The organism is Paenibacillus pasadenensis (genome assembly GCF_002864175.1).
Lineage (GTDB): Bacteria > Bacillota > Bacilli > Paenibacillales > Paenibacillaceae > Paenibacillus_O > Paenibacillus_O pasadenensis.
In genome coordinates this window covers 2,661,122-2,718,792 of the sequence record NZ_NFEZ01000004.1, presented here as the reverse complement: position 1 = coordinate 2,718,792, position 57,671 = coordinate 2,661,122, and the positions used below count along the sequence as shown (strand labels likewise).

Genomic DNA, 57,671 nt, shown 5'->3' with positions numbered 1-57,671 from the left:
CCTTCGCCTGCTGCACCGCCTGGTTGCCGGTCAAGGCGCCGAGCGCCGGCACATACGGCTCGCTCTGCAGCAGCTCCCACAGCCGGGCGGCGCCGCGCGCGGCCAGCGTATGCTCGACGAGCACGGAGCCGCGCAGCTTCAGCACGTCGTCGGGGCCGTATGGCCGTTGCACTCCCCGATAGCGGGGCGAGCTCCAGCGCTCCAGCAGCCGCTCCCTCTCCTGCTCGATCGTTCGGCTCGGTCCGCTCATGTCCACGCGCCTCCTTCCTCCAGCTCCAGCACGCCGGAGCCCTCGCAGCGCGGGCAGCGCTCGTACGCGCCTTCGGCTGCCTCCTCCGGGCGTCGCCACGCAGATCCTCGCGCCTCAGATTCCTGCGCCTCAGGACCTCGCAGCCGAGGACCTCGCGCCCCTGAGGCGTCCCAGCCTCCTTCGAGCAGCTGGAATTCCAGCTCTCCATGACCTTCGCAATGCGGACAATCCATCCGAGCCATCTCCAATCTGTATGAGTTTGTTTCATGTTCTTGTGGCTATTATATAACAGCAATCAAGAAATGTTCAATACTGTTTTAGACTATTTTTATGTTGTTATAGTACAGTTTGGAGAATGCGTCTTCGCGACTGTTCTTGCTGCCCAGACTTAGCCTCTGCGCGGCACGAGAGAGGGTCGCTGCGAAACGCCCCTGCTCGTTGAATAGGGCCGTCTGAGGCTCATGGAAGGGGAGGACGCCAGCTGCCGCAGGGACGTTTAAAAAGAAAAAACGAGACGAAGCCGCTGCATCGCAGCTTCGTCTCGTTCTCTTAATTGGCGATTCAAGTTGGAATCGTACAAGCTATGGTCCGCAGCGGCGCGGCTCTCTGACGGCATGACGGGATGCTGCCATGCCTCTGCCGCGTCAAGCCGCCTCACGGCTCCATCAGCCTCGCCGTCAGCATCGACTGGGCGACCTTGCGCCCGTCGGCATATACCTGGATCTCGATCTTGCAGAACTTGCGGCTCAGCTCGATCAGCTCCGGGTACAGGCGGAGCGTCTGGTCGATCTCCACCGGCGCGAGGTAGTAGACCGACTGGCTGTCGGCGATCAGGTTGCCGCGCCGATGATCGCGCAGCGCCCGCGCCGCGGCATGATGGACGAGCCCGGCGAGCACGCCTTCCGACAAGTGCCCCATCGGGCTGCTGAACAGCGCTTCGGCCGGCCCTTCGTAATAAAGGCGTCCGTCCGCTTCCTGCCCGGAGACGAAGCGGCGGCGGATCTGGTCCTCCAGCGTCTCGCCGTTCTGCGGCTGATGCTGGATCTGCTGCATCGCCTGCAGCACGTCCTTGCGGCTGATGACGCCGCTCAGCCTCCCTTCCGCATCGACGACCGGCAGCAGCTCGATCGACTCTGCGACCATGCGGTGCCCCGCCGTCGCGACCGACGTCTGCGGCGTGCATGTCTTCGGCTGAGGCGTCATCCGCTCGGCGATCGGCTCGGCGGGCGAAGCGCCGATGAGATCCTTCGTCGTCACCATGCCAACCGGGCGCCGCTCGCGGTCGACGACCGGGAAGCGGTTGTGGTTCGTCTGCTCGATGACGGCCATCGCGTCGGCGACGGTCGCTTCTTCCGGCAGCGACGCGACGGGCTCGTCCGCATTCATGATGTCCGCGACGAGCACGATCTGCTTTTTGATCAGCCGGTCGTAGATCGCGCGGTTGATGAGCGCGGCGACCGTGAACGTATCGTACGCGCTGCTCAGGATCGGCAGCTCCAGCCGGTCGGCGAGCGCGACGGCTTCCGGCGTCGCGCCGAAGCCGCCCGTCACGAGCACCCCGGCTCCGAGCGAGAGTGCGCTCAAATGCGCCTTTTCGCGATTGCCGACGATGAGCAGGTTGTCCGGCTCGATATAGCCCATCATCGCCTCGAGCTGCATCGCGCCGATGACGAACTTGCTGAGCGGCTTGCCGAGGCCCGCCTCGCCGCCGAGCACCTGGCCGTCGACGATCGCGACGATCTCTCCGAACGTCAGCCGGTCGATCTTCTCGCGCTTGCTGCTGTCGACGCGCACCGTGCCGGTCCGCAGCTTCGTGCTGACGATGCCGCGCGCCTCGGCGTCCTTGATCGCCCGATAGGCGGTGCCCTCGCTGACGTCCATCGCCTGGGCGATCTTCCGCACCGAGACGCGCGCGCCGACCTCCAGCTTTTCCATATAGGCGATCAGCTGCTCATGCTTGGTGGAAAAATCCGCTTCTGCCATGCCCGCTTCCCTCCGCATCGTTGGTGCTGCTCACGGCTGCCCGCCGCCGGGTCCGAGCTTTTTCGCTTCCGACGGCGTCATGCCGTTGTACCGCTTGAACAGCTTGGTGAAATAGTTCGCGTTGCCGCAGCCGACGCGCTCCGCCGCCTCGGCGACGCTGCAGTCCTCCTGGCGAAGCAGCCGCATCGCCTCCTGCATGCGCACCTGGTTCACATAGTCGATGTACGTGCTGCCCGTCAGCTTCTTGAACACTTTGCAAAAATGGAACGGATCCATCCGCACGCGCGCCGCCGCGTCCTCGATCGTATGCTTGTCCGCGCAGCTCGCCTCCACATGGCGGAGCAGCTGCTTGAAGCGCTCCTGCCGCAGCTGCGCCTCTCGCGGCCTCGCCGGCGCGGGAGCGGGCTGCGCGGCCGCCGCGCGCGCCAGCAGCAGCAGCAGGCCGGTCCGCGCTAGCAGCCGCCCGCCCGCCGTGCCGGCGGCGATGTCGGCGATGACGCGCTCCGCGAGCTCCGTCTCCCCGCTCGCGCCGAGCGGGTGAAGCCGCCCTTGGCCGTCCAGATAAGGCTGGAGCAGCTCCGCATAGCCGGGATCGCCGCTCCAGTCGCGCAGCAGCGCGCCGCTGAACACGACCGATACGTATTCGGCCGCTCCGCCGAAGCGGCTGTAGCCGGCATGCAGGTCGCCCGCCTGCACGAGCAGCACGGTTCCCGGCTCCGCCTCGAACGGCTCGCTGTTCAGATGGAAGACCGCCTTGCCCCGCCGCATGGCGATCAGCTCGAAATGCTCATGCCAATGCAGGAACAAAATATTCTGTCCCGGAGCCGTATCCTCGGCACGGTTGACGTAGACCTTGGCCGGAAACAGCGGATCGAGCGGATTGCGCTCCCGCAGCCGGATTCCATCCTTCATGCGATGCACCGCCAAGATAAGAGTGGTATTCCCCAAGATCGGCTAGAGCCGCGCCGATTGACAGCGCTTATACTAAGCCTGATTGAGTTCATCATAAACCAACATCGGCACGGTCAGCAAGGCAGATCGTTCTCGGTCCGCTGCTGCCCTGGCCGACAACCGGATTCCCTAGAGGAGGCTCTCATCCCCATGAACCGAACCTTATCTTCCCCGCGCCGCCGGATCGTCGTCGCCGGCTGCGGCGGCATGGCCCATACCTGGGTCGAGTATGCTTTGACCCGCGACGACGCCGACATCGTCGGCCTTGTCGACGTCCGCCTCGAGGCGGCAGAGGGCATGCGGGACAAGCACGGCCTGAGCTGCGGCGTCTACACGGACCTGGAGCAGGCGATTGCGGAAAGCGGCGCCGATCTCGTCTTCGACGTGACCATTCCGGCGAGCCATCATGTCATCAGCCAGACGGCGATGCGGCTCGGCTGCGACGTCTTCACCGAAAAGCCGCTGGCCGAAAGCTGGGAAGCCTGCCTCGACGTCGTCCGGACCGCCTCCGAGACGGGCCGCATGCATGCCGTCATGCAGAACCGGCGCTTCGACCCGCGCATCCGCGCCTTCCGCAAGCTGATCGCCGGCGGCGCGATCGGCACGCCGGGCTTCGCCGGAGCGGACTTTTTCATCGGCGCCCACTTCGGCGGCTTCCGCGACCTGATGGACAGCCCGCTCATCCTCGACATGGCGATCCATACGTTCGACCAGGCGCGGCTGCTGCTCGGCGCCGATCCCGTGTCCGTCTACTGCCAGGAGTTCAACCCGCCCGGCTCCTGGTACAAGGGCGCGGCTTCGGCGCTGTGCATCTTCGAGATGTCGGACGGCAGCGTATTCAGCTACCGGGGCTCCTGGTGCTCGGAAGGAGCTCCGACCTCCTGGGAAGCCCAGTGGCGCGTCATCGGCTCGACCGGAACGGCGCTCTGGGACGGCGAAGGCTCGCCTTACGCGGAAGTCGTCGATCCCGCCGGCCAGGAGCAGGCGTTCATCCGCAGCTCGCAGCGCATCGACACGTCTCCTGACGAGGCGGGCGAGCCGTGGCATCACCGCTGCATCGCCGAGATGTTCGACGCGCTGCATGGCGGCCGTCCCTCGGAGACGGACTGCCGCGACAACCTGCTCAGCATGGCGATGGTGTTCGGCGCGATCCGCAGCTCCGCCGAAGGCCGCAAGGTGGCCATCTCCGAGCTGCTGCCGAGCGGATCGCTCGGTTGACAAGCGCTTCAACGACAGACAGGTCCGGCCTCAGCCGAACCTGTCTTTTTAATTCGCCTCATCTACTTTCCCGTTCCTGTCTCTTCGCACTCTTCCTTTGAACACGAAAACGTCCTCCTCGACAGAGCGGAAACCGCTATAACCGAAGTCTCCCCCCGGCACGCCCATTACGCCTTTCCGGTTTTTCGCTGTCATGCCCCGTCCATCCGGCAAGCCTTGGCCCGCTCAGCGAGGACGGCCCTCCCGCAGCTCCGGCAGCTTGGCGGACATGCGCTCCATCGCCGTCTTCATCTGCGCGTTGTCGATATGCGTGTAGATCTGCGTCGTCTCGATGCTCGCATGGCCGAGCAGCTCCTGCAGCGTGCGGATGTCCGTGCCGCTGCGGATCTGCATCGTCGCGAAGCTGTGGCGCAGCTTGTGGCTCGACAGCTTCTTCATCGCCAGCTCCGGCCGCTCGCCCTGCAGCCGCTCCAGCGTGCGGTCCGCGATCGTCTGGATCATGCGGACCGACAGGCGGCGTCCGAGCTGGCTGACGAACATCGGCTGCTCCTTGCCTTGCCGCATCCGGCCGCGGCTGTCGTCCTCCAGGCGCCGCAGCAGCCGGGCGAGACTGTCCGGCAGCGGCAGATAGCGCCATTTCCGTCCTTTGCCGAGCACCGACAGCGTCCCGTCCGGCTTGAGATCGAACGAGTTGAGCCGATGGATCTCCCCGACCCGCAGTCCGGCGTACGCCATGAGCAGCAGGATCGACAGATTCCGTTCCTGGTGCTTGCCTCCGACATGCCCGAACAGCTCCTGCAGCTGCTCCTCGTCCAAATAGACCGGCATGCGGTTTTTCTGCTGGCGCGACTTGGGCGTGAGCGCGGCCGGATTGGCCTGCAGCCGGTCCATCTCGTTGAGCGCCCGATAGAACGCCCGCAGGGAGCTCAGCTTGCGGTTGCGCGCCTCGTCTCCCGCTCCCCGCTCGCGGCTCGCGGACAGATAGCGCATGATGTCCAGCTTGCCGCTGCGCTCGAGCGCTTCGGGATACAAGGACGCGAGATAGAGACGCACGTCGGCGACATACGCCCGTTCCGTCGACAGCGTCATGCCCTGGTTCTTCATCCAGATGCGGAACAGCTCCAGCTCCTCGCCATAGGCCTCTTGCAGCTCATGCACCGTCACGGACAACCTTCCCCACTCCTTCTCGTTCCTGCTAAAAGTCTCTTAAAATCGAAGTTGCGTAAAATATGTATTTCACGCAACTTTTGAGCCGGGAAAAACGGCATTCCTGAGCTCAGGAATGCCGGACATGCTCGAGCGTCTGTCGGAACACTTGTTCGACGTGATCGTCGTCGAGCGAATAGTACACCGTCTTGCCTTCCTTGCGGCGCTTCACGATCCGCATGTTGCGCAAATAGCGCAGCTGATGGGAGACGGCGGATTGGTTCATTCCGAGCAGCACGGTCAGATCATGCACGCACAGCTCGCTGTGCATGAGCGCGTCGACGAGCTTGACCCTTGTCGGATCGCTCAGCGCCTTGAGCCAGTCGGCCAGCTGCAGCGCGGAGCGGTCGTCGAGCATCGCCGCCTTGACCGCGCTTAGATCGCGGGGCTGCTCGGGCGCCGCGTGCTCGCCCTCCAGCTCGGACGGCTCGTCCTCGCGCCAAGCGGCCTCCTCCACCTCGGCCCCTGCCTGGCTTTTCGCATCCGTATTCATCCGCCTCTGCCTCCGATCCGTATCCATTGACCTTCATTATACCAATCGCCGGCATTAAACGGAAGTTTTACGGACATCATTAATTTTTAGGGATAATTGTCCCAATCGGTTGACCATTCCAGCAAACAATCATATCATATGAGCAAGTATTCATGCGTATGGTCAAGGAAGGAAGATGCCCCTTGCTGGAATATCGGGTAAAAGGACTCAGCTGCGGCAACTGCGCCGCCGATCTGGAGCGGCAGATCCGCAAGCTTCCTCATGGCGATACGGCCGCGCTTCATTTTTCATCCGCGCGCCTCGTCATGGATGAACGCGTGCCTATGGACAAGGTGCGCAAAATACTGAAGACCGACGGCGCTTCGATCCTCGCGGAACGATCGGCTTCGGCCGTTCCAGAAGAAGCCCCCGCCTCCTGCTGCGGGGCGGGACACTCTCATGAGCATGGCCACGATGCAGATGCCCACGATGGGGTCCATGATGATGACAGCAATGATGCACATGGCCACGCTCACGGGCACGGTCACGCTGGAGTCCATCATGATGTTGACAGCAGGCACGAACATAGCCACGGCCAAGCGGACCTTCGCAAGCATGTCGCCCAAGCGCAGGAGCAAGACCAGGCAAGCGCTCCTGGACACGCGCACGGTCATGATCATGACCACGATCACGACCATGCCTCCGGTCGCGGCATCTACGCGCAGCTCGGCATCAGCCTCGCGCTGCTGCTGGCCGCCGTCCTGCTCGGCGACCGCGTGCCGTCCGCCGTCTCCATCCCGCTCTATCTCGGCGCGATCGCGCTCAGCGGCTGGCGGACGTTCTGGAAAGGGCTGCGCAATCTGGCGAGCCTCCGCTTCACGATCGACACGCTCATGACCGTCGCGCTCATCGGCGCCGTCGCCATCGAGGAGTGGAAGGAAGCAGCGCTCGTCGCGATCCTGTTCGGCGTCAACGAGCTGCTCGAAGGGCTCGGCATGAACCGCGCCCGCGAGTCGATGGACCGCCTGCTCGAAGCGGCGCCGAAGGAAGCGATGCTGCTGGAGGACGGCGCGACGCGGCGTATTCCCGTATCCCGCCTGTCCGCCGGCCAGACGGTGCTGGTCGCCGCAGGCTCGCAAATCCCTTCCGACGGCGTCATCGTCACCGGCAGCAGCTCCGTCAACGAAGCCGCCATCACCGGCGAGCCGATCCCGGTCGACAAGAAGCCCGGCGACGCCGTATTCGGCGGCAGCCTCAACCAGGAGGGCAGCCTGACGGTCCGGATCGAAAAATCGTACTCGGAGTCCTCCCTGGCGAAAATTCTCCAGCTCGTCCAGGAGGCGCAGGAGTCCAAGACGCCGACCGAGCTGTTCATCAACCGCTTTTCCCGCTACTATACGCCGGCGATCATGATCATCGCCGTGCTGGTCATGCTCGTCCCGCCGCTGCTGCTCGGCGGCGAGTGGCGCCACTGGCTGTACGAAGGACTCGCCGTGCTCATCGTCGGCTGCCCGTGCGCGCTCATCCTCTCCTCGCCGGTCGCGATCCTCGCCGGCATTACGCGCCTCGCGCGGGAAGGCATCCTGGTCAAAGGCGGCGCCCATCTCGAGCAGCTCGGCCGCATCCGCATCATCGCCTTTGACAAGACCGGCACGCTGACGAAGGGACATCCGCATGTGGCCGAGGCGGCGAGTTGGGACGACCGCTTCCTCCCGGTCGCGGCCGCGATGGAAAGCGGCTCCGCCCATCCGCTCGCCAAGGCGGTGCTCGCCTACATCGAGGAGCGCGGCATCGCCTACGAGACGGCGGAAACGACGGCCGTACCCGGCAAAGGGCTCGCTGCCGCGCTCGGCGGCACGAAGTACTCGCTCGGCAGCCCCGCTGCGCTGGAGGAGCTCGGCATCCTCCCGCATGCGGAGGCGGCCGAGGCGCTCCGAGCGTACCGCGAGCAGGGCTTGACGCTCGTCGCGCTGGCGGACGAGAGCCGGCTGCTCGGCCTGTTCGGCATCTCCGACGAGCTGCGGCCGGAGACGCCCGGCGTCGTCCGCGAGCTGCGCCGCGCCGGCATCGCCCGCACCGTCATGCTGACCGGCGACCATGAAGCCGCCGCCCGCCGCATGGCCGCGGCAGCCGGCGTCGACGAGACGGCAGCCGGACTGCTGCCCGCGGACAAGGTCGAGCGCGTCAACCGGCTCAAAGCCGCAGGCAAGGTCGCGATGATCGGCGACGGCATCAACGACGCGCCGGCGCTCGCCGCCTCCGATCTCGGCATCGCCATGGGCAAAGGCACGGACAGCGCGATCGAGACGGCCGATCTCGTGCTCATGCAGGATCATCTCGGCAAGCTGCCCGAGGCGATCCGCACCGCCAAGCGCACGAACCGGATCATCCGCTTCAATCTTGCGGTCGCGCTCGGCCTCAAGCTCGTCGCTCTGCTGCTGACGATCCCGGGCTGGCTCACGCTCTGGATCGCCATCCTGTCGGATATGGGCGCGACGATCTTCGTCTCGCTCGTCAGCCTGCTGCTGCTCGTCCCTTCCCGCCGCTCGGCGGAAGAGCCGGCGTCTGCACCAGCCGTCGCGGAATGAGGATGGAATGAGCGCAGAAAATAAAAATCCTTCGGCCGCTTGAGGGCCGAAGGATTTTTTGATTAAACTGGTCGAGCGATGCATCAGCCGATGCTCCATGGGGTGCATCAAGGAATAAACTGCTGCACGATCTTCGTCACGACGCCGTCCTTGACCGTCAGATGATACGGGAAGTCGGCGAGGTCGAGCACGTCGTTCTTGGCATACAGCTTGGCGAACTCGTCGAGAGCGACCGGCTCGTTCCACTGCGTCTCCAGCTCGGCCGGGTCTCCCGTGCGGTCGTACAGCTGCATGAGCACGGCTGCATCCGGCGAGATCTCGTACGTAGTCGCCGTCGTATCGTCATTGACGATATAATAGCCGTCCGGAGCGCCGTCCAGGCCGCTGTCCGGCTCATGCTTCAGGAACTGCTCGTCGGCTTCCTTGCCTTCGTACCATTCGATCGGATCGACCGTTATGTACCATTTGCCTTCTTTATGGGTGATGGATTCGATATAGTCGGTTTGGGTGTCGGCCGTCTTTTGCACCGGCTGATAGTCTCCGCCTACGGCATTGGCCGTGGAGATGAAATAGAACAGGATCGAGGCGGTGGCGAGAATGCTGATGAGACTTTTTTTCATGTGGCTCGTCTCCCTTTCGCAAAGCTAGGACTTGTGACAAGAGCTTGACGTTCATTACCCTTGCTCGCAAGGGGTGAATCAGCTGTTGGTACCATTATAAACGGGCCGGCTGCGAGATAAGTTGCAACAAAGTTACAAAACCAGTTACGCTAGTCTACGAAGCCCGATTGACAGCCAAAAAGGAGAATGCCCGCATGAGCCGCAGATGGCTTGCCCTCGTATCCGTCATCGTGATCTACGCCGCCCTGATCTATTATATCGGGTGGAATCTCTCGCTATTCCTCGCCAGCCAAGGCTTGTCGCCGGGAATCGGCATGTGGACGGCCGTCGTGCTCGCGTCCGTCTCGTACTTCCTCGCGATGGCGCTCGTCCGCTTCTGGGGAGCGCTGCCGGCGCGCTTGTTCAAAGCCGCCGCCTCCTACTCCATCGCCGCGCTGGAATACCTCATCCTGCTGCTGCCGCTCGCCGATCTCGGCTGGCTCGCCGCCCGCGCTGCAGGCGTCTCGTTCGACGCTTATGCCGGCGCCGCCGGCTGGACCGTGCTGCTGCTCCTGCTCGTCCTGCTCGCCTGGGGCACGCGCAACGCGTTCAGCCCGATCGTGCGGCGCCACAGCGTGCAGGTGGACAAGCCGATGGCGGATCGGGACAGCGTGACGCTGCTCGTCGCGTCCGACATCCATCTCGGCGACATCGTCGGCAAGCGCCATCTGAGAAAGCTTGTCCGCATCAGCCAGGAGCTGCGGCCGGACTTGATCCTGCTGCCGGGCGACGTGCTCGACGACAGCGTCAAGCCTTTCCTCCATCTGCGCATGGCGGAGGTCATCTCGCAGCTGAAGGCGCCGCTCGGCACGTACGCGGTGCTCGGCAACCACGAATATTATGGCGGAGACATCCCCGCCTACGTCGGGGCGATGAAGCAGGCGGGCATTCCGGTGCTGCAGGACGAATGGATCGATGCGGGAGGCATCGTCATCGCCGGCCGCAAGGACCGCACCGCCGAGTCGCTGCCCGGCGCAGGCCGGCTGCCGACAGCCGAGCTGCTGCGCGATATCGACTCCTCGGCGCCGATCGTGCTGCTGGACCATCAGCCGTACGGCTTCGCCGAAGCGGCCGCGGCCGGCGCGGACGTCCTGCTGTGCGGCCATACGCATCGCGGCCAGTTCGCCCCCAACCATCTCGTCACGCGCCGCCTGTTCGAGCTCGATTGGGGCTACATGCGCAAGTCGCTCACGCATGTGTTCGTCTCCTCCGGCTTCGGCAGCTGGGGACCGCCGGTCCGGCTGTTCAGCCGCAGCGAGGCGCTGCTCATTACGTTGACGTTCCGTTCATCCTGATCGATCATCTTGGTTTGGTCTGACCGCCCGGTTTTACCGAGCGGTTTTTTAAATGCCGTTAAAGGTTTACATAACTATCCTTAGAAAGTAAGCATGCCGCACGGAAGCTTGTCGGGGGAAACGGCAGTTGCTACAATACGGAGGAAAAGATTGGAGGAGCCGCTCATGAACATCTTGAAGGTGAAGGACCGCATGGAGCTGGATCGGCGCGTTCCCTCCATGCCGTGGTATATCGAGAAATTCATCAACTACAAGCTGCCCGACCTCTCCCCCTCCTCGCTGCTCGAATACGTGCGGGACTATGAGGCCTTCCTCGGCTGGCTGATCGCCGAAGGCTTGGCGGAAGGCCCCGCCCTGTCCGATGTAAAGCTCGAGGAGCTCGAGAAGCTGCGCATGGACAGCATCGACGGCTACCGCATGTTCCTGGCGTCCAAGCCGCTGCACGCCAACAGCCGCACGACCGTCTCGCGCAAGCTCAGCTCCCTCCGCTCGCTCTTTCATTATTTGAGCCAGATCGCCGAGGACGAGGACTTCTATCCGCTGCTCAAGCGCAACGTGATGGCCAAGGTCGCGATCAAGCGCACGCATAAGCCCAAGGATACGGCCGCCAAGCTCGAGGGCAAGCTGCTGCAGGAGGAGGAGCTCGACGAATTCCTCCGCTTCGTCAAGTCCGAGTACGGCCAGGATCCCGCGCTCAGCAAGCAGGCGCTGCACGCCTTCGAGAAAAATTCGACGCGCGACTGCTGCATCGTCAGCCTCATCCTCCACTCCGGCCTGCGCGTCTCCGAGGTCGTCAACCTGAACGTCGACGATCTTGATCTCAAAAAAAAGCTCGTCTATGCGTACCGCAAGGGCAGCAACGACGATACGTTCAAGACGCCGGTCTATTTCCGCCAGCAGGCGGTGGAGGACCTGCAGGCCTACCTGCAGCTGCGGGACAGCCGCTACGCCGCTCCCCGCAAGGAGAAGGCGCTGTTCCTCGCCGTCGCCAACGGCAAGACGGAAGGCTCGCGCATGACAAAAAGGGCCATCCAGGAGATGGTCCTCAAGTACGCCAAGCGGTTCGGCAAGCCGTATCTGTCCGTGCACAAGCTGCGGCATTCGTTCGCGACGGATTATTATTTGCGCAACGACCTGTACAAGACGCAGGAGCAGCTCGGTCACGCTTCGCCGGACACGACCCAGATCTATGCCCATCTGACGGACAAGACGATGCAGGAAGCGATCGACCGCGAACGGAACCGGGAAGGCTAGCCTCCCGGTCCCGCCGGATTCGCGGCGAAGCCGCAGCCTGGCGGTCGAACAGCTGCGCCAAAGCCGCAGTTCCTAGCGGTCTAGCAGCTGCGCTGAAGCCGCAGTTCCTAGTGGTCGAACAGCTGAGGCTGCGCTCCTTCTTCGACCGCGTAGTCGAAGTCCTCGATGTCGAATACCTGCACCGGCACCTCCGCCTCGATCAGCCGATCCTGGAACTCGTATTGATCCGACAGGATCGGAATATCGAACTTGGAGGCCGTCAGCAGCAGCTCTGTCTCCACCGGATCGAAATATTCTCCATAATGCGCATTGTCCACCGCGTTCACGACCGTAAACTGGATGCGGTCGTTCAGGATGAGCGGAGAGCTCTCCCTCCACGGCACCGTCAAAGCGCGCTCGATCTTCTTGCGGTTGAGCGAATCCTCGAAAAATAGGATCAGCTCGCCGATCTTGCCCCGCACGAAAGCGTCCTCGGTCGGATCGTCCATGACGGGCTCCGGGCTGTCCTTCATCTCGTATAGCTCCAGAACCGTGGAGTAAGGCAGCACGAAGTCAACCGGCAGGCTCGGAACGAGCAGCTGTCCATAAGTCGCCACCATGACCGCTTCAATCACAAATCTCCGCTGCATTCCAGATCCCCCTCTATAAGCCACATAACCGTGTTAGTGAATCCATTATACATGAAATCCCCTCTGCGCCATAGAGAAAGCCTGCGGTTGCCTCCAAAATCAGGCGAAGGTACAATAGCTAGTACAGCAGGCGCCGGCAAGGCGTCCGAACGGAGGTTGAAGGTACGTTGCAGCAGGAACAAGTCATCATCATCGGCGCCGGACCATGCGGCCTGGCCGCGGCTCTCGAGCTGCGAGCCCGCGGCATCGACGCGCTCATCATCGAAAAAGAGAATCTCGTCCACTCCATTTCCCAGTACCCGACCTACCTGAGCTTCTTCAGCTCCCCGGAGCTGCTGGAGATCGGCGGCGTGCCGTTCACGACCGCGCAGGAGAAGCCGACGCGGCTGGAGGCGCTCAACTACTACCGCACCGTCGCGCTGCGCGGCGGCGTCCGCGTCCACGCCTACGAGAAGGTCGAGTCCGTCGTGCCGCAGCCGGACGGCTTCGCGCTGAGCACGCGGACGAGGCATGGCGAGGAGCGGGCCTACCGCTGCGCGGCGGTCGTCGTCGCCACCGGCTACTTCGATCATCCGAACCGGATCGGCATTCCCGGCGAGGACTTGCCCAAGGTCAGCCACTTTTTCCGCGAAGCCCATCCGTATACCGGCATGGACGTCGCGATCATCGGCGGCAGCAACTCGGCCATCGACGCCGCGCTGGAGCTTGAGCGGGCCGGGGCCAAGGTGACGGTCGTCTACCGCAAGCCGGCTTATTCCCCATCGATCAAGCCGTGGGTGCTGCCCGTGTTCGAGAGCCTCGTCCGCAAAGAGCGAATCCGCATGCTGTTCCACTCCCGCGTCGTCGAGATCGCGCCCGCGAGCATCGTCGTGCAGAGCGAGGACGGCGAGCAGGCCAAGCTGCCGAACGATTTCGTGCTCGCGCTGACCGGCTTCCATCCGGATCGCGACTTCCTCCGCTCCATCGGCGTGGCAATCGAGCCGGAGGGCTATCCATACTTCGACTCCGACACGATGCAGACGAACGTGCCGGGCGTCTACCTCGCCGGCGTCGTCGCCTCTCGGCATGAAGCGAACGAGATCTTCATCGAGACGGGACGCTTCCACGGCGTCAAGATCGCCGATCATCTGCTCGCAAGAGCATGATCGAAGCCAATTCTGGACCGGTCCGCGCTCGCGGCCGGTCTTTTTCGGTTTCGGCCGTCTTTTAGTTAAGAGGATTAATGGTTTACATAATTCGACTTACAAAGGTAACGCCTCCGTAAAATGGCCCTTATCCAAAAGGGCCCTCTGAACCCGGCTTCGTCAAAGCGATTCGAGCCGGGAGGACAAGACCGTCCGCCAGCTGTCGGCCAGCTCCGGCACGACCAGCAGCTCGCGGATCGCCTGCGCGTCCTTCTTGGCCGTGTAGTAGATGCGGTTCGCCTCGGCGACGGTCATGCCGTGCGCGGGGCGATGCTCCAGCGACAGCTCCATGCCGGCTGCGGCCTCTCCTTCTTCGACGACGCGGAAATAATAGCCGGTCCGCCCGCTCTGCTGGACCCATAGCGTCAGCTGCGGCTCCTCATGCCTCAGCCCGAGCTTGAAGCAAGGCTGACGAGGCTGGCTGACCTCCAGCAGCGCCTGTCCGCAGCGATAGCGGTCGCCGATGACGACCGCTTCCTCATCCATCCCGCTCAGCGTCAGGTTCTCGCCGAAAGCTCCCCAGCCGAGCTGCCGCTCCAGCCGCTGCTCCCACTCCGGGTAATGATGTCCGGAATAGGCGCAGACTGCCTTGTCCGGCCCGCCGTGATGCTTGAGGTCGGCTTGTCCGTCCCCATCCGGCCCGGTCCTTCCGAGCCGCACCGCGCCTTCGCTCGGATATTTGAAGATGCCGGTCATGACCGTCTGGCTGCCGTGGCGGACAGCCGCCGGCAAGCCGACATTGACCGAAACGATCTTGCGCTCCTTATGCTCCACCTGCTTCCGCCTCCCTTTCCGGCCCATTATAAAAGAAGCGGGCGCCCTCCGGCAACCCGCCCCCTCTTCTCGACACCGAAAGCCGTCTTTGCGACAGGGCGTGTCGAAACTTTTTTAATCGTGTTGCATTCTGCGCTTCCCCGGGAAATAGTCAGGCCCAACATTTCCCGAGCCTATTGGGGATGGGAGCGCTCCAGCTGCAGCAGCTCCTGGCGGCTCGGCAGGCTGCGGCTGTCCGCCGCTCCTGCGGCGGCAAGCGGCCGTGAAGCGAGCAGCGCCGCCGCGAGCCAGACCAGCGCCGCGGCCAGGGCGGCCGGGCTGATGGCGGCCGCGGCCGCCGCGACAACGGCCAGGACGGCGGCCGCTGTCCAGCGCAGCAGCCCGCGCGCGGGCCCGGGCGACCAGAGCGGAGCCAGCGCCGGATGCTCCTGCCCCCGACGCAGCCGCAGCAGGCCGGAGAGCGGAAGCAGCAGCGCTCCATGATGCAGCATGACGCCGAGCGCGAGCAGGAAGGCCGTCTGCGCGCCGCCGGAAGCCGGCAGCAGCGCCGAGCCTGCGGCAAGCGCCGCTGCCGCCAGGACGGCCAGCATGGCGGCTCCGTCGTAGGTGCGCCGCTTGACGGCAACCCGCGCGAGCCGGGCCAGGGCGGGATGGCTGCTGTCGCGGGCGAGCGCGCCGGCAAGCCTCGTCGAGGCGAACAGCAGCGAGAGCGAGCCGCCCAGCAGGCTGACCGCGACCAGCGCGTCAAGCGCCAGCACCGCGCCCGGCGAGCTCGCAATGGCCGAGCTGACGGGGTGGAGCCACGCGCCGGCTGCGCCGCCGAGCGGCCGGGACGCGGCGTACATGGCGGCCAGCGCCAGCAGCACGTAGCCGCCCGTGTATAGATAAGCCGCCGACTGGAACTGTCCCCAGGGCAGGCGCATCCGCGGCTCCACCGTCTCCTCGGCCGCGGCTTCCGCCGCTCCGCCGGACAGGAACAGCCTCCACAGCAGCAGCGCGCCGAGCGCCCAGTCGGCGTTCAGCGGAACGGCGCCCGTCCCCGCGCCTTGACCGAGCGGCGGCAAGATCGACGGCAGCGAGTAGTTCGGCCACAGCGCCCCGGCGAGCAGCGCCAGCAGCAGCAGGCAGCAGCCGATCTGGACGGCGGCGACCGCCCGCTGCACGAAGCCGAAGCAGCCGTTGCCGGCCAGGCAAACGAGTCCTTGCAGCGCCAGCGCGAACGCCAGCGCGACTGCCGCGACCGCGGCGGCTGATCCGCCGAGCCAGCCCTGCCAGGACTGGCCGAGCCAGCGGGCCGCCTCCAGGCTCATCCAGGCCGCGAGCGCCCACTGGCCGCCGAGCCGCAGCAAGCCGCTCGCTCTGCCGGCCGCCTTCCCGGCCAGCCATTCGGCCGCGTGGGACGTTCCTTTGGCCGTCGGCACGGCGGACATCAGCTCCGCCGACACCGCATGCACGGCCAGCGCACCCAGGCCGAGCAGCGGCCAGGCCCACAGGATAAGCCCGCCGGCCGCCCCCGGTCCGGCGACATGCAGGAACAGCGCTCCGCCGCCGAGCAGCGCCATCGCGTTGAACGGCAGCGCGAACGCGGCGAACGGCCCGAACGCCCTTTTCAGCCGCTGCGCATATCCGTATCGGTTCAGCTCGCTCTTGTCCTGCATGAACTGGATGTAGGCCGCGTACTTCGTCAGCGACTGGTATCCGCCGAGCTGGCGCCGCCGCTCCGCCGCCGCGAACACGGCAAGCCATGCCAGCGCCGCCGCTCCGTACATGCCGAATCCGATCCAGATCCACATGCCCTCGTCCCCCTTCGCTCCCTTAATCGTTGACGTCCATGACGCCGAGCGGACCGTCCTCGCGGATCAGGTCGGTCAGGTCGTAGACGGAAATCGGAAAATAAGGAAAACCGAACACGTAAGGGGTGATCTCGTACACGCTGAACCAGATGACGAGCGCGCGGTCGGCGATGTAGTAATCCTGGTCGGGCCGGATGCCCTCGAACGGCTGCAGCGTCTGGATGTCCCGCTGCTTGATCTGGCGCGCCACCAGCTCCGACAGCCGCTTGCGGTAGTCGGAGCCCGGCTTGAACAGCCCGGACAGCGGAATCGGCTTGCCTTCGTCGTTCAGGAAGGTGAGCGAGCGCTGCAGCGTCAGGCCGTGCGCTCCGCCGGTATAGGCGTAGTTGAAGAGCGAGAGGCTGAGCACGCCCTTCTGGTTGTTCTTGAGCTCGTAAAAGCCGAGCATCTCGGAGCGGGGATCGTCCAGCGAGCCCTGCTCCTCCATCAGCATCCGCGCCGCCGAGCGGATCGAGCCGTTGATCGCGGCTGTCGCCTCCTCCTCGCCTGCGATCGAGACGACCGGCAGCAGCAGCTCGGTCTTGGGCCTGACGACGCGGCTCGTGTGTACGGAAGCCGGTTGCACGAACGGCATGATTCTCCACCTGCCATATCCATAGAATCGATCATTCCGATTGTATGAAGGGAGGGCGGAAAATCATGCCGCTTGGTCAAAGCAAGTTCTTTTCGCGCTCGGTCAGCCTGCGGCCGTTCACCTGCAGCGCGACTTTGCCGCTGTTCAGCCCGATGATGCGGTCGGCGTAGCGCTCGGCCCAGTCGCCCTGATGGAGCACGGCGATCACGATCAGCCCCTGCTCCTTGCACAGCCGCTTGAGATCGCCGAGCACCTTCTCCGCCGCGTGAGGGTCGAGTCCGGACACCGGCTCGTCCGCGAGCAGCACCTTGGCGCCGTGGACGAGCGCTCGGGCGATGGCGACGCGCTGCCGCTCGCCGCCGCTCAGCTTGTCCGCCTTGCTGTGGGCTTTGTCGAGCAGGCCGAGCTTCTCGATCGTGTCCATCGCGCCCATGTAGTCGTCGCTGCGGACCATGCCGGTCAGCCGCCGGAAGACGGATGCCTGCGCCGCCGAGCCGACGAGCACGTTCTTGAGCGCGGTGCGGCCGGGATGAAGCGACGGCTTCTCCTCGATCAGCGCGACCTGGCGGCGGATCCGATAGCGGCCCGACCAGGTCGTCGGCACTTCCTTGCCGTCCAGCTTGTACGTTCCGGAGGTCCAGCTTTCGTGAAGCGCGAGGCATTTGAGCAGCATCGACTTCCCGCTGCCGCTCGCTCCCTTGATGGCGATGAATTCCCCGTCGTCCGCCCGGAAGCTGATGTCGTCGAGCACGGTCGGGCCGGCGGGCAACTGTTTCTTGAGATGGGCGATATGGATCATGGCGCTGCTGCACTCCTTCTGGCGGTCCGGCATGAATTCGCTGCCGGCCTGCAATCGTTGTCATCCTTATTCCACCAGTGTACGGGATTGAAAAAACACTTTCCACGCGAACAAATGTTTGCTATAATCAAAACAGGAACAAACGTTCCTCCATTCCTTGATCTGGAGCGTGATCGAGATGAATTGCAACCACCTTCGATTTGTCGAACGCCACCGCCCCTTCCGCGATCTGACCTTCAAATTCTACGATGACGGCCGGCTGACGATTATCGACAACGGCTCCCGTTCCTCCGTGACTCCTTCGGAGCTCAAGGGCGAGAGCCGCGATTTCTATGTCCGGCAGCGCATCGCCTTCATCAAGAAGAATCTCGCCGCCAAGACGCAGCGATACGCATAGATCGGCTGCGGCGCCGACGCGACCGTTTGACGGATGTTCCCCGGTGCAGTAGATTGGAGTCAAAAGCTTGACTGCTCCAGTCAGACCAGAAGGGACAACGACCGCTTATGGCCAAGCCTACGCCGCAGACCATCCTGTTCGATCTGGATGACACGCTCATCCACTGCAACAAATATTTCAATCTGGTCATCGACCAGTTCGTCGACGCCATGCTGACCTGGTTTCACGCCTATCCCGAGCTGACGGAGGCTGTCATCCGCCGCAAGCAGCAGGAGATCGACATCGCCGGCGTCCATGCGATCGGCTTCAAGAGCGACCATTTCCCGCAATCCTTCCTGGACACCTACATCGACTTGTCCCGACTTACCGGACGCGAGGAAGGCTCCGATGAGATCGACCTGCTGTGGAGCATGGGACAGAGCGTCTACGAGCAAGAGGCGGAGCCCTACCCCGATATGGAGAGCACGCTCGAGGAGCTGGCCGAGGCCGGCCATCGGCTGCATCTGTATACGGGCGGCGAGCCGCTGATCCAGCAGCGCAAGGTCGATCGGCTCGGCCTGCAGCGGTATTTCGGAGACCGGATCTATATCCGCCAGCACAAAAATACCGCCGCGCTGGAGGACATCCTCCGCTCGGGCGGATTCGACCGCTCCCAGACGTGGATGGTCGGCAATTCCATCCGCACCGACGTCGTGCCGGCGCTTTCGACCGGCATCCATGCGATCCACGTGGAGCCGTTCACCGAGTGGGAGTACAATATCGTGACGATCGATGTCGAGCCCCAAGGGGCGTTCCTGCAGCTGAAGCATCTGCGGGATGTTCCGCAGGGCATCGCCTCGTACCGCGGCCGAATTTCCTAACAGCCTGAACCAAAAAGCGAAGGGCATGAGAGGTTCCGGATTTCCGGTCCTTCTCATGCCCTTCGCTTTTGTCCTTTTTTGACTGCGGCGCCGCGGCTCATTTGCGCAAGCCCGTGAAGACGATCATCGCGTGCAGCGGCTTCCAGATCTGACGGCTCATACGGCCTCTATAATCGGAATTGTTCGCTTTCGGCGTCAGCTCGTTCACGGCGTTAAACAGCCTTCTGTGGGTGGCGGAGCTTCGATGATGGCGCTGGATCTCCATCTCATGTCGATAAATCGTTTCGTACATCGGTTCATATCTCCTCGCGGGCTGGATTGGATTCGTTCTTTGTTCTTCTTTTTGCCCTGAACCAAGTATCTCATGACATAACAGGAACAAAAAGTGTACAATTAAATCCGAATGCTTCCTCTTTTTCAGGAAAGAAAACGCTGCCCTTGGCCCGCATCGCTTGTCCCGGATGCGATGAGCCAAAAAAAGGAGAAAGGAACTGTCATGCTTAGCGCCGAGAGGTATTTGCTGCTGCTCGACCATTACCGCGTCATGGACCCCGATACGATCGTCGAGGTGTCGCTCGAGGAGCTGGCCGAGCTGTTCCACTGCACCGAGCGCAACGTCAAGCTGATCATCCGCAAGCTGGAGGAGGAGAACTGGCTGCGCTGGCATGCCGGCCGCGGCCGCGGCGTCCGCTCGCGCATCGAGTTCCTCATGAGCCGCGAGCAGTTCCTGCTCGATACGGCCAAGCAGATGGCCGGCAACGGCGATTATCAGAAGGCGTTCAGACTGATGAAGCATCATGGCGACCGGACCGCGGCCCGAGACCGCTTCGTCGACTTCCTGAACGGCCACTTCGGCTCCGACCGGATCGCCGAGGGCCTCTTGGACCAGCGGGACATCTTCCGGCTGCCGGTCTATCGGCCCCCCGTGTCGCTCGATCCCGCCCGGATGTTCTTTTCGTTCGACTCCCATCTGATCCATCAGATTTTCGACCGCCTGCTCAACTTCGACGCGCGCGAGGGCAAGCTGCTCCCCTCCCTCGCCCATCACTGGGAATGCAGCGACGATGCGCGCGTCTGGGTGTTCCATCTGCGCAAAGGGATCCGTTTCCACCACGGCACGGAGATGACCTCCGAGGATGTATGCTTCACGCTCAACCGGCTGGCGGACGGCCAGCCGAACCGGTTCCTGCTGGAGACGATGATCGCCGCCGTGCCGCTCGACAACCGGACGGTCCGGCTGTCGCTGCGCCAGCCGAACCGGCTGCTGCCGCGGCTGCTCTGCTCCGCGGTCGCCTCCATCCTGCCGGCCGATCTCGTGCGGGAGGATCCGGAGCGCTTCTGGCAGCTGCCTTCCGGCACCGGGCCGTTCCGGCTTGCCCGCTGGACGCCGGAGCGGATCGACCTGTCGGTGCATGAGCATTATTTCCAAGGACGCGCTTATCTCGACGAAGTGCAGATCGCCGTCATGCCGGAGGACATCCCGACCGAGACGCGGCAAAAATGGGGCCAGATCATGGCGAGCGACAGCCGCCTGACCGTCCGGCCCGAGCAGAAATGGGGCCAGATCCGCACGCTCAACAAAGGGTGCAGCCTGATCTCGTGGAACCGGAGGAAGTCCGGTCCGCAGCGCTCCGTCGTCTTCCGGCAGGCGGTCGAGCTGGCCGTCGACCGCTGGGGACTCAGCCGCGCGGTCGGGGACGCCTGCCGGCCAGCCCACAGCTACATGCCGGCGATGCCCGATTTTCCGATCCTGGAACGGTACGAGCCGGAGACGGCGAGACGCCTCCTGGAGGAGCATGGCTACGACGGGAGCCCGATCGTCCTGCTCACCAGCCCCGCCTACCGGAGCGAAGCGTACTGGCTGCAGGAGCGCCTGGCCGAAATCGGCATTCCGCTCGAGCTGCGCTTCGAGTCCCATTCGTCGATCTACCCTCCCGAGCTCGTCATGGAGGCCGATTGCATCCTGCAAAATCTCGTCATCGCCGAGGACGAGGTGTGCGAGCTGGAAAACTACCTGCAGGACTCCAGCTACATGCGCCAGCATATGGATGAATCGCTGCTGCACTGGGTCAGGCGCAACCTCGATCATCTGTTCTCCGCCGAGCTGCCGGAACAGCGAAAAGCGCTGCTTCGGCAAATCGAGCAGCGCTTGCTGAACGAGCATCAGATCCTGCCCCTCATCCACCGGGCGATGAACACGTACGTGCATCCTTCCGTCCGCGGCATCGACATCAACAAGCTTGGATGGATGGATTTCAAGGATGTGTGGCTCGTGTCGGAAGCTCAGGAGCGCTCCAGGGAAAGCCTCGTCTCTCCGGTGTAGGGAGGCGCCAGCTCGAGACGGCCCTTGCGGCTTTGTCCGTCCTCGCCCTTGAACGCCAGCACGCCCGTTTTGCCTTTGGCGAGCAGCGCGCCTAGCATCGTCACGCTCAGCTTCTTGCCGTGCTGCTCCTTCCAGACGACGAAGCGGCAGCCTTCGCGGAAGCGCGAGCAGCCGTAGCCGCGGCTGCCTTCGATGACGGCTCCGCCGCAAAGAGGGCAGGCGCCAAACGCCTGTCGCTCCCGCACGCCCGACAAGACATCGGAGGCGGAAGGCTGTCCGGCGCTCGCCGGCGAGGCGCGCAGGGCGCTCGTCCCCGGCCGCTGCTGCCCGCCCGGCCGCTGCTTGCCCGCCGCTGCGGCAGCGGGACCGGCGCCGGCGCTCGCCCCCGATCGCTTGGCCGGAGCGGCGCCGGCTCTCGTCCCCTCCCGCTTGGCTGGGGCGGCCGGCGAGCTTGAGCCGGCTCCGGACCTGCGGCCGGACGGACCTGCCGCCGCCGAAGCCGGCTGCGAGCGGCCGCCGGCCGCTCGGGCAGCGCCTTTGCGTCCGCCTTTGCGCTCGGGCTCTTGGAAGGTGCCCGCCGGGGCGGGCGGCTGCTGCCGCACCTTGTCGACGATGGAGCGGGCGAACAGCTTGACTTTGTCCATGAACGCCTCGTCCGAGGCTTCTCCGCGCGCGATCTGCACGAGCCTCCGCTCCCACTGTCCGGTCATGACCGGCGAGGCGAGCAGCTCGACTCCCGCTCCGCGGATGAGCTCGATCGCGGAGGCGCCCTTCGGCTCGATCTCCAGCTTCTTGCCTGCCGTCCGGATGTAGCCGACCTGCTTGAGCCGCTCGATCGTAGCGGCGCGCGTCGCCGGCGTGCCGAGGCCGCTGTCCTTCATCGTCTCCCGCAGCTCCTCGTCCTCCATCGCCTTGCCGGCGCTCTCCATCGCCTTGAGCAGCGTGCCCTCCGTGTAGGGCTTGGGCGGCTGCGTCGCCTTCTCCTCCGCCTTGGCGGACTTGCAGCGCGACGGCGCCTCGGGATCGACGGCGAACTCGCCGTCCGTGAGCGTCTCCTCGTCCGCTTCGTCCTCGGCCGCTCCTTTGGAGCGGCTTTTTTTCTTGTCGCCCGGCTCCGCCTCGGCTTGGGTCACCTTCCAGCCCGGGTCGAGCAGCTGCTTGACCCGCGTCCGGAACGTCTCCTCCTCCACGACGGTCATGACCGTATGGTTGCGGTAGACGGCAGGTCCGTAATAATGGGACAAGAACCGGCGCACGATAAGATCGTAAATCTTCTTCTCGTCCGCGCTCAGCGAGCCGGGACGCTTGGGCGTCGGCAGGATGGCATGATGATCCTCGACCTTGGCCGGGTTGCAGACGGCCTTGTTCCCTTTATGTACCTTCCCGCGGTCCGCTCCGGCGGCAAGCTCGCCGTATTCGGTTCCTCGCAGCATGTCGAGCGCCTTGGCCATGACGGGGATCGTCTCTTCCGTCACATAGTTGGAGCTCGTCCGCGGATAGGTGATGACTTTATGCTTCTCGTACAGCGCCTGCGCCACGTCGAGCGTCTTTTTGGCGGGGAAGCCGTAGCGGCCGTTCGCCTCTCGCTGCAGCAGCGTCAGGTCATGCAGGCGGAACGGATACTCCTTGGACTCCGCCTTCTCGTAGCTGGCGATCGTTCCGGTCTTGCCCTTGACCTTGTCCGCGATCGCGGCGGCCTTGGCTCCGTCCGTCAGGCGATCCCCCTGCCAGATTCCTTTGTACTTGGCCCCCGGCTGCTCGAACGACGCCTCGATCCGGTAGTACGTCTCCGGACGGAACGCCTCGATCTCCCGGTGGCGGTCATACAGCAGCGCGAGCACGGGCGTCTGCACCCGGCCTACGGTCAGCAGCGCGCGATGGCGGATCGTGAACGCGCGCGAGGCGTTCATCCCGATCAGCCAGTCCGCCTCGCTGCGCGCCTGGGCGGCCCGCGTCAGCGGCGCATATTTGTCGTCGCTCGCGAGCTGCTCGAAGCCGCGGCGGATCGTCTCCGGCGTCAGATCGGAGATCCAGAGCCGGTCGACCGGCTGCGTCAGCTTGAGATGGCGGCGGATGAAATGGAAGATCAGCTGGCCTTCCCGCCCGGCATCGCAAGCATTGACGATCCGGCCGCATTTGCGCGCGAGCTCGCCGATCACCTTGAGCTGGTCCTTCGTCCGCGGGTTCGGGGACAGCTTGAACACGTCCGGAATGATCGGCAGGTCGCTGTCCTTCCATTTTTTGTAGCGCGGGTCGTAGTCGTCGGGCTCGGCGAGACCGACGAGATGACCGATAGCCCAAGTGACGACGAACCGCTCGCCCTCGAGATGAGTGCGGCGGTTTTGCGCCTTGGGCTCCATGACGGCCGCGATGTTGCGGCCCATATCGGGTTTTTCGGCGATGATCAGCGTCTTCAGCTGCACCGGCTCCTCTCCGTCGGCGAAAGAGGCTCCATGCGCCAGCCCGGCCGCGGGCTATCCGTCAGGCCGCGATCTCCTCCAGCATGTCCAGGATGCTCTGGACGCCCTTGGACCAGTTTTTGTCCTCCGCATACTTGCGGTTGATCCAGACGATCGCGTCGCGGTCCTCGGGACGGTTTTTGCTGAGGTTGACGACCGTTTTGGCTGCGATCATGGACGATTCCTCGATCGTCGTATTGAAGTTCTGCCAGCTGTAATGCACATTGAACGGATTGTTGGCCATCTGCTTGGCCCGCTTATGGTCGTCGGGCACGAAGCTCTGTTCCTGTCCCGTTATGGCGAACAGCAGCAAGGGATGAATATTGTAATGGCGCGCCGCGTCGAGAATCGCGTCCATGTAGCGCGATCCGGCCAGCATCGAGGAGCGGCTCTCCAAAAAGCGCTGCAGCGCGGCCTCGTCGATATCGGCATATTGCAGCGATTGCGGAAGATCGTTGTCCATCCTCGGGCTCGGCTCGGCTGCCGGCGCCGCGGCGGGCTCGGCCGCCGCATGCTTCGGCTGCGCCGCCTGGGAGGCCGCCTCCGGCTGCTCCAGTGCAGCCGCCGAAACGACCGCCATGCCCGCCGTTTCGGAACGGTCATGGAGCAGCGACACGACGTACACGAGCATGCCTCCCATGATCATGACGCATCCAATGGCAGCCGTCAAGATGCGCATGCTCGGCATTCCGGCGAGCCAGGACGACCCGGCCCGCTGCTCCTCCATCGGTTCGGACGCGCCCGGCGAGGAGGCGTCCAGCTCCTTGGCGATGCGGCCCAGCAGCGCCTCGCTTTCGCGCTCCGAGCGCACAGGCTTGACCAGACGCAGCACGCGCTGCAGCTCCCGGTCCTCGACCGTGACGTCCAGCTTGCGCTCGATCCATTCGCGCAGCGGCCGGACGATCCGCTGGTCGCGGATGTCGAGCTCCAGACAGGCTTCGACGACATCGTCGCGGCGGACGAAGCCTTTCTGGACGAGCTTGCGGCGCACGAGCCGAGAAGCCAGCTCTTTTTTGATGCCCTCTGCGAAGTCGGGCAGCTGATGGAAGATGACGCGGCGGATCGCTTCCGCGACCAGCTCGCTTTTTTCGTTCTGGGGCTTCCCCGGATATTTATCGTCGATAAAGGTTCTGATATGGCGGATATCCGAAGGAGTAACAATCGCGGCGCCTTCTGGCATGTTCACGTGACATCTCTCCTTAATATGAATGAGGTTCAAAAGACAATAGGCCGATTGTACCATAATTCATAGAAAGAGAGCCGAAAAAGGTTTTGGACATATCGCCGCTTCTCTCCTGCATGCCCAGCATTCTCCACCGACCGTTCGGATATGCCGCGACACCGGATCGCCGCTGCGTACGCGAGCGGACGGCAAAAAAAGCAGCGTCGCTCTCCGTAGAAAGCGACGCTGCTCGGAAGCTTCAAGCTCCGGTCGAGCCGGATGTTCCAAAAGCGGCGAGCAGAAACCGGTACGCCGCGTACGTCCAAACGCCGAAGTCATGCTTGCCGCCCGGCACGATCTCGCGCAGCAGCGAGCCTAGCCGCTCGCCCGCCGCTTCCTCCAGCCCGTCGAGCGCCTCCTCGAAGCTCGACTGGACGAGCAGGTCCTCGTCGCCGCATACGAGCATAAGCTGGCGGACCGCGAACCCTGCGGCGCGGATGCTCGCCCCGAGCCTCTGCCCGCCGCTTGACGTAGGCGCATTGGAAAAAGCGCCGACAGCCGAGAACAGGTCGGTCATGCCCGGAGCCGGCACGGTCGGCACGAGTCCGTTGCCGTAGCGGCTCGCGCCGCCTGCGAATACGGCCGAATCGTGGCGGAAGCCGCCGAGCCCGAGATTGAGCGCCTGCATCCCGCCCATGGACAGGCCGGCCAGCGCGCGATGGCTCCGTCCGCCCTGCCCGTCACCGCCCGGCACGCCGCTTGCCGCCGCGGCTTTGGTCCGGTAGCGGGCGTCGATGAAGGGGATCAGGTCATGCCGAAGCTCATAGTCGAAATAATAAAAGCCGAGCATGTTGGTCCCCTCCGTGTTGAAGGAGCGGTCTGTCCAATCGACCGCGCTGCGTCCGTTGGGAAAGACGACGATCGTCGGCGGGATATCTCCTGCCGCGATCAGACGGTCGAGAATCGCGGCGAGCAGCGGACGCCCGCCTGTTTGGCCGCTGCCGTCCAGCCACTCGCGATGGTCGCCGCCTACGCCATGCAGCAAATAGAGGACGTCGCAGCGGGCGTCCGCAGGCGCTGCTTCATAACCCGCGGGCAAATAGAGGCTGCAGCGCTTGCGGATCGGCTTTCCGCGCACGACCTCCCTGCCGGCTTCCGCCGGATCGACGAGGCTGGAGGAGACGAGCTGGCGGTCCGCATTAATGTAATGGTGCGCATCATAATCGATCTCCTGGATCGAGCCCTGCCGATCCGCCGGCAGCGGCTGCGTCAGCCCGTCCGGCACACCCGGCCGCTGCCCGTCCGGCCGCTCCCGGCCGCTCGCTTCCATCCGCCTACGACCAGTCGATTCCATGGGCCTCCAGCTCCTTTTTGAGCGCGCGGCTGGCGATGACGAACCGCTCCGCTCCGCTCTTTCCTTCCCACTCTCCACGGGCCGGCAGATGAGGCTCGAGCGACAGGAAGCCGGCATAGCCTTGCCCGCACAGCCGGGCGAGCAGCTCGCTCCACTGGCCGTCGCCTTCGCCGACAGGCGTCACCTGCCCGCTGCCCATCACGGCGTCTTTGACATGCACATAAGCGATATAGCCGCTCAGCAGCGGGTAGGCGTCGTCCATCGGCCTGACGCCGCATTGCACGAAGTTCGCCGGATCGAACGCGGCCCGCAGGCGGTCCGAAGCGGCGCTCTCCAGCAGCTCGAGGCAGCGCTCCGCGGTGTCGCCGTAAATATGGCTTTCATTTTCATGCACCATCACGACGCCGGCCGACTCGGCCAGCTCGGCCAGCCGCTTCATCCGGCGCAGCGCCTCCTCGCGATGCTGCTCATGCTCTCCCTTCGGAATATAGAAGGAAAAGATGCGGACAAACGGAGCCTCGAAAAACCGCGCCAGCTCGACCGCGCGCCGAGCCCGCTGAACATGCGGCTCGAACGCCTCCCCGATGCCGATCTTGCCGAGCGGGGAGCCGATCGAGGACACGCCGAACCGTCGCTGCTGCAGCCGCTTCTTCACTCGCTCCGCTTCCTCGTCCGTCAGATCCAGCACGTTTTTGCCCAGAACCCCGCGCAGCTCGAGATAGCGGATCGATTCCGACTCCAGCACGTCCAGCTGCTCCTCCAAATCCGATGAGATCTCATCGGCGAATCCGGTCAACGTCATCCTTGCGATGTTCATCGCCCCCAGTCTACTTTTTCCAAACCTCGTTGATGGCGGCCTGGAACGGCTCCTTGTACTTCTCGATCGCCGTCGATACGGATACGCCCTGCATCAGCTCGTCGACGAACTCATAGTACGGCATGCTCGGATAACCGTCCTTGCCGTCGACGACATTGATGCTTTCGCCGGCGATCTTCGCGTTGTTGATGTCGTCCTCGCTGCTGAACCAGGTTTCGAGCGAGGATTGCTTCGGATAGTCGTAGACGGAGTCGATGTCGTTCATCTTTTCATAGAGGTAGACCAGCTGCTCGGGATGCTCGACTCCGCTCGGGATCGTCAAGTAGTTCGGAATCGTCAGATGCGAATGGTACGCGGTCGCGCTCGGCCCTTTCGGGAACGGCAGGAAGCCGATGTCGTCCGTCATGTCCTTCTTGAAGCCGTCCATCTCATAGTCGGCGCCGGCGACCATCAGCGTATTGCCCTGGCGGAAAAACTGACCCGGCTCGGTCCAGTCCCCGCCCTCGGTCGGACGCGGGACCTTCTCCGTCACAAGCTTCGAGATGAAGTCGAAGGTTTCCTTCGATTTCGGATCCTCGAGGTTCTGCTTGTCGTCGATGACCAGGTTCGCCTCGTTCGCCGCCAGCGCCTGAATGACCATCGAGGCGCTGGCCAGCCCCCATGTATCCAGCTTTCCGTCATTGTTCGTGTCCTTGTTGCCTTGCTTGGCGACGTCGATGAACGTGTCCCAGTTCCAGTTGTCCTCGTCAACGTATTCTTGCAGCGGCTTGAGGCCGAGCTTGTTCATGAGCGTGCGGTTGTAGAAAATGCCTCCGGCGGCGCCCGCGCCTCCCGCCCGGAAGCCGTAGCCTCTGCCCTCGAAGCTCGAATACACATTCGTGTATTGCGGGAGGAACACGCTTTCATTTTTCGTGTACTCGTCGACCGGCGTGAACAGCTCCTGCTGCACCAGCGTCGGAATCATCCATGGCCTGGCCACGCGGACGATGTCGCCGATCGGCTCGCCGGCGAGCAGCGACGCCGTCACTTTATTCGAATATTCGCCGTAATCGACCGTCACATATTCGATCTTGAAATTGTGCTTGGCCATCAGCTCGTCGAGCTTCTTCTTGCGCTCGATATTGTCCGGATTGTCTTCCTTGATCGACTCGTCGTACCACGACGCCCACTTGATCGTGCGGCCGCCCATGTCGAAGTCCATCTCGGCCGTGCCGGACGGCTCCTCGGCCGCGGCATTTTCCGCCGGCCCGCTTGGCGCCGGACTCGCAGCCGGCGCATTCGTGGCTCCGCCTGCCTGGCCGCCGTTTCCATTGCCCGAGCCGCTGCTGCAGGCGGACATGAGCGCGAGCAGCAGGCAGCTCGCAGACAGCATCATCTTGCGATTGTAATTGTTGACCATGAACAATCCCCCTTTTGAATCGGCTGCATCTCCGATGCAGCGCTTTCAATACCCCTTGCGAAGACAGCTTTTCTTCATTTTTCGGGTCAGATTTCATTCTTTTAGGTTGGCTTCCAGCCTATTCAAGCCTTGGGGCGCCGTCTATGTTCCGGAAGGCAGCGTCCGGGAAGCCTGCACGTTCAAGGTAACGCCGATGCATGCCTATCCGTTACACTTTTTTGGGCCGCGCCGCATCATGCCATTCACCTCCCCTTCAAGCCGGTGACCCGCAATGCCGTCACGCCGGAAATTCTCGGCTACGTCCGCGACTTCAACCAGGAACGGCCTGGCGCCGGCATCAGCCATCAGCCGCCGTCCGCCCGCTGACCTTGCGATAGCGGAAATAATCCAGGTCGGCGAAGCCTCCCGCATGCTCGGTCGCATAGCAGAACAGCCCGAAGCGGTAGCCCATGAAATGATGGAGCGTATACGCCATCTCCAGCGGCGGGCCAAGCCGCTCCCATGCCGCTCCATCCTCCGAATAGAAAAATTCCGCGATATCCTCTCCCTCCTCGAAGCGGCAGTCAAGCCGCAGGAAGATGCAGTCCTTGGCGTAAGGACGGCTCTCCCGCACAAGCTCCCCTCCGTCCTCGCCCTTCACTGCCATGACGACGCTTCGTTTCCCGTCCGCCTCCGCCCGCAGGCCGATCAGGCCGAACTGCGACGACAGTGCGGCCAGTCCCGCCCGATCGCCGGGCAGCAGGCCGGCGGCGTCGAGCAGCACGCTCGCGCTGCAGGCCGGTCCTTCGGTCCGCTGCGTCAGCGTATTGCGGGCGTATTCGACGCTGCTGGCGAGCATGCCGGTCCGCAGCCGCAAATAGCCCGGCCGCTCGGTCACCGACCAGAGCCGCGGATCGGGATTATGGTTCCATTGCCAGAAAAGTCCGAGCCGGTCCGAGCCGTAGTCGAACTCGTCGCTTGCGGCAAGCGGCTGCGGCGCCGATGCGGGCAGCCCCGTCGCATAGGACAGCGGCGCCTTGGCATCGACGCCGAAGACCGGCCAGTCGTCCTCCCAGGTCACCGGCACGACGCACGGAACGCGGCCGACCGCGCCATGATCCTGGAACAGCACGGCATGCCAGCCGCCAAGGCCGTCGTCCACGATGCCGCCTTGGGCGACGCCGTTGTTGCGATAGCCGAGATCGTCGTCCAGCAGCTCGCGCCGCTCGTACGGTCCGAGCAGCCGCTGCGAGCGGTAGACGAGCTGGCGGCGCCGGCGATTTCCCGTGCGCGGCCATTCGATGAAGAACAGGTAATAGAAGCCGTTCCTCTGGAAAGCATGGCAGCCCTCGCAGCACAGCCCGATGCCCTCGGTCTCCGTCGCGAGCAGCAGCCGGTCGACGCCTCCCGGCAGCCGCGCCGTCGCATCGGCCGTCAGCTCCGTGATGCGGATGTCGCCGTTGCCGTGGATGACATAGACGCGCCCGTCGTCGAACAGCAGGCTCGGATCATGCAGCAGGCCGGGCATGACATGGCGCTCCCACGGACCGCGCTCGATGTCGCGCGTCCGGTACATGTAGAAGCGGTCCATGTCGTTGCTGGAAAAGCAGACATGGAACCAGCCGCCATGCTGCCTGAGGCAAGCCGCCCAGGAGCCTTTTCCGTAGATGCCCCGGCCGTCCTGCAGGCGATGGGCCTCGTTGTCCTCAAGCGTATCGTAGACGTAGCCGATCAGCTCCCAGTCCCGCAGGTTGACGGACTTCAGGATCGGACAGCCGGGCATCGAGTGCATGCTCGTGCTGACCATGTAAAAGGCGGAGCCGACGCGGATGACGCACGGATCCGGCACATCGGCCCACACAATCGGATTCGAGATGACTGCGCTCATAAGGATGCCTCCACGAAAATCGAATTCAACAAGCCGTCGATGCGCCGCGCTAGCCGACGATGCCGGTCCGCTCGATGCTCTCGACGAAGTAGCGCTGCACGAACAGATAAAGGACGATGAGCGGCAGGATCGCCAGCAGGATGCCCGTATCCTGGACCATGCTCAGATAGAACGGATCCGCCTGCGAAGCATCCCCGTCCTGCAGGAAGATGGCCAGGTTGTAGGGCAGCGACGAGAGCTGCGTCGACATGACCTTGCTCGAGGTCAGGTAGGTCGTCGTGAAGAAGCTGTCGTTCCACTGCCAGACGAACGAGAACAGCGTGACGGTGACGATGGACGGGACGGCGTTCGGCAGCATGATGCGCAGGAACGTCTGCACGACGCCCGCGCCGTCGATGTAGGCCGCTTCCTCGACCTCCTTGGGCACGCCTCGGAAAAATTGCCGGAAAATGAAGATGTACAGGCCGGCCTTCAACGAATTCGCCGTGATGCTCGTCAGGATGAACGGCCAATACGTGTTGAGCAGATTGACCGACTTCCCGGTCAGCAGCGGGATGATGCCCATCAGCGTGAAGTCCTTCAGATTGAGGTAGATCGGAATCAGGATCGTCGTTGGCGGCACCATGATCGTCAGGATGACGCCGGCGAACAGCAGGCCGCTGCCCTTGAACTTGAGCCGGGCGAAGCCGTAGCCGGCCAGCGCGCACGAGGCTGCGGTCAGCACCGTCGTCAGCAGCGACAGCGAGAAGGTGTTGAGCAGCGTATGCCAGTAATCCATGATCGAGATGGCCTGCTTGAAGTTGTTCCAGGAATAGGTTTCGGGTATCCACACGACGATCGGCGAATACAAGTCTTTTTTGTCCTTGATCGCGGTCGAGATCTTTTGAAGGATCGGATACAGGATGACGAACGACAGGCCGACGATGAGCGTCAGCCGGACGATGGACCATGACCAGCGCTTCCAGCTTTCCAGCGAAAACAAGCGGGCGGTTGTCACTTGGCTCTCACTCCCCTACTCTTGATAGAAGACCCGCTTGGAGACGATGTAGACGCTGAGCAGCAGAATGAGCAGGATCGAGGCGAAGTAGATCCATGCCATCGCCGAGCTCAGGCCGAAGTTGAAGGTCGTGAAGCCAGTCTCGCGGATCAGGTCGGTCATATTGTTCCTGGCGAAGGAGTCGATGATCGTATAGACCAGGTTCACCAGGATGAGCGGGCTGACCATCGGAAACGTAATCTTCCAGAACGCTTCGTAGCCCGTCGCGCCCTCCATCTTGGACGCCTCGTACAGCTGCGGCGAGATCGACTGGATGCCGGCGAGAAAGATCAGGATCTGCACGCCCGACTGGCTGACGATCTCATAGATGCGCCCGACCGCTTCCGTCAAATAAAGGACGATCGTCTCGTTGACGCCCGAGCGCATCATCAGCCGCGCGAGCTCGTAGGCTCCGAACGAGTTCATCAGTCCTCCGGACCCGGCCGCCTGATCGTTGACCGCCTGCACGAGGCTGCTCGACTCCAGCGTCATGATGACGCCGGACGACAGGATGACCGGCAGGAAGAAGATCGAGCGCGCGATCGACCGGCCGAGGAACTTCTGGTTCAGCAGGACGGCCAGGAACAGGCTGAAGATGATGATGAGCGGCACGTTGACGACCATGTTCACGATCGACTCCGTCAGGATGCGGTTGAAGCTCGTATGGACGGTCAGCGCGTTGACATAGTTGGCGAAGCCGGCATAGGTGACGATGATGCCCTTGGAGTTGGCCTCGATCGTGCTGAGGCTGTAGCGGAACGACGTCAGGAACGGCAGCAGGAAGAAAAAGATGAATCCGAGCAGCCAGGGCAGCACGAACAGAAACCCCCACATCGCCTTTTGCTGCGCATAGGAACGCGTCCTCCATCCGATCCTCATGCCTGTCCGCCCCCTGTCGCATAGCTTCGCGCCTCGATCGTCCTGCCTTCGGCCTGCACCGGATGCGCGTTGTAGTTCACGATGACGGCCAGGCCGCTGCCGTACTCCGTCCGATATACGCCGTCCGCCAGCTTTTCATGGCCGACGATCGGGCTTTGGCCGGCCGGCCCGAGCGCCTCGTTCACTTCCTTGTACATCGCGGCGGCCTTGTCGAGCCACATGCCGTAGTTGACCGCGTACAGCCGGTGATAGTCGCTGTCCTTGACGCTGCTGTTCGGCGCATAGATCCACTCGAACGATACGCCCGCGCCGTACTCGATGCAGCGCAGCACATACAGGCGGTCATCCGTGTACGAGGACAGGTTGAACGGCCGGCCGGCGTAGCGGACCGAGCCGCGCACGACCATCTGGTAGAACGGAATCTCCTCGTCCTCCAGCTTGAAGCTGCTGTTGCCCATCGGCGCATGCGTCACGTCGGTCAAATACGGCAGCGCGTAAACGTTGCCTCCCTCGCCCATCATGCTCAGTCCGCGCTCCCGGAATTGCTGCAGCGCATCCAGCGAATAGTGCTCCGACTCGGTGCGGTCGATCTGATCCCGCTTGCGGTAATCGCTGTTCAGCTGGCTGGCCAGATCGGTCAGCGCGACGCCTCCGGCTCCGCTGTCCTTCAGGCTGTCGGCAAGCGTGCCCGCATAGCTCGGCGCGAACCGAGGCGAGACGACGTAGGACGGCTCCTGAGTGCGGTCGCGCCGATTCAGCGCGAGGTCGAGCGGATAGACGCGGGCCGGCACCGCGCGCAGCGTCCGGGCGGCGTCATCCGACTCGTCGAAGCCTTTGGTCGTGCGGGCGACAAGCAGCGCGGCGGCCGGATACAGCTCGATCCCCTTGGCCTTGGCGAAGGCCGCGAAGCTCTCCAGTCCCTTGGCTCCGCCGACGGCCCGGTCGACCGAAACGCTCGACGGCACCTTATGGTCGAGACCGCCGTTGAACCAGCCGTCGTACTTCAGCCTGATCGAGCTGATGCGGCGCTCCTGCAGCCGCTCCACGATGTCCTCCGCCTGCTTGAACGTCGTCAGCGGCACCTGCGCCTCATAAGGAATGCCGAGGAGATGCTTCTTCTTGGAGATGCTGCCGACCAGCTGCAGGTAGAACGGCATGTCCTCGGCCTTCGCTTCGGCCGGCTTCGCCAGCGCGCCGCCGTCCAGCAGATAGCTGCGGTAATACCGCGCCATGCCTTCATAGGAGGCGTCCTCGCCGCTCAAAAAGACGTACCGCACCTTGAAGTCGCTTTTCATCGGCGCTTCCTGGAATTTCGGCAGCGAGCGCTGCTGTCCGTTCGCGTCGAGCGTCACTTCTCCCTTGTTGATCACATAGAAGCTCGGATAGACGTTGTTGTAGCTGTTCAGCCGTCCGCTTACGTCCGCCTTGACGGCCGCGGCCGCAGCGCCTTCCTCGATGATGCCGAGGAACGCCCCTTTCTCCTTGATCAGGCCGAATACCGGCAGGCGGACCGGCTGCTCGCGGGCGTCGTCCTCGATCCGGTCCATCGTCTGATCCGAGCCGTACACCATCTGCTGGTATGCCGGGTATTTGGCCTTTCCGTTGTTGAAATGGATCAGCGAGCCGGAGCCGTCCGGCACGAAGATCGAGCCCTGCTCCCGGGCGCTCCCCGCTCCGAAAAAGCTCAGCACGGAAATCGTATTCACCGGATAGGCCGCCGGAAACTGGATCTCGCCGACCGGCACATGCACGAGCAGCGAGCCCTCCTCCAGCGTATAGTTCACCGTCGCCTGGAAGACGCGCGGCGCGGCCTTCTCCTGCGTGAAGCCCAGCTCGGCCATGTCCTGCTCGAGCAGCTCCGGCGTATAGCCGGCCGTCTCCAGCGCCTGCAGCGCGCGCGTGAGCTGCAGGCCGTTCAAGGCGTCGTCGTTCCGTTCGAACACCGCCGTCTCCTTGTTTTCCGTATAGGCGATCTTCAGGGCGCGCTTGCCGGTATTGTCCAGCTTGGCGCTCAGCTCCTCCATCCGCTTGGCGCTCAGCCGCAGCGGCACGTCCTCCGCTGTTTTCTGAGCGGTGCCGAACTGGTAGGTGACGCTGACGCCGCCGTCGATCTTCTCCATCCGGAGCTGCTTGTGCTTGACGCTGTCCGTGAACGAGTTGATCGAGCTGATCTGGCCGAAGCTGTTGTAGAAATCAAGCTGCAGCTGCGAAGACAGCAGCTCCTTGTTGATGCCGGAGGCGAGCGGATCGGCGTCCGCCTCGGCCGGATTGCTGCGCCAGATCTCTCCCGACGCCTGATCGAGGACGGCGATCTCGCCCGTCTCGTCGTTCGCCAGCAGGCGCAGCCTGCCGTTCTCGGCGACGCCCTTCATCCCGCTCAGCCGGCTGTCGGCGAAGGACGCCTGCAGCGGCTTGCCCTTCGCGAACGCCTCCACAGCCGGCGCTTCCTGCCCCGCTCCGGCATCCGCGCCTTCGCCGGAGCAGCCTGCCGCCAGCAGGGCGGCCGCGATCGCGCCGGCAAGCAGCGCTTTTTGGATCTTGCTCATGTCCACCCCTCCTCTCTCTCAGCCGCGAAGCGCGATCTCTTGATAGATGATGCTGACGAACGACACGATCTGCTGGATCAGGCTGAAGAACAGCAGACAGAGGAACGCCATGAAGCCCATCGCGACGAGCGTCAGGATGATCATGCCGATCGTTTTCATCGGCGAATATTGATGCACGGTCATATTTCCGACGAACAGCAGGAACGCCGACCAGAGCAGCGCCACGCTCGTGGAGAACCGATAGAACGGGACCTCCTGCAAGGAGATGACGTTGCTCAGCCAGATCCACGGGAAATGAATGACGACGAGCGGCGCCAGCGCGAAGCAGGTCGAGGCGAAGATGTCGCGGAATTTTCCTTCGCCGTCCATGAGGGTCGTCAGCGACCAGTTGGCGACGCACCAGAACAGCACGGGGACAAAGACGTAGACGATCTCCATCAGGCTGTTGATGCTGTCCGGATAGACGAGGTTCACGACAAAGCCGCTGTACTGCGTCTGCAGGATGTTCGTGAGCGCCAGCAGGCACAGGATGGCGAGCGACAGGATCAGGTTCAGCCTCCGGCTTCGCTCGTACTTGAGGTCCCAGTAGCCGTTGAACGGATGCAGGATGACATAAAACGGATAGCGCAGCGCTTCACGATTCCATTGCCGCAACCTTTCCCCCTCCTTTCGCCTTGCGGTATTTGCGGAATATGGCATACCCGGCCGCCAGCGCGAGCACGACGCTCATGATCGTCGCGAAGTGGCTGCGCAGCACCTGCTTGCGGTACAGCAGGAAGCTTTTGGAGTAGCCCTCCTGGTCCATGCTCTGCTTGAAGTAGGCCATCGACTCCCGGTAATCCCCTTGCCGCAGCAGCGCCTTGCCGATGCCGGAGTAGGCGAACTCGAGATTGGCGTTCATCTGGATCGTCTGGCGGTACTTCTCGTACGCCTGCTCCTCGTCGCCGCGATAATAGCTGCGCACCGCCTCGTTCAGCGTGCGCCCGTATTCCGTCGTGCGGAATACGGTCAGCTCGCCGAGCGCTTTGTCGAGTACGAGAAAGTCCTCGCCGAGCCGATCGACGGCGGTCGGGTTTTTGAACTCCCCGAGCTGGTTGCCGATCCCGCCGAACACATACATGAAATGGCCGTCGCCGTTGTAGGTGAAGATCCGTCCGCGGCTCGCATCGAGGATGGAGTACATCTCGCTGTCGCCGACGTCGATGTCGACGAGACGGGCCGGCCCGTCCTCGATCGTGTAGTAGATGTCGCCCTCCGGGGCGAAGTAGCCCTCCCGGCGCAGGATGTCCGTCCCTTGCGCGTTCAGCTTGCGCACGCTGTCGGTCGCCTGGCCGTTCGTCGCGTACAGGAAGCCTTCCTCGTCGATGTCGAGGTTCGTATATTCGGTCGGCGTGAACATGACCATCTGGCTGCGCTGCGCCTTGGTGGACAGCATTTTCCAGAGATGGTCCATCGGGTTGAAATAAACGCGGTTGGCGCCGATGAACGACGTGAAGTCTCCGCTCGAGCTGAATTCCATGAAGCCGTCGAACACGCCGGCCGCCATCACGTACATCCGCTGCGCCTTGTCGACGACGACACGCACCGGGGAGAAGGAGAACCCTTCGGCGAGAAACTCGGAGGTCGGATTTTCGACGACCTGCCGCAGCCCGCCCTCGCGGTCGAGCCGAACGACCCGCTTGTGGCCCGTATCGGCGACGACAAGCTCCTTGTCGTCCGTGACGAACAGCCCCTGCGGATTCGAGAACGTCTCGCGCTTGCCGTCCCGCTCGAACGAGTCGATCACCCGGTCGAGCTTGAAGCCGGGACCGAGCACGAGCACCCGGTTGTTGCCGGAGTCCAGCAGGTAGATCTCTCCGTCATCGGTCACATGCAAATCGCTCGGCTCCTTCAGAGCACCGGCGCCGAGATCGTCTCCGCCGAGCAGCTCCGTCGCCTGATAGGCGGCCGGCGCCGACACCGTGTCTCCCCAGAAGGAATAATTGTAGGAGCCCGCCGTATCTTCCGCTCCTGCGATCCCGCCGCCGAGGCTGGTCCCCAGCAGGCAGGCCGCGGCGATCAGAAGATGGCTCTTGGTCCTTCGTAGCAATGCCAGCATCGCGCAACGGCTCCTTTCTATTCTTTCATCCCGGAGGTCGCCATCGTCTGGATGACGCTGCTCTGGGAGAGGATGAACAGCGTGATCGGCACGATCATGAGGATCAAGGCGACCGCCGCTCCGACGCCCGCCCGCGCGATCCCGCCCTGCGTGATTTGGCCGAGCGCGTAGTGAAGCGTCTTCAAGTTTTCGCTGTAAATGAAGCTGCCGCCGTCGGTGCCCCACAGCATCGGGAACTGCAGGATCATGAGCGTCAGCCAGGCCGGCTTGACGTTCGGCATGACGATCGTCCAGTAGATCCGGTACTCGTTCGCTCCGTCGATCTTGGCCGCCTCGATGAGCGCGTCGGGAATCTGCTCCATGAACTGCTTCATCAGGAACAATCCGAGCGGAAAGGCGAGCGCCGGCACGATGATCGACGCATGCGTGTTGATCCAGCCGAGCCACGACATGACCATGTAGTTCGGAATCGCCGTGACGTGGCCCGAGAACATCAGCGACAGGACGACGATGGAGAACAGCGTCTTGCCGCCGGGCATCTTGTACTTGGCGAGCGGATAGGCGGCGGCGGACGCGAGCAGGATATGTCCGGCCGTGCCGACAAGCGTGATGAGCAGCGTATTGCCGATATAGCGGGACAACGGCACCCACGAGCTGCCCATCAGGGCGACCAGATCGTAGAAATTGTCGAAGGTCGGATTGCTGACGAGGACGCGCGGCGGGAAGATGAACAGCTCGTCGAGCGGCTTGAAGGCGTTGTTGATCGCGTAGACGAGCGGCAGCGCCATGAAGGCGCCGAACACGGCCAGCAGCGCGAACAGGAGGAAGCTGACCGTCAAGGAGCGGTTCAGCCTTTTCGGCGCCCGCAGCGCCGGGATCATTTTCATGCTCATCTCACTCCCCTACCTTGCGCAGCAGTTTTTGCGTCAGCATGTTCGTGCCGATCATGATCCCGAACAGCACGGTCGCGATCGCGGAAGCGTAGCCCATCTCGAAGCGGATCGTGCCGTAGTCCATCAGATGCGTCACGACGGTATGCGCCGCGTAGTTGACGCTCGGGAAGCCGGCCAGCGCGATCGAGATGTCGGCGACCGCGAACGAGGACGTGATCTGCAGCACCGCCCCGAACAGCAGCTGCGGCCGCATCGACGGCAGCGTGATGAACCACAGCTCCTGCCAGCGGTTGCGGATGCCGTCCACCGCCCCCGCCTCGATCAGCGACTTGTCGATCGTCTGCAGGCCGGCGATGAAGGCGAGGAAGCTCGTGCCGAGGCTCAGCCACAGCTGCACGAGGATGACGATCGGCAGGATGTAGTTCTCGTTGGTCAGCCACTGGATCGGCTCCAGGATGAAGCCGTATTTGATGAGGAAGCCGTTCAGATAGCCGTAGCTGTCGCCCGAGAACACGATCAGCCAGATGAAGAACACGTTGCCCGAGATCGAAGGCGCGTAGAAGATGAGCGTCATGACCGCCCGCACCTTCGGCGACAGCTCGTTGATGATCCAGGCGAACAGGAAGCAGGCGACATAGCTGACCGGCCCGGTGATGACGGCGAACAGGAAGGTGTTCTTGAGCGCGATCATGAAGACGTCGTCGTTCAGCAGCAGGCGCGAGTAGTTCTGCCAGCCGACGAACCGCGGAAACTCCAGCATGTTGAAGTAGAAGAAGCTGAGGAGCAGCGAGAAGACGACGGGAATGACGGTGAAGAGGAAAAAGAGGATCATGTACGGACCCATGAGGATATAGGCATGCTTGTGCTTGCCTATTTCCTTGAGCGCGGGGCCGAGCCTGGACTTCTTCTCCGCCTTCCGGGCCAGGCCAGGCACGGCCCCGCTCGGTGTAGTCTCGGCTTGCATCGGACGTCGCCTCCTGACTAATACGGAAGGTTGAATTCCTTCCGCTTGATCTCGATTTCATCGTTGATGTAAAGCAGGTAGTCCGACAGCGCCTCGCGCGGGTTCTCCGCCTGGTTCACGACTTTGCGGAAGGCGTTGTCCAGATGGCGGCCCGTGAAGTAGCCGCCGGGCACCTGCGGGATGCCGCGCACCCACTCCCACTGGCTTTCCAGGTTGCGGTAGTCCTTGACCGGCCACGGAAGCTCCTCGAGCGCAGCGATGTTCGCGGTCGGATAACGGGCGGCCTCGCCCATCAGCCCTTCCATCTCGCGGCCGTAGGCGACCTGCGTCTCCTTGCCGGTCCACCATTTCATGAACGACCAGGAGGCGTCCTTGTCCTTGGCGTTCTGCAGCATCATGACGCCGGTCGTATGGCTCGCGACCTCATGGCTGACGCTGCCGTCCTCTTGCACCGAGCCCGGCACCATCGTGAAGTCCCACAGCCCCTTGATCTCCGGCGCCATGACCGTCAGCGAGTTGTAGGTCGTGTAGTCGGCGATGCCGATCGGCATCTCGCCCGTGCGGAACCGGTTCGGGAAGTCCGCGAGCAGCGGGAACTTGTAGTTCGTATAAAACTTCGTCCACGTCTTGAACGCGTCCATCGAGATGTCGGAGTCGAGGCCGCTCCGCTTGTCGTCGTCGCGGTAAAACTCGCCGCTATGCTGGAACAGCATCATCGAAAACGTCGCGTTCGGGACGAGCGTCGAGTTGTTGTTCACCGAGTCGATCGGCAGCCAGAACTCCATGTTGCTCTTCTGCAGCACCGAGATCAGGTTGTACACGTCCTGCCAGGTTTTGGGCGGCTCCAGCCCGAGGCTGCCGAGGATGTCCTTGCGGTAGAACAGCATCGGGAACGTCTGCTGCTCCGGCAGCGCGTAGAAGCCGTTCTGGAACGCATATGGGGTCAGAGCGCTGTCCCGAAAGCGGGAGGCGACCTGCTCGAAGTCGGCGAACTGCGTCAGATCGGCCGCTGCCGCGCGCATCGCATAGTTGACCGGCAGGTCCTCTCCGATCTGCATCGCGACATCCGGCCCTTCATCGGCCAGCGTGGCCGGCAGCAGGATGTTCGGCGGCACGAGCCGCAGCTTCACCGAGATGCCCGTGTCGGGCGTGAAGCTGTCGTCGATCAGGCTTTTCAGCACTTGCGCCTGGTCGCGTCCGGTCGTGATCCATACCGTGATCGACCGGCCGGAGTCGCCGGTATTGCCGATGCTGTCGTAATCCTCGGTGTACGAGGCGACGAATCCGCCCAGCTCATGCCTCGCCTTGTCCAGCAAGGTCGCCGCCGCATCCGGCAGCTTGCGGTCTGGCGAGCTGACGACGAGATAGTCGAGCGACAGCGGCTGCTCGCGCACGGTGAGGATCCAGGTGCCGAGGCCGCCGACATTGATCTTGTAGGAGCTCAGCCTGCGCGCGACCGTCTCCGGCTCGCTCTCCATCTCGCGAAGCTGGCGCACCATCGTATGGAGCACCGCGACCTTGTCGCTGACCTCGCCGGTCATCTCCTCGAGGTAGTCGGCGACGCTCTCGATCGTGTCCGCCTGCTTGCGGAACACCTCCGTCATTTCCGGAATGCGCTTCTCGAGCTGATAGTCCCGGTACGGATCGGGCGTATTGGAGGTGATGACGAGAATTTTGCGGTAGATCTCGTTCAGCTGCAGCACGCTCGACTCGATCGTCTCGAGCAGCGGCGCCATCTGTCCGAGCGATACGGTCAGGCGGATGCGGTGCTTGCCTGCCGTCAGATGGAACAGGTACGGCTCCTCGGCGCCAAGCACCTGCATGCGCCAGTCCATGTCGAAGGGAAAGGCGATCTCCTTCATTTCCTTGAACGGAACCTCGCCGTCGATCGTCAGGCTGCGCGTGCTGTAGACGCCGCGCAGCTGGTCCTGCTTGCGCTTGAGGGCGATCTGGTACAACCCGTCCGCCGGCACGTCGACCTCCCACTCGATCCATTGTCCCGGCAGCTTCCAGTTCAGGCCGCCGATCGCATTGACGCGGATCTTGGACACATCGTACGGCTCGACCGAAGGGCTCGAGCGGTCGGACAGCGGATACAGCGTCGGCGACGACTTGAGCACGGCATGCTCGGCCTGGATCTTCAGCTGCCGATCCTTCGCTTCGGCCAGCCCTTTCTCGGCGTAGTCCTGCTTGAGCTCCGCATAGGTTTTGAGCGGCTGCTCCTGATAGAGCTCGATATAGTCGATGGCCATCGGCTCGCGCGCGGCGGTCAGCGTGAGCGTCTGCTCTCCCTGCTTGAAATAGAACCGGTACGGCTCATCCTCATAGCCCTCGCCGTCCTGGAGCGGCTCGAGCTGCCAGGCGGCCTTCTCGACCTGGCGCGGCCTCAGGTCGTTGCCCCGGTCGTCCCGGCGGACCGCTTCCTCGCGATTGCCCCAGATCCGGTACAGCGACAGCTTCTCCGCGCCGCGGAACGGCAGCTCGCCGCCCAGCGTCAGCTGCCGCTCGATCGCCGAGCTTTTGCCCTCGACCGGGAAATAATGGATCCGAATCTGGTAAAGGCCCGCTTTGTTCACGTTCACATTCCAGCTGATCGAACCCGTCTCGGGCGTGACGACCGCCGTCCCGTCCAAGCCTTCATATCCTTGCTCGACCGTAAACCTGCCGCCCGCGGCATGCGAGAAGCTCTCGCCTTCGATCCGGATCGTCGCGTCCGGCCTCTCGTCCGAGGCGTGGCGCTCCAGATAGCGGCCGTAGCTCGCCTCATCCTGCTTGCCGACGATCGCCTCGAAGTCGCTCATCGCCTTCACGCTCGCCAGGCCGCTGCGGTCCGACGGGGCGAGCAGCCCGATCGAGACGGCCGCGACGATCAGCGCCAGCACGGCGATTCCGTATCTCTTTCGTTTCCGGGACATGATCTCTCCTCCTGTTGCGGCATCAGCCGAAGCGCGGACCGTCCCCTCCGCTTGGAAAGGAGACGGCCCGCGATCGGGCGGCTCGATCAGTTTTGGTACACTTCGTCGATCGCGGCCTGGAAAGCCGCCTTGTACTTCTCGACGACGGTCGAGACCGACGTGCCGGCGTTCAGCTCGCCGACAAAATCGTAATACTTGAGGTTCGGGAACGTGTTGTGATCGAGCACGATCATGTTCGGGGCGACCATCTTGGCGTTTTCGATGTCTTCCTCGGTCGTGAAGTTCGTCTCATACGAGCCCTGGTCGGGATAGTCGTAGACGGACTCGATGTCGTGGATCTTTTCCCAGATGTACAGCAGCTGCTCCGGATGCTCGACCGCCTTCGGAATCGTCAGCGACTGGAACAGCGCCTCGGCCGAGTGGTAGCTCGTCGCGCTCGGGCCTTTCGGGAACGGCACGAAGCCCAGCTCGTAATCGGCCATGTCGGTCTTGAAGCCGCCGATTTCCCACAGCGCGCCAGCGTACATCAGCGTGTTGCCCTGGCGGAAAAACTGCCCCGGCTCCGTCCAGTCGCCGCCTTCCGTCGGGCGGGCCAGCTTTTCGGTGGCGAGCCGGGAGATGAAGTTCAGCGACTCCAGCGTCTTCGGATCGTCGAGGTTCTGCTTCTCGCCCAGCGTGAGCGCCGCTTCGTTCGAATACAGCGCGTGGTCCATCAGGTTCGAGTTGGCGAGCCCCCATGTATCGAGCTTGCCGTCGTTGTTCGTATCCTTGTTGGAGTCCTTGATCACCTGGATGAACGCATCCCAGTTCCACGCGTCCTCGTTCACATAGTCTTGGAGAGGCTTCAGGCCGAGCTGGTTCATCAACGTCTTGTTGTAGAAGACTCCCTGCACGAGATTCGCCTGGTTGTCCGTGAAGCCGTACCCTCTGCCCTCGTACTGCATGTACTCGTCCGTCACCTTTTGATTGAACGCCCGGGAGTTTTTCGTGTACTCGTCGACCGGCCAGAGCAGATCCTGCTTGACCAGCGTCGGGATCGTATACGTCTTGCCGAGCCGGACGATATCGCCGATCGGTTCGCCGGCCAGCAGCGAGGCGACGACCTTTTGCTGGTACTCTCCGTAGTCGATCGCGACGTATTCGACCTTGAAGTTATGCTTCTTCATCAGCTCGTCGAGATTTTTCTTTTTCTGGATGTTGTCCGGATTGTCTTCCGGAATCGTCATGTCCCACCAGGAGACAATCTTGATCGTGCGGCCGCCCATGTCGAAGTCCATCTCCGGCGTCGCAAGCTCCTCCGCCTCGGCTGCGCCTTCGTTTGCCGCCGGCGAGTTGGCGCCGGCCTCGTTGACGCCTGCATTCGCGCTTTCGGAGGCCGAATTCGCCGCGCCTCCGTTCGAGCTCGAGCTGCAGGCGGCCATGGATCCTGCGATGATGAGGCTGAGAAGCAGCGGCGTCCACTTGCTTGCTTTCATGTCCATCCCCCTCGGATTTAGGATTACACAGCAAAGTGTAGCGCTTACATTTGGAGCCATCAACCTGCCTCCCTGCAGGCCCGTCACCTGCCGAACTATAGGTTTCCCGTCCCCGCGCGGCCGCTCGGAATCCGCCTCGGGAAAAAAGTAAAGGATTGGTGAGCGTCCAAAGAAATGCACGTTGTCTGCGTTCGCGGATCGCGGCCATAATAGAACCATCCTTCATGGACGCTTGAAGAATATCGCCAGAAAGCGAGGTTCTTATCGTGGTTCAGGTACTGCTTTTGGATTCCAATGCCCGCTCGAGCCAGGCCTGCAGCAGCCTGCTGGACTGGAGTCAGTACGGCCTTGAATTGAAAGCGCTTCAGCTGCCGACGGTCGAAGCGATGATGGACGCCGTCGATCCGCTGTCCTGCTCGCTGATCCTGATCGGCATGGGCAACCCCGATTTCGGGATGGAACTGTGCGAGCGGATCCGCCGCATCAGCCGCGTCCCGATCATCCTGCTCGGCGGAAGAGGAGATTTTCCGCTCATGCGCCGCGCGCTGGCGCTGCAGGTGAGCGACTGCATCCTGCATCCCGTGCAGGCCCGCGACCTGCACGACAGTTTGAAAGCGCTGACAAATCGGCTCGGCCTCACGGCCGGCCCAGCCGCCGATGACGGCGCGAGCGGCGAGCATGGCGTGCCGGCCGCAGAGCCGATCATCGAGACGGTGAAGCAGTATGTGGAGCAGGAGCTGCATCACAACATCACCCTCAAGAAAATCTCCGCCCTGCTGCATTTCAACTGCGCCTATCTCGGCCAGAAGTTCAAATGCCATGTCCATATGTCCTTCAACGAATATCTGTTGCAGCAGCGGATGGAAAAGGCCAAGGCGCTGCTGGAGAACACCGACATGCGCATCTATGAAATCGCCAGGCGGGTCGGCTACACCGAAATCGACTGGTTCTACAAGAATTTCAAGGCGTATACCGGCGCGAGCGCCAACGAATACCGCAAGCAGCTGATCGATTCGGCCTGACGGCGCTGCGGAATTGCCCGGAGCAGGCCGCAGCGCGCAGCGCCGGAACGCGGAAGAAGCTGCGGACGTCCGTCGCGTCTATCGCGAGCAGCGCCGGAATGCGGAAGAACGAGCAAGGGGCAGCGCGGCCAGGTCCGATCGACCTGGCCGCGCTGCCCCCTTCTCCTCCTGAACCCTCAAGTCCGATCCGTGCCGAGCACGGCGCGCAGCGCCGCCTTCGGCCGCTGCCGCTCGTCGAACAGCAGCGGCCAGTTTTTGCGCCCCCGCACCGGAAAATCGTCCAGCCACGTATAGTCGTCGGCCGCCCCCCAGAACGTGACGCCGGTGATCGTGCCGCTGTACTCGCGGAACAGGTCGAAAAACTGGCGGTACCGCTGCTCCTGCAGCCGCAGCATCTCCGCGGTCGGCTCCGCGAGATCCGCGCGCCGGTCCTGGAACGTAAATACCGATACGTCCATCTCCGTAATCTGCAGCTGCAGGCCGAGCGCGGCATAGGCCTCGATCGCGGCGCGAATGTCGCCGAGCGGCGGATCCTGCACATTCCAGTGCGCCTGCAGGCCGATGCCGTGGATCGGCGCCCCCTCGTCCAGCAGGCTGCGCACGAGCCGGCAGATCTTGTCGCGCTTGCCCGGATTGCATTCGTTGTAGTCGTTGTAAAACAGCAGCGCGTTCGGGTCCGCCGCATGCGCGAAGCGGAACGCCTGCGCGATGTAGTCCTCTCCGATGCCCTTCAGCCAGCGCGACGGGCGCAGCAGCGCCTCGCCTTCGTCCGTCACCGCTTCATTGACGACATCCCAGCCATAGACCGTTTCCGAATAGCGGCCCACGACCTTCTCGATATGGGCCTGTATGCGCTCCAGCAGCAGCTCCCGTCCGGCCTCGCCGCCCTGCCCGTCCTCGAACACCCAGTCCGGCGTCTGGTTGTGCCAGACGAGCGTATGTCCGCGCAGCTTCATTCCATGCTCGCGGGCGAAGTCCGCGATCCGGTCGGCCTCCTCGAACGTGTACGTCCGCTCCTGCGGGTGCACGCTTGCGAACTTCATTTCATTTTCAGCCGTCAAGCTGTTGTACTGCCCGATCAGCAGCTCCTTCTGGCTGACGATCGTGCGCGAGCTGACGGCCGCGCCGATATAAAAGTCCTTTTCGAACGCGCGGGCGAGCGAGCCCTCCGCGATGTTCCTCTCCGTGCCGGCCATGGCTGGATTCCACCTTTCTTCGATTGGGCGCGCCGGTTTCAGGCGCCATCCGTCATCCCGCCTCATCCGGCGGGTAAAGCACGATCCGTCCCTCTTCCAGCTCGACGCGCACCTTGCCGCAGTCCTTGAAGCCGTCCGCCTCCAGCAAGCCTGTCGGTATCTGCAGGCGGCCGGCCTTGTCGAGCACGGCATACTCCGTATGGCTGTCCTCCTCCGCCTCGTCCGCGCTCGGCAGCGCCGGCTCCTCGGCATAGGATGCCTTCCGGATCATCTCCGCCGACGTCTTGCCGTCCCGGATCTGCACAACCCGGTCTACCTTGCGGGCAAGCGCCGGGTCATGGGTGACGATGACGATCGTGATGCCGAGCGAGCGGTTGAGCGAGCGGAACAAGTCGAGCACCTGCTCGGACGTCCTGCTGTCGAGCGAGCCCGTCGGCTCGTCAGCGAGCAGCAGCTTCGGCTCGTTGGCCAGCGCGATCGCGATCGCGACGCGCTGCTGCTCTCCTCCGGACAGCTCGCTGAGCCTGTTTTTCACCCGATGGCCGAGGCCGACCGCCTCCAGCAGCCCGAGCGCGCGCTCGCGCCGCCGCTTGCCGCGAAGCAGGATCGGTAGCTCGACATTTTCCAGCGTCGTCAAATAAGGAATGAGATTGCGGGCATTGTTCTGCCAGACGAATCCGACCGTCTCCCGCTTGTACTTCACCAGCTCCTTCTCGCCGCAGGACAGCAGCGGCCGTCCGGCGACGAGCAGCTTGCCGGCGGACGGCTTGTCGAGCCCTCCCAGCATGTTGAGCAGCGTCGATTTGCCGCTTCCGGAGTTGCCGATGATCGCCATCAGCTCCCCTTGCTCGACGATCAGGTCGAGGCCTTGCAGCGCCACGACCTCGAGGTCGGCGGTCTTGAAGATCTTGACCAGTCCTTCGCAATGGATCATCGCTTACTCCTCTCCCAGCTTGAGCGCCTGCGCGATCCGGATCCGCGACAGCCGCCAGCCCAGCACGAGCAGGCCGACGGCCAGCGTGATGCCGACGAGGCTGTAGAGCTGCAAGTAATCGGCGAGCCGGTAGACGACCGTGAACGGAGGCACCTGCGCCGTCGTCGCGAACGACATCTCGAACATCGGGACGAACAGCTCGCTGGACCAGCCTCCGATGAGCACTCCGATCACCGCCGCCGCCCCCGAGGTGAGCAGCTGCTCGCTGACGAGCATGAGGATGATCTGCCGGAACGGGATGCCCATCGCTCCGAGCACGCCGTACTGGAGCGTGCGGCCCGAAAGCGTGAGCAGCCAGAACAGGAGGAAGCCGAAGAAGCAGATCAGCATCGAGATGACGAAGCCGAGCGTCATGACGCCGTTGATCGCGAGCCGGAACGGATCGTTGTTCGAGACGGCTAGCTGCCGGTTCGCGTCGGTCAGTCCGGAGATGCTCAGCTTCTGCGCGGCAAGCTCGTCGTAGATGTCCTGGCTGGCCGCTCCGTCGGCCAGCTTGAGCCACACCTCGTACGGCTCGACGGCCAGCCGGTTCTGGATCGCGCTCAGATGGCCCACGACCAGATAGGGAAGCTCCTCCTTGCCGGGCTCTCCGCTTTGAAGCGGACTCCAGCTCGGCCAGTAGTCGACGATGCCGTACACCGTGAACGCCGCCTGGTCGAGCCCGTCCCAGGAGAGGCGGATCGCATCGCCCGGCTTCGCCTTCGCCTTGTCGGCGAGCGAGCGGGAAATGAGCACCGCCTTCGGATTCGGCGCGATCAGGTTCAGGTAGCTGTTGATCGGATGCTCCAGCAATCCGTCTTTCATCCACGCCGTCTCGCCGAACGACTTCGTCTCGATGCCCATCAGCGTCGTTTTCCCGCTCGTCTTTCCGGCGGCGAAGCGCGCCTTGTCGCTCCGGAACACCTTGGCGGCCGATGCGGCTCCCTCCAGATCGGCGAACGGCTCGAACGGCGGCTCCGTATACTGGACTCTGCGGTCCGTCCCGGAGCTGGCCGCCGCTTCCGGTCCCGGCTCCGCTCCGGCCATCGCCGGCGGCGGGGCATCGTTTGCCCAGCGGGTCGTCAGCGCGATATCGGCGCCTGCCGCATAGCGGATCTTGCTTTCCATATTGTCGTTGATCGTACGGGCCGCATTGGCGCTGAACAGTCCGGTCGACACCGTCATGATGAGGAACACCTGGATCGTCAAGTATTGGCCGGAGGAGCGGCTGATCTGCACGAGCGTATGGTACAGCGACGGCGGCCACCAGCGGCGGCCGGCCCGATAGAGCAGATGGAGGAGCCAAGGATAGACGCGCAGCAGCAGCAGCCCCCCGCCAAGCGCGAACATCGCCGGCATCAGGAACAGCAGCGGATCGATCTGGAGCGCGTCCTGGTCAAGCGCGAGCCGCTTCAGATCCTCCTGACGCTTGCCGAAGTTGTAGAGCAGGTACCCCGCCAGAGCGATCAGCACGAGATCGATGCCGGTCTTGTGCCAGAACGACATCCGCGGTTGGCGGGCGCTGCGCTGCTTGTGCGCCACGATATCGACGCGGGTCGCCAGAAAGGCGGGAAAAAGCACGAGCAGGATCGCCCCGCCGACGGCAAGCGCCGCGATCCGGTAGCTGCCGCTCGTCAGGCTGACCTCCAGCGCCGAGCGCTGCACGAACTCGAGGAATCCGCCCGACGCCCCGAGCAGCTTGGTGAATCCGACGCCGACGAACGGTCCGACCGCCAGCGCGGCCGCGCCGAGCAGCATGTTCTCCGCCGCATAGGCGGCCATGATCTGCGCGCGGCTGGCGCCGCGGCTGCGCAGGACGGCGATCTCGGTCTTCTGCCGGCCGATGACGAGGTTCGCCGCCATGTAGAGGTAAAAGGCGAGCATGAGCATGACCGGCGAATAAAGCGACAGCATCGTCACGTCCAGCCGGGCCTGCTTGCCGGCGTACGAAGCGACGGTCGCGGTCGCCGGCACGTTCACCTCCTCGGCGCCGAGACGACCGCGGAAGTAGCGCTTGATGTCGGTCGCCGCTTCGAGGAAGCGGTCGATCCCGCCGATCGACAGCTGCGCATAGTCGAGGGCGTAGCGCCACTCCAGCTCCGCGACCCGCACCTTGCCGCCTGCGGTGAACTCGCGCTCGAACGTCTCGAACGGAAGGAGCAGGCTGTTCTCGGCCTGTTCCGTCAAGTAGGGAAGATAGGGATCCGCGTCGGCCGACGTCGCCACGAGCCCGACCGGCACGACCCGCAGCGGCGTCTTGTCCGGCGCCTCCGCGATCAGCTCCTCCCCCAGGCTCCGCTTGACCGAGTTCAGGAACCTCTCCGTCACCAGCGCCTCGAACGCGCCATCCTGCCGGTCCGCCGGAAGGCGTCCTTCGACGATCCGCACCCGCTGCTCCAGGCCGGACAGCGAGGCGAACGCCCCCGCCGTCTTTTGCGTCTTTTTCTCCTGCTCGGACGCATCCGCGCCGTATACCTTCAGCTTGGGCGTGAACCGCTGCTCGTAAAACGCCTGCGCGGGCAGCCCCGTCCGCTCCGGGATCGTCCGCACGAAGCGGTCGGCGCGGCCGATCGCCTGGATCGTCTTGTCGTCCATCTTCGTGGACGAGACGGTAGTCCGGATGCGGACATAGCCCGGATACGCCGAGCTCTCGCCCTGCACGAGCTGCAGCTCCCGCTGCAGCGTCCGCTGCAGAATCGCGTCCGAGTACAGCGGCATGGAGCTGAACAGCGCGACGCACAGCGTCAGCCCGAACCACAGGTTCAGCTGCAGCCATTTGTTGCTTGCCATCTTGCGAAGGATCATCGTCCCTAGTGCCATCCGCGCCACCTCGTCTTCGAAGCCCTCCGCCGAGCCGCAGCCAGCCGCGCAGGAGCCATCAATTGTTCAGGATGACCTGCTGGCCATCCTGCAGCCCTTTGACGATCTCGACTTCCGTCGGCGTCATGAGGCCCACCTCGACGTCCACTTCCTTGCGGCGCTCCCCTTCCGCGACCTGCACGTAGAAGCGGTTCATATAGGTGCGGAGCGCCGCGCGCGGCAGCACGATCGCGTTGTCGCGCTTCTGCAGCTGGATCTCGAGCTGCGCGCTGTGCCCGACCTGAATGCCCGCCGGCGGATCGTCGATGCCGATGTAGAGCGTGACGGCGTTTTTCTCCGCCTTGGCCGGATCGGTTCCGGCCGGCACGTTGCCCGGCGCCTGCAGCACCTTGCCGGTGTAGCTCTTGCCCTTGTAGGTCAGCGAGACCGGCATGCCGGTCTCGACGGCCGCGACATCCTTGCTGCTGGACGCGGAGTACGTCAGCTGCATGTCGGCCTGGTCCGCGACGGTCAGGATCGGCTGATAGCCGTTCACCCGGTCGCCGGTCTGGAGCGTCTCCGCGAAAATGATCGTGCCGGCGATCGGCGCGAGCAGCTTCGACTTGCCGAGCCTTTCTTCCATCGCCTCCAGCGACAGCCGCTCGCGCTCCAGATCGATCTCGCGCAGGCGCAGGTCGGTCGAGCTGGCCTGCGAGGCGCGAGCCTGGCTGTAGAGCAGCTCGGCCCGCTCGACGTTCAGGCGCTGCAGCCGCGTCTGCAGCTCCAGGTCGCCGGTCTCGAGCTCGGCGAGCAGCTCGCCGGCCTTCACCTGCTGGCCGAGCTTGACCGCGATCGACCTCAGCGTGCCGGCGTCCTTGAACGACAGCGCTTTCGTGTCCGCGGACACGAACGTCGCGTTGCCCTTGAGCGAGGTCTGGATGCTGCCGCGGGCCGCTTCGACGAGATCGAGCGCTTCCTCGGCCGGCTGCACGAGCGGCGGCTGAAGCGTCGTCTCCTCGACCGGAAGCAGCGAGCAGCCGGACAGGGCGAGCGCCGACAGCAGCCCGAGCGCGGCAATCCGCTGCCGCGGCGAGCGCTCAGGCTTGGCGGGCTTGACGGGCCGTTTTCGAATCAATTCGACCATCCTCCAATGCAATGACATCATCGACGAGCTCCATCATGCCGGGATCATGCGTCGTCATGAGGATCGTCATCCCGGAGCGGCGGACGAGATCCCGGAAAACCTGCATCACCTGCAGGCCCATCACGCTGTCAAGCTCCGCCGTCGGCTCGTCGGCGATCAGCAGGCTCGGCTTGTGGGCGATCGCCCTGGCGATCGCGACACGCTGCTGCTCTCCGCCGGACAGCTCGGTCGGGCGATGCTTCATCCGCTCCTTCAATCCGACCCGCTCCAGCGCCTGCTCCGCCGCCTCTTTGTTCCCGGCCTTGGGCGCGCCGGCGATGCGGAGTCCGAACTCGACGTTCTCATACGCGGACATGAGCGGGATCAGGCCGAACGACTGGAAGACGAGCCCGATCTCCTTGCGGCGGACCGCGCTTCGCTCGGCTCCCGAGAGCCCGGTCAGCTCCCGATCCCGCAGGAATACCTTGCCCTCGGTCGGCTCGTCGAGCGAGCCTAAAATATTGAGCAGCGTCGTCTTGCCGGAGCCCGAGCGCCCCCGCAGCGCCACCATCGAACCTTCCGGCAGCTCCAGATCGATGTCCGCCAGCGCCGTGAACGCCTGAGCCCCTTTGCCGAACACCCGCTTGATGCCCTCCGCGCGCAGGATCGGCGCTCCTGCTGCCGGCAGCGATTCGTTCTGCATCGGCATACCCCCTCAAGTTGGATTCAACCGAATCGGCTGGGATGTTCCTCTTCGAGTGTAGACCGGCTCCTCCAGCCCGACAATCGGTCAATGGACAGCGAAAGACCTTACGGATTATAGAAGTTGGGCCGCGTCACGCCGCAAAAAAACCAAGGAAGCGCTGCGCGCGTCCTTGGTCCAGGTCGAATCATTCGCTGAATTGCCAATCCAGCAGCCGCAGCAGCGGCGCATCCGGCTCGCCGCGGAATACGAGATACAAGTCATGCACGCCGTCCGCTCCCGCAACGGCCGTCGACCGCACGCGCCACTCTCCCTCTCCCTCTTCCTCTGCCGGCACTTCCAGCCGGCCGATCAGCGCGCCGTCCGGCTGGTCCAGCCGCAGCTCGATCGTCCCGGCCGCGCCATCGCTGCGTACGGTCGCGGCGAAGGCGGACGCTCCGGCGCCGAAGTCGGCTCCGGCAAGCCCGATCCAGCCGCCGTCCTCGCTGGCGGCGGCCGCTCGTGCTCCGGCCAGGCGAGGAGCGGGGCCGATCGAGACGCCTGCCGTCCAGGCCGACGTGCTTCCGCTCGTGCGGACATACGGATTCAGCGCCTTGACTGCCGGCACGCCGGCAAGATCGGCCTGAATCTCGCGGATGGCTCCATTCTCGTCGAACTCCACCCGATTCAGATGCGTCGAGCGATAGCCCAGCGGCACGCCCATCGCCTTGGACAGCGTCTGCGCATGGTATGCCATATACCAGCTGCCTGCGAACTCGAACATCGCGTGATGGTTGTTGCCGCCGACGCCGAAAAACGCCGACGGGTTTCGGAGGATCGAGCGCTCGTACGTCCAAGGCCCGGTCGGGCTGCCGCTCGTCATGTAGGCGATCTCTCCGGCAGGAGGGCTGCCCTCCTCGCGCTCTCCCGGATGGAAGTTCGAGCAGTAGGAGAAATAATAGACGCCGCCGCGCTTGTTGATGCCCGCATCCTCGAACAGATACGGCGCCCGGATCGGCTGCGCCGTGCCGACGACGCTCGTCATGTCGTCGCCGAGCTTCATGACCCGCGCCGTATCGGGCCACTGTGCCCGCCCTTCGGGGATGCCTCCGCCAAAATAGATATAGGCGCTTCCGTCCTCCTCCACCAGCACGGCCGGATCGAACAGCCAGGTCACGTCCTCCACGCCCGGCGTCGAACGGGCGATCAGCGCCTCGCCGAGCGGATCGGTCCACGGACCGGTCGGCGAATCGCCCTCCAGCACGCCGATGCCGCTCGCATTGTTCGCAAAATAAAGGAAGAAGCGTTCCTTGCCGCCGATCATCTTGCACGCTGCGGCCGGCGCCCACGACTGGGTGGCCCAGACGGCGGCTCCGTCCTTGCCGGCGACATGGACCTCTCCATGATCGGTCCAGTTGACCAGATCGTCGGAAGAAAGGATGCCGATCCGGTCGATCCGTCCATACGTATTGTCCTTCGCGTTTCCCTGCTCGTCGCGTTCCAGAATATCGTTGGTCATGTACAAATAGACCCGTCCGCCATGGACAAGCGCATACGGATCCGCTCCGAAGCGATGGGCGACGAGCGGATTGCCGTTCGGCGGCGTCTTGCCGACCGCCTGCGCAAGCGGCCTCCGAGCGGAAGGCTCCGCTCGTTTCGTTTCCGGTTGACTCATGCTGGACCTCCTTTGAATGTGGACCTGCTGCTGCTGCTCCTGCTCCTGCTTGAAAAATTGCGCCTCGCCTGCAAGCGGCTCCGCTCAGCGGGCCTGCAGGCTGTCGCGGTATTCCTGCGGCGTCAGTCCGGTCGATTTTTTGAAGAAGCGCGTGAACGAGTGAGCGGCTTCATAGCCGACCGAGCCGGCGACCTCGCGGATTTTGAGCTCTCCGTTCCGCAGCAGCTCCTTCGCTTTTTTCAGCCGGCAGCCATCGATGTACTCGGACAGGTTCATCCCGCTCTCCTGCTTGAAGAAGCGGGACAGATACGATGGGTTGAAATAGTTGATCTCGGCCAGCCGGACGAGCGACAGATCCTCCTCCAGATGCGTCTCGATGTAGCGGCAGATGCGGTCGATGACGCTGGAGGCGCGGGCGATCTCGCTGCGATGCTTCAGCTCGAACAGGCGGCCGGCCAGCTCGCGCAAGTACGCGGCCGCCTCCTTCATCGACGCATGCTCATCGAGCCGCAGCAGCTTGCGGCAGTCGCCGATGTCGCGCCCGAGTCCCCAGCGCTGGATTGCCGCATGCAGCAGGAGGGCGACCGAATAGTAGCCCTCGACGGCGCGCTCGACCTGGATCTGCGCATCCAGCAGGCCGTCCGCAAGCTCGTGAAACGCTTCAAAAAAGAGCTCCCTGCGGCCGGCTTCCAAATGGGCCGCGAGCAGCTCCGTTCGCTGCGGCAGCTTGAGGTCGTCCTTGCCGCCGTCGGCTTCATCCGGCTCGAAGCGGTCGATCAGCACGGCCGCCATGCGTCCGGACAGCTTGACCTGGAGCAGCTGGCGCAGCCGGGCCGCCTGCGGCGTGACCGACCGCCACTCCGATGGACTGCCGCCCAGCGCAAAAGCGGCCGTCAAGCCGAGCTGCTTCTGGCAGGCTTCCTGGATCAGCTCCAGCATCCCTTCCAGATAACGCGCGAAGTAGCCGTCGAACTGGCGCTCGAGCGGAACGGCTGGCTGCAGCAGCCAGACCAGCTCGCCCTGCTTCTCGACGATGCCCGCGCGGCGGCTCTGCTCCGCCAGGAACGAGTCCCAGATCCGCTCCGCCGTGCGCAGCAGGCCGCTGCGGACGCTGTATCCGCTATCGTCCGGATACGCCAGCTGCCCGGCCACCACATAGACCTGCTGCTGCGGATCGAGCTTGAGCCCCGCCTTGCGGAGCTCCGCGGCGAACGCCTCGCGGTCGCTCGCATGCGTGCCGCTGTCTTGGAGCAGATGGCGGATGAACTCGGCCTGCTCCATCACCTCGAGCGCATAGAGCTGCTCGCGCGACAGCTCGACGAGCGAGCCGATCTGGCTGCTCTCGTCGACTTCGGCGACCACCTCCTCGATGACCTCGATCACCTTGCCGAATCCCTCGGTCTTGAGCAAGTAGCGGGCGCGCGGCATCTGGATCGCCTTGTAGGCGTAGTCGAATTCGCTGTAGCCGGTCAGAAAGACGATCCGGCAGCGCGGCCAGTACAGCTGGATCTCCTCCGACAGCTCCAGGCCGCTCATGCCGGGCATGCTGATGTCCGTCATCACGATGTCGAAACGCGTCCTTTTCAGCCACTCCAGCGCCTCCTTGCCGGAATAAGCCTTGCATACGTCCAGGCGGTCCGGCATCCGCATGCGGAACACCTCGTACAAGCCGTCAGTGATGATCTCTTCGTCGTCTACGATCAGCAGCCTAAGCATTTCATACCGTCTCCTTCAGCCTGATGCGGATCGCAACCTTCAGTCCGCCCAGCTCGCTTCGCGACAGGCTGAGGCCGCTGCCTTCCCCGTAGGTGAGCAGGATCCGCCGGTGGATGTTGATCATTCCGGTCATTTCATACGAGTCCGAAGAGCTGTCGAGCCGCCGGCGCAGCTCCTCGAGCAGGCTCTCCCCGATCGGCTCGCCGTTGTTCTCGACGACGATGCGCGCCTCGTCCTCTTCCCGCTCGAACGATACGCGCAGCAGCCCCTCCTCGGTCACCTTCTCCAGGCTGTGCTCGTACGCATTTTCAATGATCGGCTGGATGATCAGCCGCGGCACGCTGATCGTCCGCATCGTCTCCGGCAGCTCGCCGAACTCGACCGCGATCCGCCTGGAGAAGCGCAGCTCCTGGATCTCGGTATACATGCGGGAATGCCGCGTCTCCTCGGCCAGCGGCACAAGATCCGCTCCGCTGCGCGTGATGAAGCGGAAGTATTCGCCCAGCATGTTCGTGAACTGCTCGATCCGGTCCGTATCTCCCGTGCGCGCGAGCGAGTTGAGGATGAAAAAGCTGTTGTAGAGGAAATGCGGATTGATCTGCGACTGCAGCTGCTTGAGCTCCGCCTTCTGCATCATCAGCTTCTGCTTGAAATCCTGATCGATCAGCATCTGCAGCTTTTTCAGCATGTGGTTGAACCGATGGTACAGATAGCCGAACTCATCTTTCTGCTCATGCTCGATCGGACTGTCCAAGGCACCGCCCTCCATCCTTCTGAAGCTCTGTACGAGAAGCAGCAACGGCTTGTGCACGAATCGATAGGTGGAATAGGCGTAAATGAGGATCGTCATCAGCGTTGCCGCCGCGAACAGCCAGGCCCAGACCTCGAATTTGCTCAGCGGCTTGGCGACCGTCTCGGCGGGCATATAGATGAAGCCCGTCAGCCCCAGCTTGGCGGAGCTGACTTTGTTGAACTGGTACTCCTTCCCGTCCAGCTCGAGCCGGAACGCGCTTGCGGACGAGCTTCGGGCGAGCGCGGCGGATTGCCTCATCATCTCGCTCGAGCCGGGATCGCTCGCGATCGCGAACGAAGATCTGTCGTCCATGACGAACGAGCCGCTCTCTTCGTAGGAATTGAGCTGTTTCATCGACTCCTTCAGACGCTCGGCATCAAGCACGATCTGGACGATGAACAGCGGCTTGCCCCCCGCTTCTCCGCTGGCCTTCGACGCCCGCAGATGGAAGGTCTGCTGCCAGGTGATGAGCCTCGTCTTCTCCTTGCCGAGCGAGGCTAGCAGATCGTCGAAGCTGCCCTGCTGGAACTCGTACACATCATGCGCTGCGGACACCGTCTTGCGGATCGAATGCAGATGGACGTACACGTCCTTGATGTACGGACTGCTGTTCTTGATCGAGGTCAGGCGCTGGATCAAATAGTTCATGCCCGCCGTCCGCTCCACGCCGTTCATCTTTTCCCAGGCGACGGCCAGCTGGTTCAGCTCGTTGTCCTGGACGAGATCGTACTGCTGGATTTCAAGCCACTCGATCTCGCGGTTCAAGTCTTCCATATAATAGGACAGCTGCGTCGTTGTCGCCCGCGAGATTTCCTCGCGGGCATTTTTCGCGCTCCAGTGGTACAGGTAGACGCCGAGCGCCAGAATGGGCAGGATGACGGACAGATAAGTCAGGACGAGCCGGATGAAGATGGAGTTGCGGATGGAGTTGACCGGGAATCGAAACAAGCTGAACCCTCCGTTGCGGCCGCTCCGCCAGCAGGGCGGCCAGTCTGATTGACGGCGACATGTCCTTGGGCGGCCGGTTCAAGGCGCGTTCGATTGCCGGAGCCACTCGTTTACTTCCCTCGTCATCCTCTCTCCCCCCAGGCTGTTCCAATCCTGGACGAACCGATCGAACTCCTCGATCGGGCGGCCCAGGATGATGTTCGCATACGTCTCGATCTGCAAGTTGTACAGCACGGACTGCTTTTCGATCATCGTCGATGTCTGCGGTCGAGAAAACGCTCGTACAGCAGCTGGTCGTTCCGGATATACTGCTCCAGGATCGAAAAGGCGCCGTCCGGCCCGTACGTCTTTTTCCAACCCCAGCCCGCATCGCGGTTTTCCTTGCCCGCTTCGTAGATCTCGATATACTTCTGGATCGCTTTCGCTTCCGCCTTTAGGACGGAGCGGTCTCCCGTGCTGCGGAACTGCTCCAGCTGCCGGAAAGCCTCGAGATTTTTGAGCGCCGGGTACGGCGTGACGGGCGACAGCTTCCATACCGGCTGCGGCGTGCTGTAATACTTCTCATATTCGGCCGTCTCGCCCCAGTTTTTCTCCAGATGAAGGTTGAGCAGCTTGATCAGCGCTTCCGGATGGGGGTAGTCCTTGCGTACGGCCAAGTATTGATAGGTGCCTAGCGGAAGCGGCACCCGGACCGGCTCGCTCGTCGCCGATACGATCGGGTAGGCTTGCCAGTCCGAGTCCCGCTCCTTGGAGCGGCTCGCCTGCGCGAGGAACGAGCCCCACTGCTCGCCATAAAACAGGCCGATCTTGCCGTCTGCGATCAGCTTCTCTTCCTGCACGCTGTTTTTGAAGCCGAACTCCGGATCGATCTGCCCGTCCTTGTACAGCCGCTGCAGCACCAGGAGCGCTTCCCGCATTTGCGGCTGGATGCCGCCGTAGACGAGCTGGCCGTCCTTGTCCTCGAGCCACATCGTCGGATAGGCCTCATAGCCGGCCAGCAGTCCGCTGATTCCCATCAGAGGCGCCAGCAGGCTGCGGGTCAGGGCGATGCCGTACGTATCGTCGCGGCCGTTTCCGTCCGGATCTCTTTCTGTAAACGCTTTCGATATTTCCAGCAGATCGTTCATCGTTCGCGGCGGATCCAGCTCCAGCCGATCCAGCCAGTCCTTGCGGATCCAGATGTATTTCGCGCCCTCGATCGACGAGCCCGTAGCCGGGATCGCCATCAGCTTGCCGTCGATCGTCGCCCGTTGGAACGGGGCGCTGCCTTCCTGGTTCAGAATCGTTTTGGTGAATGGCGAGGCATATTGGTCATAGACCTCCGTCAGCTCCTGGATCAAGCCTTCGTTGTGGAGCGTCCGCAGCTGCTCCGCATTGACCTTGACGACATCCGGAATCGCTCCGGAAGCGAGCGCACCTCCCAGCTTCTGGTCATAGAGATCTCCTTTGGATACCCATTCGTAGCGGATGCGTATGCCTAGCTCGTCTTCATACAAACGGGTCCAGCGGTTGTCCTCGAGCGTTTCTCCCGGCAGCTTCAGGATCAGGTCGTCCTCGGTCATGCGGACGAAGCTCAGCTCGATCGGAAGCGGCTCGCTCCCTTCCGTCGGC

Annotated in this window: 46 protein-coding genes (2 of these 46 running past the window's edge); 8 read left to right on the top strand and 38 right to left on the bottom strand. The window is 63.5% G+C overall.

Annotated elements, in window-relative coordinates:
• From aceA to B8V81_RS21235, 3 genes are all read right to left on the bottom strand, one after another.
• A protein-coding gene (gene aceA / locus B8V81_RS21250; RefSeq protein WP_043110955.1) for an isocitrate lyase crosses the window boundary here: on the bottom strand, positions 1–250 show its start. The gene continues 1,067 nt to the left of window position 1, outside the view; 250 of the gene's 1,317 nt are visible here — the first part of the coding sequence; its start codon is at positions 248–250; its stop codon lies beyond the left edge, outside the window.
• A 654-nt stretch (positions 251–904) separates the two neighbouring features.
• On the bottom strand, positions 905–2,233 hold the full coding sequence (locus B8V81_RS21240) for a DRTGG domain-containing protein (RefSeq protein WP_028597715.1): 1,329 nt from the start codon (positions 2,231–2,233) through the stop codon (positions 905–907).
• Between the two features lie 30 nt (positions 2,234–2,263).
• A complete protein-coding gene (locus B8V81_RS21235; RefSeq protein WP_028597714.1) occupies positions 2,264–3,145 on the bottom strand; it encodes a helix-turn-helix transcriptional regulator in 882 nt (293 codons plus the stop codon).
• A 189-nt stretch (positions 3,146–3,334) separates the two neighbouring features.
• On the opposite strand from B8V81_RS21235, the gene B8V81_RS21230 reads away from it, so the two are divergent.
• Entirely contained in the window at positions 3,335–4,402 is a 1,068-nt protein-coding gene (locus B8V81_RS21230) for a Gfo/Idh/MocA family protein (protein WP_028597713.1), read from the top strand.
• Positions 4,403–4,627: 225 nt separating this feature from the next.
• Here B8V81_RS21230 and B8V81_RS21225 read toward each other — a convergent pair whose 3' ends face one another.
• Both B8V81_RS21225 and B8V81_RS21220 read right to left on the bottom strand, forming a co-directional pair.
• Positions 4,628–5,566, bottom strand: a complete 939-nt coding sequence (locus B8V81_RS21225) for a tyrosine-type recombinase/integrase (protein WP_228551860.1) — start codon at positions 5,564–5,566, stop codon at positions 4,628–4,630.
• Positions 5,567–5,678: 112 nt separating this feature from the next.
• Positions 5,679–6,101, bottom strand: coding sequence for an ArsR/SmtB family transcription factor (locus tag B8V81_RS21220; protein WP_084136675.1), 423 nt, complete (start codon positions 6,099–6,101; stop codon positions 5,679–5,681).
• A 182-nt stretch (positions 6,102–6,283) separates the two neighbouring features.
• Here B8V81_RS21220 and B8V81_RS21215 point away from each other — a divergent pair, with 182 nt between their 5' ends.
• Complete coding sequence (locus B8V81_RS21215) at positions 6,284–8,668, top strand: heavy metal translocating P-type ATPase (RefSeq protein ID WP_043110954.1); 2,385 nt, start codon at positions 6,284–6,286, stop codon at positions 8,666–8,668.
• Positions 8,669–8,775: 107 nt separating this feature from the next.
• Here B8V81_RS21215 and B8V81_RS21210 read toward each other — a convergent pair whose 3' ends face one another.
• The gene (locus tag B8V81_RS21210; protein ID WP_043110953.1) at positions 8,776–9,288 is read right to left on the bottom strand and encodes a hypothetical protein; all 513 of its coding nucleotides are present in this window, start codon (positions 9,286–9,288) and stop codon (positions 8,776–8,778) included.
• Between the two features lie 194 nt (positions 9,289–9,482).
• Here B8V81_RS21210 and B8V81_RS21205 point away from each other — a divergent pair, with 194 nt between their 5' ends.
• Positions 9,483–10,622 carry a metallophosphoesterase gene (locus B8V81_RS21205; protein WP_028597709.1) on the top strand — a complete coding sequence of 380 codons (1,140 nt, stop codon included), beginning with the start codon at positions 9,483–9,485 and terminating at the stop codon, positions 10,620–10,622.
• Positions 10,623–10,787: 165 nt separating this feature from the next.
• Positions 10,788–11,876, top strand: coding sequence for a tyrosine recombinase XerS (gene xerS, locus B8V81_RS21200; protein WP_028597708.1), 1,089 nt, complete (start codon positions 10,788–10,790; stop codon positions 11,874–11,876).
• A gap of 107 nt (positions 11,877–11,983) precedes the next feature.
• On the opposite strand, the gene B8V81_RS21195 is transcribed toward xerS, so the two are convergent.
• A complete protein-coding gene (locus B8V81_RS21195; RefSeq protein ID WP_028597707.1) occupies positions 11,984–12,505 on the bottom strand; it encodes a hypothetical protein in 522 nt (173 codons plus the stop codon).
• A gap of 167 nt (positions 12,506–12,672) precedes the next feature.
• On the opposite strand from B8V81_RS21195, the gene B8V81_RS21190 reads away from it, so the two are divergent.
• Positions 12,673–13,650 (top strand): YpdA family putative bacillithiol disulfide reductase, encoded by a 978-nt coding sequence (locus tag B8V81_RS21190; protein ID WP_028597706.1) that lies wholly within the window; start codon positions 12,673–12,675, stop codon positions 13,648–13,650.
• 159 nt (positions 13,651–13,809) lie between these two features.
• Here the strand turns inward: B8V81_RS21190 and B8V81_RS21185 are convergent, their stop codons facing one another.
• The 5 genes from B8V81_RS21185 to B8V81_RS25395 form a co-directional block, all read right to left on the bottom strand.
• Positions 13,810–14,463, bottom strand: a complete 654-nt coding sequence (locus tag B8V81_RS21185) for an MOSC domain-containing protein (RefSeq protein ID WP_028597705.1) — start codon at positions 14,461–14,463, stop codon at positions 13,810–13,812.
• A gap of 173 nt (positions 14,464–14,636) precedes the next feature.
• On the bottom strand, positions 14,637–16,256 hold the full coding sequence (locus B8V81_RS21180) for an amino acid permease (protein ID WP_043110952.1): 1,620 nt from the start codon (positions 16,254–16,256) through the stop codon (positions 14,637–14,639).
• Positions 16,257–16,278: 22 nt separating this feature from the next.
• A complete protein-coding gene (locus tag B8V81_RS21175; RefSeq protein ID WP_028597703.1) occupies positions 16,279–16,890 on the bottom strand; it encodes a DUF3298 and DUF4163 domain-containing protein in 612 nt (203 codons plus the stop codon).
• 76 nt (positions 16,891–16,966) lie between these two features.
• Complete coding sequence (locus B8V81_RS21170) at positions 16,967–17,689, bottom strand: phosphonate ABC transporter ATP-binding protein (RefSeq protein WP_028597702.1); 723 nt, start codon at positions 17,687–17,689, stop codon at positions 16,967–16,969.
• Between the two features lie 127 nt (positions 17,690–17,816).
• Positions 17,817–18,149, bottom strand: a complete 333-nt coding sequence (locus B8V81_RS25395; protein ID WP_153783556.1) for a hypothetical protein — start codon at positions 18,147–18,149, stop codon at positions 17,817–17,819.
• Between the two features lie 44 nt (positions 18,150–18,193).
• Here B8V81_RS25395 and B8V81_RS21160 point away from each other — a divergent pair, with 44 nt between their 5' ends.
• A complete protein-coding gene (locus B8V81_RS21160; RefSeq protein ID WP_028597700.1) occupies positions 18,194–18,946 on the top strand; it encodes an HAD family hydrolase in 753 nt (250 codons plus the stop codon).
• A gap of 97 nt (positions 18,947–19,043) precedes the next feature.
• Here B8V81_RS21160 and B8V81_RS21155 read toward each other — a convergent pair whose 3' ends face one another.
• Positions 19,044–19,238 (bottom strand): hypothetical protein, encoded by a 195-nt coding sequence (locus B8V81_RS21155; protein ID WP_028597699.1) that lies wholly within the window; start codon positions 19,236–19,238, stop codon positions 19,044–19,046.
• A gap of 204 nt (positions 19,239–19,442) precedes the next feature.
• On the opposite strand from B8V81_RS21155, the gene B8V81_RS21150 reads away from it, so the two are divergent.
• On the top strand, positions 19,443–21,269 hold the full coding sequence (locus tag B8V81_RS21150; protein WP_052332988.1) for an ABC transporter substrate-binding protein: 1,827 nt from the start codon (positions 19,443–19,445) through the stop codon (positions 21,267–21,269).
• On the opposite strand, the gene B8V81_RS21145 is transcribed toward B8V81_RS21150, so the two are convergent.
• From B8V81_RS21145 to B8V81_RS21075, 15 genes are all read right to left on the bottom strand, one after another.
• Positions 21,230–23,686 carry a type IA DNA topoisomerase gene (locus B8V81_RS21145; RefSeq protein WP_101809473.1) on the bottom strand — a complete coding sequence of 819 codons (2,457 nt, stop codon included), beginning with the start codon at positions 23,684–23,686 and terminating at the stop codon, positions 21,230–21,232. The genes B8V81_RS21150 and B8V81_RS21145 overlap by 40 nt on opposite strands.
• Before the next feature lie 64 nt (positions 23,687–23,750).
• Entirely contained in the window at positions 23,751–24,914 is a 1,164-nt protein-coding gene (locus tag B8V81_RS21140) for a glucosaminidase domain-containing protein (protein ID WP_052332987.1), read from the bottom strand.
• Positions 24,915–25,149: 235 nt separating this feature from the next.
• Complete coding sequence (locus B8V81_RS21135; RefSeq protein WP_240478943.1) at positions 25,150–26,244, bottom strand: alpha/beta hydrolase; 1,095 nt, start codon at positions 26,242–26,244, stop codon at positions 25,150–25,152.
• Positions 26,225–27,061, bottom strand: coding sequence for a sugar phosphate isomerase/epimerase family protein (locus B8V81_RS21130; RefSeq protein WP_240478942.1), 837 nt, complete (start codon positions 27,059–27,061; stop codon positions 26,225–26,227). The genes B8V81_RS21135 and B8V81_RS21130 overlap by 20 nt, the downstream gene beginning before the upstream one ends.
• A gap of 10 nt (positions 27,062–27,071) precedes the next feature.
• Entirely contained in the window at positions 27,072–28,460 is a 1,389-nt protein-coding gene (locus B8V81_RS21125) for an ABC transporter substrate-binding protein (RefSeq protein ID WP_028597695.1), read from the bottom strand.
• A gap of 337 nt (positions 28,461–28,797) precedes the next feature.
• Positions 28,798–30,327 carry a glycoside hydrolase family 43 protein gene (locus B8V81_RS21120; protein ID WP_028597694.1) on the bottom strand — a complete coding sequence of 510 codons (1,530 nt, stop codon included), beginning with the start codon at positions 30,325–30,327 and terminating at the stop codon, positions 28,798–28,800.
• A gap of 49 nt (positions 30,328–30,376) precedes the next feature.
• Complete coding sequence (locus tag B8V81_RS21115) at positions 30,377–31,324, bottom strand: carbohydrate ABC transporter permease (RefSeq protein ID WP_101809137.1); 948 nt, start codon at positions 31,322–31,324, stop codon at positions 30,377–30,379.
• A 15-nt stretch (positions 31,325–31,339) separates the two neighbouring features.
• Positions 31,340–32,242, bottom strand: coding sequence for a carbohydrate ABC transporter permease (locus B8V81_RS21110; protein WP_028597692.1), 903 nt, complete (start codon positions 32,240–32,242; stop codon positions 31,340–31,342).
• Positions 32,239–34,788, bottom strand: a complete 2,550-nt coding sequence (locus tag B8V81_RS21105; protein WP_028597691.1) for a DUF5696 domain-containing protein — start codon at positions 34,786–34,788, stop codon at positions 32,239–32,241. Before B8V81_RS21105 ends, B8V81_RS21110 begins: the two co-directional genes overlap by 4 nt.
• An 18-nt stretch (positions 34,789–34,806) precedes the next feature.
• Positions 34,807–35,442 carry a Yip1 family protein gene (locus B8V81_RS21100; protein ID WP_028597690.1) on the bottom strand — a complete coding sequence of 212 codons (636 nt, stop codon included), beginning with the start codon at positions 35,440–35,442 and terminating at the stop codon, positions 34,807–34,809.
• Complete coding sequence (locus B8V81_RS21095; protein ID WP_101809136.1) at positions 35,423–36,886, bottom strand: NHL repeat-containing protein; 1,464 nt, start codon at positions 36,884–36,886, stop codon at positions 35,423–35,425. Before B8V81_RS21095 ends, B8V81_RS21100 begins: the two co-directional genes overlap by 20 nt.
• Before the next feature lie 17 nt (positions 36,887–36,903).
• Entirely contained in the window at positions 36,904–37,779 is an 876-nt protein-coding gene (locus tag B8V81_RS21090) for a carbohydrate ABC transporter permease (RefSeq protein WP_028597688.1), read from the bottom strand.
• 1 nt (position 37,780) lies between these two features.
• Positions 37,781–38,743 carry a carbohydrate ABC transporter permease gene (locus tag B8V81_RS21085; RefSeq protein ID WP_101809135.1) on the bottom strand — a complete coding sequence of 321 codons (963 nt, stop codon included), beginning with the start codon at positions 38,741–38,743 and terminating at the stop codon, positions 37,781–37,783.
• Between the two features lie 17 nt (positions 38,744–38,760).
• Positions 38,761–41,658, bottom strand: a complete 2,898-nt coding sequence (locus B8V81_RS21080) for an extracellular solute-binding protein (protein ID WP_101809134.1) — start codon at positions 41,656–41,658, stop codon at positions 38,761–38,763.
• 86 nt (positions 41,659–41,744) lie between these two features.
• Positions 41,745–43,133 carry an ABC transporter substrate-binding protein gene (locus B8V81_RS21075; RefSeq protein ID WP_101809133.1) on the bottom strand — a complete coding sequence of 463 codons (1,389 nt, stop codon included), beginning with the start codon at positions 43,131–43,133 and terminating at the stop codon, positions 41,745–41,747.
• A 266-nt stretch (positions 43,134–43,399) separates the two neighbouring features.
• Here B8V81_RS21075 and B8V81_RS21070 point away from each other — a divergent pair, with 266 nt between their 5' ends.
• Positions 43,400–44,155, top strand: coding sequence for a helix-turn-helix domain-containing protein (locus B8V81_RS21070; protein ID WP_101809132.1), 756 nt, complete (start codon positions 43,400–43,402; stop codon positions 44,153–44,155).
• Positions 44,156–44,331: 176 nt separating this feature from the next.
• Here the strand turns inward: B8V81_RS21070 and B8V81_RS21065 are convergent, their stop codons facing one another.
• The 10 genes from B8V81_RS21065 to B8V81_RS21025 all read right to left on the bottom strand — a co-directional run.
• Positions 44,332–45,351, bottom strand: a complete 1,020-nt coding sequence (locus B8V81_RS21065) for an endo-1,4-beta-xylanase (protein WP_101809131.1) — start codon at positions 45,349–45,351, stop codon at positions 44,332–44,334.
• A 52-nt stretch (positions 45,352–45,403) separates the two neighbouring features.
• Entirely contained in the window at positions 45,404–46,285 is an 882-nt protein-coding gene (locus B8V81_RS21060; RefSeq protein ID WP_101809130.1) for an ABC transporter ATP-binding protein, read from the bottom strand.
• A gap of 3 nt (positions 46,286–46,288) precedes the next feature.
• Positions 46,289–49,144, bottom strand: a complete 2,856-nt coding sequence (locus tag B8V81_RS21055; protein WP_101809129.1) for an ABC transporter permease — start codon at positions 49,142–49,144, stop codon at positions 46,289–46,291.
• A gap of 58 nt (positions 49,145–49,202) precedes the next feature.
• Positions 49,203–50,258, bottom strand: a complete 1,056-nt coding sequence (locus tag B8V81_RS21050) for an efflux RND transporter periplasmic adaptor subunit (RefSeq protein ID WP_240478941.1) — start codon at positions 50,256–50,258, stop codon at positions 49,203–49,205.
• On the bottom strand, positions 50,221–50,949 hold the full coding sequence (locus tag B8V81_RS21045; RefSeq protein WP_425320492.1) for an ABC transporter ATP-binding protein: 729 nt from the start codon (positions 50,947–50,949) through the stop codon (positions 50,221–50,223). Before B8V81_RS21045 ends, B8V81_RS21050 begins: the two co-directional genes overlap by 38 nt.
• A gap of 187 nt (positions 50,950–51,136) precedes the next feature.
• Positions 51,137–52,603 carry a glycoside hydrolase family 43 protein gene (locus B8V81_RS21040; protein ID WP_101809127.1) on the bottom strand — a complete coding sequence of 489 codons (1,467 nt, stop codon included), beginning with the start codon at positions 52,601–52,603 and terminating at the stop codon, positions 51,137–51,139.
• A gap of 84 nt (positions 52,604–52,687) precedes the next feature.
• Positions 52,688–54,319, bottom strand: a complete 1,632-nt coding sequence (locus tag B8V81_RS21035; RefSeq protein ID WP_101809126.1) for a response regulator transcription factor — start codon at positions 54,317–54,319, stop codon at positions 52,688–52,690.
• Between the two features lies 1 nt (position 54,320).
• Positions 54,321–56,060 (bottom strand): sensor histidine kinase, encoded by a 1,740-nt coding sequence (locus B8V81_RS21030; protein WP_101809125.1) that lies wholly within the window; start codon positions 56,058–56,060, stop codon positions 54,321–54,323.
• A 78-nt stretch (positions 56,061–56,138) separates the two neighbouring features.
• A complete protein-coding gene (locus B8V81_RS25910) occupies positions 56,139–56,312 on the bottom strand; it encodes a hypothetical protein (protein WP_240478940.1) in 174 nt (57 codons plus the stop codon).
• Positions 56,309–57,671: the 3' portion of an extracellular solute-binding protein gene (locus tag B8V81_RS21025; protein WP_240478939.1), read on the bottom strand. It continues 119 nt past the right edge of the window; the window shows 1,363 of its 1,482 coding nt (coding positions 120–1,482); the start codon falls outside the window, past its right edge; its stop codon occupies positions 56,309–56,311. The genes B8V81_RS25910 and B8V81_RS21025 overlap by 4 nt, the downstream gene beginning before the upstream one ends.

Bases quoted from the DNA above. Each gene is read 5' to 3' on its own strand.
- B8V81_RS21210 (WP_043110953.1), bottom strand. From the start codon at position 9,288: ATGAAAAAAAGTCTCATCAGCATTCTCGCCACCGCCTCGATCCTGTTC.
- B8V81_RS21235 (WP_028597714.1), bottom strand. From the start codon at position 3,145: ATGAAGGATGGAATCCGGCTGCGGGAGCGCAATCCGCTCGATCCGCTG.
- B8V81_RS21110 (WP_028597692.1), bottom strand. From the start codon at position 32,242: ATGAGGATCGGATGGAGGACGCGTTCCTATGCGCAGCAAAAGGCGATG.
- B8V81_RS21090 (WP_028597688.1), bottom strand. From the start codon at position 37,779: ATGAGCATGAAAATGATCCCGGCGCTGCGGGCGCCGAAAAGGCTGAAC.
- B8V81_RS21180 (WP_043110952.1), bottom strand. From the start codon at position 16,256: ATGTGGATCTGGATCGGATTCGGCATGTACGGAGCGGCGGCGCTGGCA.
- B8V81_RS21075 (WP_101809133.1), bottom strand. From the start codon at position 43,133: ATGAAAGCAAGCAAGTGGACGCCGCTGCTTCTCAGCCTCATCATCGCA.
- B8V81_RS25910 (WP_240478940.1), bottom strand. From the start codon at position 56,312: ATGATCGAAAAGCAGTCCGTGCTGTACAACTTGCAGATCGAGACGTAT.
- B8V81_RS21150 (WP_052332988.1), top strand. From the start codon at position 19,443: ATGCTTAGCGCCGAGAGGTATTTGCTGCTGCTCGACCATTACCGCGTC.
- B8V81_RS21040 (WP_101809127.1), bottom strand. From the start codon at position 52,603: ATGAGTCAACCGGAAACGAAACGAGCGGAGCCTTCCGCTCGGAGGCCG.
- B8V81_RS21220 (WP_084136675.1), bottom strand. From the start codon at position 6,101: ATGAATACGGATGCGAAAAGCCAGGCAGGGGCCGAGGTGGAGGAGGCC.
- B8V81_RS21160 (WP_028597700.1), top strand. From the start codon at position 18,194: ATGGCCAAGCCTACGCCGCAGACCATCCTGTTCGATCTGGATGACACG.
- B8V81_RS21170 (WP_028597702.1), bottom strand. From the start codon at position 17,689: ATGATCCATATCGCCCATCTCAAGAAACAGTTGCCCGCCGGCCCGACC.
- B8V81_RS21125 (WP_028597695.1), bottom strand. From the start codon at position 28,460: ATGGTCAACAATTACAATCGCAAGATGATGCTGTCTGCGAGCTGCCTG.
- B8V81_RS21240 (WP_028597715.1), bottom strand. From the start codon at position 2,233: ATGGCAGAAGCGGATTTTTCCACCAAGCATGAGCAGCTGATCGCCTAT.
- B8V81_RS21035 (WP_101809126.1), bottom strand. From the start codon at position 54,319: ATGCTTAGGCTGCTGATCGTAGACGACGAAGAGATCATCACTGACGGC.
- B8V81_RS21080 (WP_101809134.1), bottom strand. From the start codon at position 41,658: ATGTCCCGGAAACGAAAGAGATACGGAATCGCCGTGCTGGCGCTGATC.
- B8V81_RS21045 (WP_425320492.1), bottom strand. From the start codon at position 50,949: ATGCAGAACGAATCGCTGCCGGCAGCAGGAGCGCCGATCCTGCGCGCG.
- B8V81_RS21135 (WP_240478943.1), bottom strand. From the start codon at position 26,244: ATGGAATCGACTGGTCGTAGGCGGATGGAAGCGAGCGGCCGGGAGCGG.
- B8V81_RS21130 (WP_240478942.1), bottom strand. From the start codon at position 27,061: ATGAACATCGCAAGGATGACGTTGACCGGATTCGCCGATGAGATCTCA.
- B8V81_RS21120 (WP_028597694.1), bottom strand. From the start codon at position 30,327: ATGAGCGCAGTCATCTCGAATCCGATTGTGTGGGCCGATGTGCCGGAT.
- B8V81_RS21195 (WP_028597707.1), bottom strand. From the start codon at position 12,505: ATGCAGCGGAGATTTGTGATTGAAGCGGTCATGGTGGCGACTTATGGA.
- xerS (WP_028597708.1), top strand. From the start codon at position 10,788: ATGAACATCTTGAAGGTGAAGGACCGCATGGAGCTGGATCGGCGCGTT.
- B8V81_RS21085 (WP_101809135.1), bottom strand. From the start codon at position 38,743: ATGCAAGCCGAGACTACACCGAGCGGGGCCGTGCCTGGCCTGGCCCGG.
- B8V81_RS21155 (WP_028597699.1), bottom strand. From the start codon at position 19,238: ATGTACGAAACGATTTATCGACATGAGATGGAGATCCAGCGCCATCAT.
- B8V81_RS21060 (WP_101809130.1), bottom strand. From the start codon at position 46,285: ATGATCCATTGCGAAGGACTGGTCAAGATCTTCAAGACCGCCGACCTC.
- B8V81_RS21065 (WP_101809131.1), bottom strand. From the start codon at position 45,351: ATGGCCGGCACGGAGAGGAACATCGCGGAGGGCTCGCTCGCCCGCGCG.
- B8V81_RS21105 (WP_028597691.1), bottom strand. From the start codon at position 34,788: ATGAGCAAGATCCAAAAAGCGCTGCTTGCCGGCGCGATCGCGGCCGCC.
- B8V81_RS21230 (WP_028597713.1), top strand. From the start codon at position 3,335: ATGAACCGAACCTTATCTTCCCCGCGCCGCCGGATCGTCGTCGCCGGC.
- B8V81_RS21205 (WP_028597709.1), top strand. From the start codon at position 9,483: ATGAGCCGCAGATGGCTTGCCCTCGTATCCGTCATCGTGATCTACGCC.
- B8V81_RS21095 (WP_101809136.1), bottom strand. From the start codon at position 36,886: ATGCTGGCATTGCTACGAAGGACCAAGAGCCATCTTCTGATCGCCGCG.
- B8V81_RS21055 (WP_101809129.1), bottom strand. From the start codon at position 49,144: ATGGCACTAGGGACGATGATCCTTCGCAAGATGGCAAGCAACAAATGG.
- B8V81_RS21175 (WP_028597703.1), bottom strand. From the start codon at position 16,890: ATGCCGTTCGTGCAACCGGCTTCCGTACACACGAGCCGCGTCGTCAGG.